Origin of the sequence: Streptomyces sp. NPDC051913, from assembly GCF_044593635.1 — a bacterium.
GTDB lineage: Bacteria > Actinomycetota > Actinomycetes > Streptomycetales > Streptomycetaceae > Streptomyces.
Genome location: NZ_JBIUCI010000013.1, coordinates 170021 through 224876 on the forward strand (window position 1 = coordinate 170021; position 54856 = coordinate 224876).

Annotated in this window: 54 protein-coding genes, 1 pseudogene and 1 riboswitch (2 of these 56 cut by a window edge); of the genes and pseudogenes, 27 read left to right on the forward strand and 28 right to left on the reverse strand. The window is 71.7% G+C overall.

What is annotated here, in order from left to right; all coding sequences use genetic code 11:
- Positions 1 to 858, reverse strand: the 5' portion of a protein-coding gene (locus ACIHIX_RS33350; RefSeq protein ID WP_399962775.1) for a zinc-binding dehydrogenase. 123 nt of this gene lie to the left of the window's left edge; only the first 858 of its 981 coding nucleotides appear in the window; its start codon is at positions 856 to 858; its stop codon lies off the left edge, out of view.
- Between the two features lie 45 nt (positions 859 to 903).
- Positions 904 to 2064 (reverse strand): NAD(P)-binding protein, encoded by a 1161-nt coding sequence (locus tag ACIHIX_RS33355; protein WP_399962777.1) that lies wholly within the window; start codon positions 2062 to 2064, stop codon positions 904 to 906.
- 157 nt (positions 2065 to 2221) lie between these two features.
- Here ACIHIX_RS33355 and ACIHIX_RS33360 point away from each other — a divergent pair, with 157 nt between their 5' ends.
- Entirely contained in the window at positions 2222 to 2917 is a 696-nt protein-coding gene (locus tag ACIHIX_RS33360) for a pentapeptide repeat-containing protein (RefSeq protein WP_399962779.1), read from the forward strand.
- A 64-nt stretch (positions 2918 to 2981) separates the two neighbouring features.
- Here ACIHIX_RS33360 and ACIHIX_RS33365 read toward each other — a convergent pair whose 3' ends face one another.
- Entirely contained in the window at positions 2982 to 3482 is a 501-nt protein-coding gene (locus ACIHIX_RS33365; RefSeq protein WP_399962781.1) for a hypothetical protein, read from the reverse strand.
- Between the two features lie 109 nt (positions 3483 to 3591).
- On the opposite strand from ACIHIX_RS33365, the gene ACIHIX_RS33370 reads away from it, so the two are divergent.
- Together ACIHIX_RS33370 and ACIHIX_RS33375 are read left to right on the forward strand one after the other, a co-directional pair.
- Positions 3592 to 4998: a M1 family metallopeptidase gene (locus ACIHIX_RS33370; RefSeq protein ID WP_399962784.1), complete on the forward strand. Its 1407-nt coding sequence runs from the start codon at positions 3592 to 3594 to the stop codon at positions 4996 to 4998.
- Positions 4999 to 5134: 136 nt separating this feature from the next.
- Positions 5135 to 7501 carry a LuxR C-terminal-related transcriptional regulator gene (locus ACIHIX_RS33375; RefSeq protein ID WP_399962786.1) on the forward strand — a complete coding sequence of 789 codons (2367 nt, stop codon included), beginning with the start codon at positions 5135 to 5137 and terminating at the stop codon, positions 7499 to 7501.
- Between the two features lie 256 nt (positions 7502 to 7757).
- On the opposite strand, the gene ACIHIX_RS33380 is transcribed toward ACIHIX_RS33375, so the two are convergent.
- The 3 genes from ACIHIX_RS33380 to ACIHIX_RS33390 form a co-directional block, all read right to left on the reverse strand.
- The gene (locus ACIHIX_RS33380; RefSeq protein ID WP_399962787.1) at positions 7758 to 9374 is read right to left on the reverse strand and encodes a M4 family metallopeptidase; all 1617 of its coding nucleotides are present in this window, start codon (positions 9372 to 9374) and stop codon (positions 7758 to 7760) included.
- A 229-nt stretch (positions 9375 to 9603) separates the two neighbouring features.
- The gene (locus ACIHIX_RS33385; RefSeq protein ID WP_399962789.1) at positions 9604 to 10545 is read right to left on the reverse strand and encodes a GNAT family N-acetyltransferase; all 942 of its coding nucleotides are present in this window, start codon (positions 10543 to 10545) and stop codon (positions 9604 to 9606) included.
- 74 nt (positions 10546 to 10619) lie between these two features.
- On the reverse strand, positions 10620 to 11195 hold the full coding sequence (locus tag ACIHIX_RS33390; protein ID WP_230221891.1) for a TerD family protein: 576 nt from the start codon (positions 11193 to 11195) through the stop codon (positions 10620 to 10622).
- A 157-nt stretch (positions 11196 to 11352) separates the two neighbouring features.
- Between ACIHIX_RS33390 and arfB the strand changes: the two genes are divergently transcribed.
- Positions 11353 to 11790 carry an alternative ribosome rescue aminoacyl-tRNA hydrolase ArfB gene (gene arfB, locus ACIHIX_RS33395; RefSeq protein ID WP_399962791.1) on the forward strand — a complete coding sequence of 146 codons (438 nt, stop codon included), beginning with the start codon at positions 11353 to 11355 and terminating at the stop codon, positions 11788 to 11790.
- A gap of 231 nt (positions 11791 to 12021) precedes the next feature.
- Positions 12022 to 12168: pseudogene (locus ACIHIX_RS33400) on the forward strand (sigma factor-like helix-turn-helix DNA-binding protein); the annotation flags it as partial.
- A 143-nt stretch (positions 12169 to 12311) separates the two neighbouring features.
- On the opposite strand, the gene ACIHIX_RS33405 reads toward ACIHIX_RS33400, so the two are convergent.
- Both ACIHIX_RS33405 and ACIHIX_RS33410 read right to left on the reverse strand, forming a co-directional pair.
- Positions 12312 to 12785, reverse strand: a complete 474-nt coding sequence (locus ACIHIX_RS33405; RefSeq protein WP_399962793.1) for a GNAT family N-acetyltransferase — start codon at positions 12783 to 12785, stop codon at positions 12312 to 12314.
- 48 nt (positions 12786 to 12833) lie between these two features.
- The gene (locus ACIHIX_RS33410) at positions 12834 to 13316 is read right to left on the reverse strand and encodes a flavin reductase family protein (RefSeq protein ID WP_399962998.1); all 483 of its coding nucleotides are present in this window, start codon (positions 13314 to 13316) and stop codon (positions 12834 to 12836) included.
- Between the two features lie 419 nt (positions 13317 to 13735).
- Here ACIHIX_RS33410 and cdgB point away from each other — a divergent pair, with 419 nt between their 5' ends.
- A complete protein-coding gene (gene cdgB, locus ACIHIX_RS33415) occupies positions 13736 to 15388 on the forward strand; it encodes a diguanylate cyclase CdgB (protein WP_399962796.1) in 1653 nt (550 codons plus the stop codon).
- 117 nt (positions 15389 to 15505) lie between these two features.
- Positions 15506 to 16480 (forward strand): CBM35 domain-containing protein, encoded by a 975-nt coding sequence (locus ACIHIX_RS33420; RefSeq protein WP_399962798.1) that lies wholly within the window; start codon positions 15506 to 15508, stop codon positions 16478 to 16480.
- A gap of 9 nt (positions 16481 to 16489) precedes the next feature.
- On the opposite strand, the gene ACIHIX_RS33425 is transcribed toward ACIHIX_RS33420, so the two are convergent.
- The 3 genes from ACIHIX_RS33425 to ACIHIX_RS33435 all read right to left on the reverse strand — a co-directional run bounded on the left by ACIHIX_RS33425 (position 16490) and on the right by ACIHIX_RS33435 (position 19687).
- Positions 16490 to 17419: a 1-phosphofructokinase family hexose kinase gene (locus ACIHIX_RS33425; RefSeq protein ID WP_399962800.1), complete on the reverse strand. Its 930-nt coding sequence runs from the start codon at positions 17417 to 17419 to the stop codon at positions 16490 to 16492.
- 115 nt (positions 17420 to 17534) lie between these two features.
- Positions 17535 to 18746 (reverse strand): N-acetylglucosamine-6-phosphate deacetylase, encoded by a 1212-nt coding sequence (nagA, locus tag ACIHIX_RS33430; protein ID WP_399962802.1) that lies wholly within the window; start codon positions 18744 to 18746, stop codon positions 17535 to 17537.
- On the reverse strand, positions 18746 to 19687 hold the full coding sequence (locus tag ACIHIX_RS33435) for an ROK family protein (protein WP_399962804.1): 942 nt from the start codon (positions 19685 to 19687) through the stop codon (positions 18746 to 18748). The genes nagA and ACIHIX_RS33435 overlap by 1 nt, the downstream gene beginning before the upstream one ends.
- Positions 19688 to 19858: 171 nt before the next feature.
- Here ACIHIX_RS33435 and ACIHIX_RS33440 point away from each other — a divergent pair, with 171 nt between their 5' ends.
- From ACIHIX_RS33440 to otsB, 3 genes are read left to right on the forward strand one after another with little or no spacing between them, the layout of a single operon-like run.
- Positions 19859 to 21076 (forward strand): extracellular solute-binding protein, encoded by a 1218-nt coding sequence (locus tag ACIHIX_RS33440; protein WP_399963000.1) that lies wholly within the window; start codon positions 19859 to 19861, stop codon positions 21074 to 21076.
- 33 nt (positions 21077 to 21109) lie between these two features.
- Complete coding sequence (locus tag ACIHIX_RS33445; RefSeq protein WP_399962806.1) at positions 21110 to 21337, forward strand: DUF3263 domain-containing protein; 228 nt, start codon at positions 21110 to 21112, stop codon at positions 21335 to 21337.
- 53 nt (positions 21338 to 21390) lie between these two features.
- A complete protein-coding gene (gene otsB, locus ACIHIX_RS33450; protein WP_399962808.1) occupies positions 21391 to 22296 on the forward strand; it encodes a trehalose-phosphatase in 906 nt (301 codons plus the stop codon).
- Here otsB and ACIHIX_RS33455 read toward each other — a convergent pair.
- Both ACIHIX_RS33455 and ACIHIX_RS33460 read right to left on the reverse strand, forming a co-directional pair.
- On the reverse strand, positions 22272 to 23660 hold the full coding sequence (locus tag ACIHIX_RS33455) for a trehalose-6-phosphate synthase (protein WP_399962810.1): 1389 nt from the start codon (positions 23658 to 23660) through the stop codon (positions 22272 to 22274). The genes otsB and ACIHIX_RS33455 overlap by 25 nt on opposite strands.
- Before the next feature lie 74 nt (positions 23661 to 23734).
- Positions 23735 to 24679 (reverse strand): glucosyl-3-phosphoglycerate synthase, encoded by a 945-nt coding sequence (locus tag ACIHIX_RS33460; protein WP_399962812.1) that lies wholly within the window; start codon positions 24677 to 24679, stop codon positions 23735 to 23737.
- A gap of 150 nt (positions 24680 to 24829) precedes the next feature.
- Positions 24830 to 24969: riboswitch (SAM riboswitch) on the forward strand.
- A gap of 18 nt (positions 24970 to 24987) precedes the next feature.
- Between ACIHIX_RS33460 and thrC the strand changes: the two genes are divergently transcribed.
- From thrC to ACIHIX_RS33485, 5 genes are all read left to right on the forward strand, one after another.
- Positions 24988 to 26274, forward strand: coding sequence for a threonine synthase (gene thrC, locus ACIHIX_RS33465; protein ID WP_399962814.1), 1287 nt, complete (start codon positions 24988 to 24990; stop codon positions 26272 to 26274).
- An 83-nt stretch (positions 26275 to 26357) separates the two neighbouring features.
- Complete coding sequence (locus ACIHIX_RS33470) at positions 26358 to 26633, forward strand: MoaD/ThiS family protein (RefSeq protein WP_387779195.1); 276 nt, start codon at positions 26358 to 26360, stop codon at positions 26631 to 26633.
- A gap of 452 nt (positions 26634 to 27085) precedes the next feature.
- A complete protein-coding gene (locus ACIHIX_RS33475; protein WP_007493268.1) occupies positions 27086 to 27292 on the forward strand; it encodes a cold-shock protein in 207 nt (68 codons plus the stop codon).
- 337 nt (positions 27293 to 27629) lie between these two features.
- Positions 27630 to 29252 (forward strand): chaperonin GroEL, encoded by a 1623-nt coding sequence (groL, locus tag ACIHIX_RS33480; RefSeq protein WP_059195844.1) that lies wholly within the window; start codon positions 27630 to 27632, stop codon positions 29250 to 29252.
- 209 nt (positions 29253 to 29461) lie between these two features.
- The gene (locus ACIHIX_RS33485; protein ID WP_399962817.1) at positions 29462 to 30580 is read left to right on the forward strand and encodes an NADH:flavin oxidoreductase; all 1119 of its coding nucleotides are present in this window, start codon (positions 29462 to 29464) and stop codon (positions 30578 to 30580) included.
- A gap of 25 nt (positions 30581 to 30605) precedes the next feature.
- On the opposite strand, the gene ACIHIX_RS33490 is transcribed toward ACIHIX_RS33485, so the two are convergent.
- Both ACIHIX_RS33490 and ACIHIX_RS33495 read right to left on the reverse strand, forming a co-directional pair.
- Positions 30606 to 30764, reverse strand: coding sequence for a hypothetical protein (locus ACIHIX_RS33490; RefSeq protein ID WP_399962819.1), 159 nt, complete (start codon positions 30762 to 30764; stop codon positions 30606 to 30608).
- Positions 30761 to 31105, reverse strand: a complete 345-nt coding sequence (locus ACIHIX_RS33495; RefSeq protein WP_399962821.1) for a hypothetical protein — start codon at positions 31103 to 31105, stop codon at positions 30761 to 30763. Before ACIHIX_RS33495 ends, ACIHIX_RS33490 begins: the two co-directional genes overlap by 4 nt.
- 62 nt (positions 31106 to 31167) lie before the next feature.
- On the opposite strand from ACIHIX_RS33495, the gene ACIHIX_RS33500 reads away from it, so the two are divergent.
- Both ACIHIX_RS33500 and ACIHIX_RS33505 read left to right on the forward strand, forming a co-directional pair.
- Positions 31168 to 32028 (forward strand): metallophosphoesterase, encoded by an 861-nt coding sequence (locus ACIHIX_RS33500; protein WP_399962823.1) that lies wholly within the window; start codon positions 31168 to 31170, stop codon positions 32026 to 32028.
- 75 nt (positions 32029 to 32103) lie between these two features.
- On the forward strand, positions 32104 to 33585 hold the full coding sequence (locus ACIHIX_RS33505) for an MFS transporter (protein WP_399962825.1): 1482 nt from the start codon (positions 32104 to 32106) through the stop codon (positions 33583 to 33585).
- Between the two features lie 71 nt (positions 33586 to 33656).
- Here ACIHIX_RS33505 and ACIHIX_RS33510 read toward each other — a convergent pair whose 3' ends face one another.
- On the reverse strand, positions 33657 to 34223 hold the full coding sequence (locus tag ACIHIX_RS33510) for a hypothetical protein (RefSeq protein ID WP_399962827.1): 567 nt from the start codon (positions 34221 to 34223) through the stop codon (positions 33657 to 33659).
- 141 nt (positions 34224 to 34364) lie between these two features.
- Positions 34365 to 34895, reverse strand: a complete 531-nt coding sequence (locus tag ACIHIX_RS33515; RefSeq protein ID WP_399962828.1) for a DinB family protein — start codon at positions 34893 to 34895, stop codon at positions 34365 to 34367.
- Positions 34896 to 35074: 179 nt separating this feature from the next.
- Here ACIHIX_RS33515 and ACIHIX_RS33520 point away from each other — a divergent pair, with 179 nt between their 5' ends.
- Positions 35075 to 36562, forward strand: coding sequence for a subtype B tannase (locus ACIHIX_RS33520; RefSeq protein WP_399962829.1), 1488 nt, complete (start codon positions 35075 to 35077; stop codon positions 36560 to 36562).
- Between the two features lie 52 nt (positions 36563 to 36614).
- Here the strand turns inward: ACIHIX_RS33520 and ACIHIX_RS33525 are convergent, their stop codons facing one another.
- From ACIHIX_RS33525 to ACIHIX_RS33540, 4 genes are all read right to left on the reverse strand, one after another.
- Positions 36615 to 36815 (reverse strand): hypothetical protein, encoded by a 201-nt coding sequence (locus ACIHIX_RS33525; RefSeq protein ID WP_399962831.1) that lies wholly within the window; start codon positions 36813 to 36815, stop codon positions 36615 to 36617.
- Between the two features lie 29 nt (positions 36816 to 36844).
- Positions 36845 to 38170, reverse strand: coding sequence for a PTS transporter subunit EIIC (locus tag ACIHIX_RS33530; protein ID WP_399962832.1), 1326 nt, complete (start codon positions 38168 to 38170; stop codon positions 36845 to 36847).
- 16 nt (positions 38171 to 38186) lie between these two features.
- Positions 38187 to 39122, reverse strand: a complete 936-nt coding sequence (murQ, locus tag ACIHIX_RS33535; protein ID WP_399962834.1) for an N-acetylmuramic acid 6-phosphate etherase — start codon at positions 39120 to 39122, stop codon at positions 38187 to 38189.
- Between the two features lie 106 nt (positions 39123 to 39228).
- Positions 39229 to 40158 carry a MurR/RpiR family transcriptional regulator gene (locus tag ACIHIX_RS33540; protein WP_399962836.1) on the reverse strand — a complete coding sequence of 310 codons (930 nt, stop codon included), beginning with the start codon at positions 40156 to 40158 and terminating at the stop codon, positions 39229 to 39231.
- A 55-nt stretch (positions 40159 to 40213) separates the two neighbouring features.
- Here ACIHIX_RS33540 and ACIHIX_RS33545 point away from each other — a divergent pair, with 55 nt between their 5' ends.
- On the forward strand, positions 40214 to 40609 hold the full coding sequence (locus ACIHIX_RS33545; RefSeq protein ID WP_399962838.1) for a hypothetical protein: 396 nt from the start codon (positions 40214 to 40216) through the stop codon (positions 40607 to 40609).
- Entirely contained in the window at positions 40606 to 40872 is a 267-nt protein-coding gene (locus tag ACIHIX_RS33550; RefSeq protein ID WP_399962841.1) for a DUF4031 domain-containing protein, read from the forward strand. Before ACIHIX_RS33545 ends, ACIHIX_RS33550 begins: the two co-directional genes overlap by 4 nt.
- Here the strand turns inward: ACIHIX_RS33550 and ACIHIX_RS33555 are convergent.
- Both ACIHIX_RS33555 and ACIHIX_RS33560 read right to left on the reverse strand, forming a co-directional pair.
- Entirely contained in the window at positions 40869 to 41990 is a 1122-nt protein-coding gene (locus ACIHIX_RS33555) for a GNAT family N-acetyltransferase (RefSeq protein WP_399962843.1), read from the reverse strand. The two genes, ACIHIX_RS33550 and ACIHIX_RS33555, sit on opposite strands and share 4 nt — an antisense overlap.
- Before the next feature lie 27 nt (positions 41991 to 42017).
- Complete coding sequence (locus ACIHIX_RS33560; RefSeq protein ID WP_399962845.1) at positions 42018 to 42662, reverse strand: hypothetical protein; 645 nt, start codon at positions 42660 to 42662, stop codon at positions 42018 to 42020.
- 35 nt (positions 42663 to 42697) lie between these two features.
- Here ACIHIX_RS33560 and ACIHIX_RS33565 point away from each other — a divergent pair, with 35 nt between their 5' ends.
- Both ACIHIX_RS33565 and ACIHIX_RS33570 read left to right on the forward strand, forming a co-directional pair.
- Entirely contained in the window at positions 42698 to 43366 is a 669-nt protein-coding gene (locus ACIHIX_RS33565) for a maleylpyruvate isomerase family mycothiol-dependent enzyme (protein ID WP_399962847.1), read from the forward strand.
- Positions 43367 to 43477: 111 nt separating this feature from the next.
- Positions 43478 to 44188 (forward strand): copper homeostasis protein CutC, encoded by a 711-nt coding sequence (locus ACIHIX_RS33570; protein ID WP_399962849.1) that lies wholly within the window; start codon positions 43478 to 43480, stop codon positions 44186 to 44188.
- A 13-nt stretch (positions 44189 to 44201) separates the two neighbouring features.
- Here the strand turns inward: ACIHIX_RS33570 and ACIHIX_RS33575 are convergent, their stop codons facing one another.
- A complete protein-coding gene (locus tag ACIHIX_RS33575) occupies positions 44202 to 46244 on the reverse strand; it encodes a HelD family protein (protein WP_399962851.1) in 2043 nt (680 codons plus the stop codon).
- A 254-nt stretch (positions 46245 to 46498) separates the two neighbouring features.
- Between ACIHIX_RS33575 and ACIHIX_RS33580 the strand changes: the two genes are divergently transcribed.
- Positions 46499 to 46684, forward strand: coding sequence for a hypothetical protein (locus ACIHIX_RS33580; protein WP_399962852.1), 186 nt, complete (start codon positions 46499 to 46501; stop codon positions 46682 to 46684).
- 26 nt (positions 46685 to 46710) lie between these two features.
- On the opposite strand, the gene ACIHIX_RS33585 is transcribed toward ACIHIX_RS33580, so the two are convergent.
- Positions 46711 to 48354, reverse strand: a complete 1644-nt coding sequence (locus tag ACIHIX_RS33585) for a DNA repair helicase XPB (protein WP_399962854.1) — start codon at positions 48352 to 48354, stop codon at positions 46711 to 46713.
- Between the two features lie 149 nt (positions 48355 to 48503).
- On the opposite strand from ACIHIX_RS33585, the gene ACIHIX_RS33590 reads away from it, so the two are divergent.
- Complete coding sequence (locus tag ACIHIX_RS33590) at positions 48504 to 49043, forward strand: hypothetical protein (protein ID WP_399962856.1); 540 nt, start codon at positions 48504 to 48506, stop codon at positions 49041 to 49043.
- Positions 49044 to 49239: 196 nt separating this feature from the next.
- On the opposite strand, the gene ACIHIX_RS33595 is transcribed toward ACIHIX_RS33590, so the two are convergent.
- Positions 49240 to 51759 (reverse strand): helicase-associated domain-containing protein, encoded by a 2520-nt coding sequence (locus ACIHIX_RS33595; RefSeq protein ID WP_399962857.1) that lies wholly within the window; start codon positions 51757 to 51759, stop codon positions 49240 to 49242.
- A 154-nt stretch (positions 51760 to 51913) separates the two neighbouring features.
- On the opposite strand from ACIHIX_RS33595, the gene ACIHIX_RS33600 reads away from it, so the two are divergent.
- Positions 51914 to 52909, forward strand: coding sequence for a hypothetical protein (locus tag ACIHIX_RS33600; protein ID WP_399962859.1), 996 nt, complete (start codon positions 51914 to 51916; stop codon positions 52907 to 52909).
- Positions 52910 to 52961: 52 nt separating this feature from the next.
- Complete coding sequence (locus ACIHIX_RS33605) at positions 52962 to 53594, forward strand: HAD family hydrolase (RefSeq protein ID WP_399962861.1); 633 nt, start codon at positions 52962 to 52964, stop codon at positions 53592 to 53594.
- On the opposite strand, the gene ACIHIX_RS33610 is transcribed toward ACIHIX_RS33605, so the two are convergent.
- Positions 53573 to 53821 (reverse strand): hypothetical protein, encoded by a 249-nt coding sequence (locus tag ACIHIX_RS33610; RefSeq protein WP_399962863.1) that lies wholly within the window; start codon positions 53819 to 53821, stop codon positions 53573 to 53575. The two genes, ACIHIX_RS33605 and ACIHIX_RS33610, sit on opposite strands and share 22 nt — an antisense overlap.
- Positions 53822 to 53985: 164 nt before the next feature.
- Between ACIHIX_RS33610 and ACIHIX_RS33615 the strand changes: the two genes are divergently transcribed.
- Positions 53986 to 54369 carry a cold-shock protein gene (locus ACIHIX_RS33615; protein WP_059195867.1) on the forward strand — a complete coding sequence of 128 codons (384 nt, stop codon included), beginning with the start codon at positions 53986 to 53988 and terminating at the stop codon, positions 54367 to 54369.
- A gap of 46 nt (positions 54370 to 54415) precedes the next feature.
- Here the strand turns inward: ACIHIX_RS33615 and ACIHIX_RS33620 are convergent, their stop codons facing one another.
- On the reverse strand, positions 54416 to 54856 hold the 3' portion of the coding sequence (locus ACIHIX_RS33620; protein WP_399962865.1) for a 1,4-dihydroxy-6-naphthoate synthase. Its footprint extends 399 nt past the window's final position; the window shows 441 of its 840 coding nt (coding positions 400-840); its start codon lies beyond the right edge, outside the window — the gene reads right to left on this strand; its stop codon occupies positions 54416 to 54418.

Consider the following 54856-nt stretch of genomic DNA (forward strand, 5'->3'; position numbering starts at 1 on the left):
GAGGGCGCGCAGTTCCAGCGTGCGGACGGGGTTGGGGCCGCCGGCCTGCTGCATCATCACGGCGCCGAGGACCTGCTCGGAGACGCCGTCGACGAGGTGGGGCGCGCCGTCCTGGATGCCGTCGGCGGACCAGCCGAAGACGAGGTGCCGTCCGCCGGGGGCGAGCAGGGCGAGGGCCTCGCGGGCGACGTCCCCGCCGACGCCGTCGAAGACGACGGTCACCTTGTCGCCGCCGAGGTGCGCGCGGACCTTGTCCGGCCAGGCCGGGTCCCGGTAGTCGACGGCGAGATCGGCGCCGTTCGCCTCGACGAGGGCGACCTTCCCGGGCCCGCCGGCGAGACCGACGACGGTGGCGCCGGCGTTCTTCGCGTACTGCACGAGCAGGGTGCCGATGCCGCCGGCGGCGGCCGGGACGAGGGCCACGGAGTCGGGGCCGAGCTCGGCGAACTGGAGGATCCCCATCGTCGTACGGCCTGTCCCGATCATGGCGACGGCCTCGGCGAAGTCGAGGTTGCCGGGGATCTCGTGGACGCGGTCGACGTCCGTGACGGCGAGTTCGGCGTAGCCGCCGGGGGCGTAGCCGAGGTGGGCCACGACGCGCTTGCCGAGCCACAGGGCGGCGACGCCGTCGCCGAGGGACTCGACCACACCGGCGACCTCGCGGCCGGGGATCGTGGGCAGGCGGGGCGGTTCGGGCAGCGGTCCCTGGACGCCCTCGCGCAGAGCGGTGTCCAGCAGGTGGACACCGGAGGCCCGTACGGCGATACGGACCTGGCCCGGGCCGGGGTGGGGGTCCTCGACCCGCTCGTGGACGAGGTTCTCGGCCGGGCCGAAGGCGTGCAGGCGGATGGCGTGCATGAGGGCTCCCTGAGCGGCTGCTGTTGAGGAGCCCAGCCTTCAACCTCAAGCATGCTTGAGGTCAAGGGCGTTGCGGCCGAGGGCCAGGGACACCGCGGTCAGCGCGCTGTTGAAGGAGACCTCGGACAGTACGCCGGGGGCGGCGACCTGGTCGCCGGCGAGATAGACACCGTCGCCGCGGTCGATGGCGGGGCGGTCCCGCCAGCTGGTGCCGGGCAGGTCGACGGCTCCGGTACGGCCGTTCGCGAGGGCCTCGCCGCGCCAGGTCACGCGGGTGCGCCAGCCGTCGAAGGCGAGGTCGAGGAGCTGCTCGGCGCGGGCGACGCCGTCGGCTTTGGACTCGTGCGGGGCGAGCGGGATCTGGCCCTGGATCAGCTGTTCGCCGGCGGGGGCGAGGGTGCGGTCCTGGGCCGAGAAGCGCTCGATCCAGCCGGGGGAGTCGAGGTCGGAGACGGCGAAGGCGTCACCGCGCCGGGTGCGGACGGCGAGGTCGACGAGAGCCGTACGGCCGCTCGCCCAGGTCAGTGAGTCGTCCGCGAGGAGTCGGCGGGCGGCGGCGAGGGAGGTGGCGACGATGACGGGGGTGTCCGTGGGGAGCGTGTCGACGCGGGACAGGGTCTCCATGCGGACGCCGAGGTTCCAGGCGCGGGCGGCCATCCGGTCGACGACACTCGCCCAGCCGCCGACCGGGTAGTGCGCCTCGGGCGGCAGCTTGGTGGCGCGGCGCAGGCGCTCCTGCACGAACGCCGCGGACAGGGCGCCGGGGTCGTGGTGGAAGAGGGCGACGGCCGAGTAGTGGGCGGCGGCCCGCGCGGCCTCCTCGCCGGCGATACGGGTGGCCCAGGTCAGGAAGTCGGTGTCGACGGGGGCCTGGGGGAGGCCGGGGCGCAGCAGCTTGAGCATGGCGAAGGGCGGGGTGCGACGCAGGACGCCCTTGTGGCGCAGCCGCAGCCGGGCCGCCTCCAGGGGCGGCAGCGGGGCGAGCGGGCCGATGAGGTCGCGCTGCTTGAGCCAGGCCCAGTGCGGGCCGCCGTTGTAGAGGGCGTGCGGGCCCTCGTTGGTCCGGTACGGCCCCTCGGCGGTCCGGGCCCGCCCGCCGAGGGTGTGGTGGGCCTCGTGGATCGTGACCTTGGCGCCCGCTTCGGCGGCGGTGACGGCCGCGGTGAGTCCGGCGAGGCCGCCGCCGATGACGGTGATGCGGTGCATGGGTGGGTGTTCCTCTCGGTCGGGCGTGGGGGTCGGACGGGTGACCTGCTGCGGATACGACGTCAGCGCGCGCCGGAATGTGACATCAGGGGGTGTCTTCGCAGGTCAGGAGGTTGGCCCCGGGGCGTTGTCAGTGGCGGGGTGCACCATGGGGGGCATGGCGAGGCGAGCGGTGGGCGGGACGGACGGGACGGGCAGGGCCGGTGTGAAGGCGGCGCGGCGGCCGGAGGTGCGCCTGCCGGTACTGGAGGTGTACGGCGGCGGGGAGCTGGAGCCGGACGGGGACTACGACGGGCTGGAGTTCCGCGACCTGGATCTCGCCGGACAGGACGGCGGGGGCGCCCGGTTCATGGACTGCGCGCTGACGGAGTGCGTCCTGGACGAGACACGGCTGCGCCACGCGCGCTTCCTCGACTCGGTCCTCACCGGCGTGCGGGGCGTCGGCACGGATCTGTCCGAGGCGACACTGCGTGACGTCGAGTCGGTGGACGCGCGGCTGGGCGGGGTGCAGTTGCACGGGGCGGTGCTGGAGCGGGTGGTGATCCGCGGCGGCAAGATCGACTACCCGAACCTGCGGGCGGCCCGCCTCAGAGACGTCGTCTTCGAGGGCTGCGTGCTGGTGGAACCGGACTTCGGCGGCGCCCGCCTGGAGCGCGTCGAGTTCATCGACTGCGCCCTGAGACGCGCGGACCTCACCGGCGCCACCCTCACCGACGTGGATCTGCGCGGCGCGGCCGAACTGGACGTCGCCCGAGGCGTGGAACGACTCGCGGGCGCGGTGATCAGCCCGGCCCAACTGCTCGACCTGGCCCCGGTACTGGCGGGGCAGATGGGGATCCGGGTGGAGGGCTGAGGACGTGAGGACGCGCCGGTCGCTCGGCGCCCGGGGCCGGCTCTCCTGCGCCGGCCGGCCCGGCTCAGCCCAGCCGGGGGAACTTCGCCTGGAGGGTCCAGATCGCCGGGTTCTCGCCCAGGTCCTCGTGGAGGTCGGTCAGGTCGGCGAGGAGGTCGTGGAGGAAGTCGCGGGCCTCGCGGCGGAGTTCGGCGTGGGAGAAGGTGAGCGGGGGGTCCTCGGCCGGCATCCAGTCCGACTCGATGTCCACCCAGCCGAAGCGGCGCTCGAAGAGCATGCGGTCGGTGGACTCGGTGAAGTCGAGTTCGGCGTACTGGGGGCGCGAGGCGCGGGAGCCCGCCGGGTCGCGGTCGAGACGTTCCACGATGTCGCACAGCGCCCACGCGAAGTCGAGCACCGGCACCCATCCCCAGGCTGTGGACAACTCCCGGTCCGCCTTGGTGTCGGCGAGGTAGACGTCACCGCAGAACAGGTCGTGCCGCAGCGCGTGGACGTCCGCGCGGCGGTAGTCGGTCTGGGGCGGGTCGGGGAAGCGGTTGGAGAGGGCGTAGCCGATGTCGAGCACGTACGTGATGGTGTCACGCCGTCCGGGACGGGGCGTGCGGGTGCCCGGGTGCCTGGGTGCCCGAGCGGCTGGGCCTCCCCCCGCCTCCCCGCGCCCTAGGATCCCTGACATGTCCAGATCCCCCCGCCTTGTCCCGTCCTGGGTATCCGCCCTGACGGCCGCCGCCCTCGCCCTCACCCTCACGGCGTGCAGCGCCGGCGACGGCGCCGTGCGCGGCACCCCAGGGGGCGCCGGGGTCCGGGACCCGTACTTCCCCAAGGCGGGCAACGGCGGATACGACGTCGGCCACTACGACCTGCGCCTGTCCTACGACCCGGACACGGACCACCTGTCCGGCACCGCAGGCATCACCGCCAGGGCCACGCAGGACCTGTCCGCCTTCGACCTGGACCTGAAGGGGCTGGATGTCGAGGCCGTCACGGTCGAGGGAAGGGCCGCCCGCTTCCACCGCACCGGCCAGGAGCTGACCGTCCGCCCCCATGGCGGCCTCGACAAGGGGGAGACCTTCGAGGCCGAGGTCCGCTACTCCGGCACCCCCCGCACCCTCACCGACGCCGACGGCTCCGAGGAGGGCTGGCTGCGCATCGCCGACGGAGCGGTGGCCCTCGGCGAGCCGATCGGGTCGATGACGTGGTTTCCCGGCAACCACCACCCCGCGGACAAGGCGTCGTACGACATCACGGTCACCGTCCCGGACGGCCTGGAAGCCGTGGCCAACGGGGAGTTGAGGAAGAAGGAGACCGGCGACGCGGGTACGACCTTCTCCTGGTACACGGCCGAGCCCATGGCGAGCTATGTCGCCACCCTCGCTGTCGGCGACTACGACATCCACCGCTCCACCGCCGGTGACCTGCCGGTTTACACCGCCGTCCGGCACGGGGAGAGCGCGAAGGCGCTCGCCCGGCTGCCCGAGATCATGGAGTGGGGCGAGGAGAACTTCGGGCCCTACCCCTTCTCCTCCACCGGTGCGATCGTCGGCGGTGAGGACGACGCCGAGTACGCCCTGGAGACCCAGAACCGGCCGTTCTTCCCCGGCGCCCCCGACACCGCGCTCCTTGTGCACGAGCTCGCCCACCAGTGGTTCGGCGACTCCGTCACACCGAGGAGCTGGCGGGACATGTGGCTCAACGAGGGGTTCGCGACATACGCGGAGTGGCTGTGGGAGGAGGACGAGGGCGGCGACAGCGCGCAGGACACCTTCGACCAGCTGTACGAGGAGGGGGAGGACGAGTACCCGGACCTGTGGTCGTTCCCGCCGGCCGAGCCGAGTGGCGCCGCGCACCTCTCCGACGACCCCGTCTACCAGCGCGGCGCGATGGTGATCCAGAAGATCCGGCAGACGGTCGGCGACGACGCCTTCTACGACATCGTCCAGGGCTGGACGGCCGAGCACCGGCACGGCAACGCCGACACCGACGACTTCACGGACTACGTCGAACAGCAGGCACCGGACGAGGACTTCGACGCGATCTGGGACGACTGGCTGTACGGAGAGGGAAAGCCCGCACGACCGTAACGGTCACCGGGCGAACACGGAGCGGTCCTGGACGGTCATAAGCGGGCACCTTGCGGAGGGCCGCCTCGTGCGCGCGTCGGTATACCTAGGGTGGGCGCCCCGGGTACGTATCCGGTCCTGCTGCCGAGGGGACGTCATGGACAGCCACGTACCGCCGACGCTGTCGGCCCATGAGGCGGACGACGCCGGACTGCCCGCCGAGCTCACCCGGTTCATCGGACGGGACGCCGAACTCGACGAGATTCGCGAGGCGTTGTACCGGGAGCGGCTGGTGACCCTGATGGGTGCGGGCGGGGTCGGCAAGAGCCGGCTCGCGCTGCGCACCGCCCGCCGGATGCGCGAACGGTGCCCGGACGGCGTGTACTTCGTGGAGCTGTCCGAGCTGCGCGACCCGGAGCTGCTGGCCAACGCGGTCGCGGCGGTCGTGGAGCTGCCCGAGCAGTCCGAGCGGGCCGGCCGCACCCCGCTGGAGGCGCTGATCGCCTACTTCGGGAGCCGCAGACTGCTGCTCGTCCTGGACACCTGTGAGCATCTCGTCGACGCCTGCGCGGTGTTCGTGCAGTCCGTGCTGCGCTACTGCCCGCAGGTCCGCGTCCTGGCGACCAGCAGGCAGCCGCTGGACGCCCCCGGCGAGCGGGTGCTCCAGGTGATGCCCCTGCCGGTGATCGACCCGGACGACGACGCCCGGCCCGGCGCCGAACCCAGCGACGCCATGCTCCTGTTCGCCGAACGCGCGGCGGCCGTGGTCCGCGGCTTCGGGCTCACCGACGCCAACCGCGGCCTGGTCGCCCGGCTCTGCCACCGCCTCGACGGCATTCCGCTGGCCATCGAACTGGCCGCCGTACGCCTGCGAGCGCTCTCCCTCGAACAGCTTCTCTCCCGTCTCGACCACCGCTTCCGCCTCCTGTCCGGCGGCAGCCGCGGGGTGCTCCCCCGCCACCAGACCCTGCGCACGGCCATCGACTGGAGCCATGGACTGTGCACCGAGCAGGAGCAGTTGCTGTGGGTGCGGCTCTCGGTGTTCGCCGGGGAGTTCGAGCTGACCGCCGCCGAGGAGGTCTGCTCGGGGCCCAGGCTGCCACCGGAGGAGATCCTGGAGTGCCTGATCGGCCTGGTGGACAAGGCGATCGTGCTGCGGCTCGACGACGAGGGCGACGGCAGCGACGCCCGCTACCGGATGCTCGACACCATCCGCGAGTACGGCCGCGAGCGCCTCGCCGAGAGCGGCGCCGAGCTGGAGTACCGCACCCGCCACCGCGACCACTGCCTCGCCCTGGCCGCGGAGTTCGACGCCCGCTGGCTCACCCGCGACCAGGTGGTGTGGATGCGCAGGGCCTGGCGGGAGCGGGCCAGTCTGCGCTCGGCGCTGGAGTTCTGCTGCACCGAACCCCGCGAGGCCACCGCGGGTCTCCGGCTCGCCGCGGCCCTGTGGGGCCTGTGGCTCGGCACCGGACGCACCGTCGAGGGCCTGTACTGGCTGGAGCGCCTCCTTCCCCTGTGCCCCGAACCGCACCCGGCCCGGGTGACCGCCCTCAGGGTCGCCGGCCACCTCAGCCTCATGTCCGGCGCCCACGGTCGCGGCCTGGAGCTGACCGAGCGCGCCGAGGACGCCTCCCACGAGGGCGGCGGCCGTGTCGACGCGGCCTACGTCGTCTTCAACCGCGGCCTCGCCCACACCCTGGTCGGCGAGGTCGACTGGGCCCTTGAACGCCTCAGGGACGCCCGCGAACGGTTCGCCGGCCTCGGCGAACAGGGCGGCGAGGCATGGATGCTGGGCACGATGTGCGGGGCGCACCTGTGCGCGGGCGAGTACGACAAGACGCTGGCCACCTGCGAGGAGACCCGCCCCGTCCTGGAACCGCTCGGGGAGCGCTGGGTGCAGGGCTGGGTCGGCTGGATCCAGGGCTGCGCCCTGTGGGGCCTCGGTCGGCACGAGGAGTCCGCGGCCGTACTGCGCTCCGCACTCACCATGTGCCTGGAGATCAACCACGCCCAGGGCATCGCCTTCTCCATCGACACCCTCGGCTGGATCGCCGCCGCCGAGGGCCGCCCCGAGCGGGCGGCGGCGCTGCTGGGCGCGGCCGACCGGCTCTGGGAGAGGTTCCACGACCCGCGGCTCGGCATCCCCGCCATGCACCGGGCCCACGACGAGGCCAGAGCGGTCACCCGCGGTGCCCTCGGTGCGCGCCGCCACGAGGAGCTGTACGCCGCCGGCGCCGCGCTCTCCCTCCAGGAAGCCGTGGACCGCGCCACGGGCGAGACGACCGGCGCGCGGGCGAGCACCAGACGGGCCGCGGGACACGGCGGCTGGTCCGCGCTGACCGTACGGGAGCGGGAGATCGCGGACCTTGTCGCGGAGGGGCTGTCGAACCGCCGTATCGCCGAGCAGCTCACCATCTCCAAGCGCACGGTGGACTCGCACGTGGAGCACATCATGGGCAAGCTCGGCTACGCGTCACGCACCCAGATCGCCACTCTCGCGGCGGCCCAGCCCAGCGCCTGACGCCGAGGGGCCGCCCGGCGCGTGGTGATGATCCGCCGACAGACCACCGTACGCACCGGACGGCCTCGAGAGCCTTCGGTGGCACCGCCGGACAGGGCGATGCCACCGTCGCCGATCACCAGGACGAGCGGGCTCTGTGGTCGCACCCCGCACAGTCTGCGTCACTCACCGGCCGTCCGCATCGGCAACAACACCCACTAGGGATACGTAAGTTGCGGACACGGACGGCATCGGTACGCCCGCGGGGGCCGTACGGCTACTTGACGTTGACGGCCTTCCAGGCCGCCGCGACCGCGCTGTACTCCGCGCTGCCCGCCCCGTACAGGTCGCTCGCCGCCTGGAGGGTGCCGGTGCGGGCGCCCGCGTAGTCGGTCGAGGAGGTGAAGTACGTCGTCAGCGCCTTGTACCAGATCTGGTACGCCTTGGCGCGGCCGATGCCGGTGACGCTGGAGCCGTCGTAGGTCGGGGAGTTGTAGCTCACCCCGTTGATCGTCTTCGCGCCGCTGCCCTCGCTCAGCAGATAGAAGAAGTGGTTGGCGACACCGGACGAGTAGTGGACGTCCAGCCGGCCGACGGTGCGCGACCAGTAGTCGGCCGAGCCGCCGTCCTTGCTGGGCTTGTCCATGTAGCGCAGCGGGGTGCCGTCGCCGTTGATGTCGATCTTCTCGCCGATGAGGTAGTCACCGACGTCGGCGGAGTTACCCGCGAAGAACTCCACGGAGGTGCCGAAGATATCGGAGGTGGCCTCGTTGAGCCCGCCCGACTCACGGCTGTACTTCAGCCCCGCGGTGGCCGCGGTCAGCCCGTGGCTCATCTCGTGCCCCGCGACATCGAGCGAGGTCAGCGGGTGGGAGTTGCCCGAGCCGTCGCCGTACGTCATGCAGAAGCAGCTGTCGTTCCAGAAGGCGTTGACGTAGGCGTTGCCGTAGTGGACCCGGCTGTAGGCGGCCTTGCCGTCACCGGCGATGCCGTTGCGGTTGAAGGCGGACTTGTAGAAGTCCCAGGTGACGGCGGCGCCGTAGGCCGCGTCGACGGCGGCGGTCTGCCGGTTGGCAGGAGTGCCGTCGCCCCAGGCGTCGTCGGCGTCGTGGAAGAGGGTGCCGGTCCCGGACGTACCGCCGTTCAGGTCGTACGTCTTGTGCCCCCCGCGCCCGGAGTCGACGAGGTCGAAGCCCCCCGAGGCGGCGGCCGTGGTGCCCAGCGTCACGGTCCCGCTGTACTCGCTGGCGCCGGTACCGGTGTCGATGCCCTGGTACTCGTAGATCTTCTTGCCGGTGGTGGCGTCGGTGATGACGTGCAGCTCGCTCGGGGTTCCGTCGTGCTGGAGGCCCTTGACGACGGACTCGTAGGCGAGGACGGGCTTGGCGCCGGCGGCCCAGACCACCTTGCGGGCGGAAGCACTCGCGGAACCGCTCCCCGCGAGGGCCGACTTCTTCGCGGTGGCGGCGGATATCGCGGCGTCCGTCGACGCCACGGCTATCCGGGCGCCGGTCGCCTTGCTGACGCCCTTGAGCGCCCCGCCCTTCGCCACGTGTGTGACGAGGTCGCCGCCGAGGACGGGCAGACCGGCGTAGGTGCGCTCGTAGCGGGTGTGGACGGTGCCGTCGGCGTCCTTGACGACATCCCGGACGACCAGCGCCTCCCGGGCGCCGAGCCCGAGCTCGTCGGCGGTGGAACCGGCCGCGTCCTGCGCCGACTTGAGGGCGGCGGCACGGGCCGAGACGCTGAGGGGGAGGGCGGTGGCGCCGTTGACGGACTCGGGGGCCGCGGTGGCGGCACCGTTCTGCAGCGCGAGCACGACCATGGCCGCCGAGCCGATCAGGGCGGCGGCACGCAGACGGGTCGTACGGGAGATACGGGACTGCTGTCTCACTCGGTCTCCTTCGGGCCGGCCTCAAGGGTGTCGAGGCACAGGCGAGGCACAGGTGGGGCACAGAGTTGCGGCGAGCGAGGAGAGGGTGACATCCGGACCGGCCCGTTTGACAGGCCGCCGTCAAGACTTTACGTGTTCTTGTCCGAAAGTCAGTTTTCACAATCCGCTATGCGGACGTGTGAGGCATGGTCAACTCTCCGCTTCTTAAGCGGACTTGGTGCCGGATCCGTCACTCGTCCCCGTCCAGCAGCCGGGCGAGGTCGGGTGGCCACAGGGCGTCGGGCGTGGCGCGCAGTTCCTCCCGGGGCCACCAGCGCCAGGTGAGGATGCCGTCCTCGGCGTGGGCGGCGGCGAGATGGGGGCCGGTGGGTTCGCGCCGGGGGCCGTGGGCGACGTAGATGTGCTCGTCCTGGTGGACGGGCCCGACCGCGTGCGTGAAGTCGTGTTCCCAGGTGCACAGCAGCGGGCCGGGTTCGAGGTCCGTCCAGCCGGTCTCCTCGCGCAGTTCACGCAGCGCACCCTCGTAAGGTGTCTCGTCCGCCTCAAGGCCTCCACCGGGCGGCGCCCAGTGCACCCCGACCTCGACGTTGTCGTACCGGAAGAGGAAGACCGCCCCGTCCGGGTCGAGCACGACGACACGGGCCGCATGCCGGGGCGTGCGCAGCGACTTGCGCAGGACGGCGCAGGGGCGGCCGAGTCGGCGGTCGCTGCGGTGGTCGACGACCTCGTAGCCGAGGGCGGTCCAGAAGGCGAGGCCGCGGGGGTTGTCGTCGAGGACGGCCAGCCGCAGAGCGGTACGCCCGGCAGCGCGGAACCGTTCCTCGACAAGGCTCGTGACCTGCTTGCCGTACCCCCGCCGATGCGCGCTCGCGTCGACCATCAGCAGCCCGATCCACGGATCGGGATCGGCCGGATCGGGATGGTGGGCGAGGGTGATCACGACCCCCACCATCCGCCCCTCGCTCCGGGCCAGCAGCACCTCCGCACCGGGATGGGCCAGCTCCTCGGCCAGCGCGGCGGCCACCTGTTCCGGGCGGATGTCGTCCGGGTCGGGGAAGTCGCCGCTGAGGGCGTGGAACGCGTGGTTGGAGGCGTAGAGCGCGGTGAGTTCGGTGAGGACGGGGGCCGGGATGTCGTGATCGGCCGTCAGAGGCAGCGGTTCGAGGCGCACGCGGGGACGCTACCGCCCCCGAACGCCAAAGACCCCCGGCCGAAGCCGGGGGTCTCCGTGCGGTCGCCCGTCCGTCAGACGTTGACGCCGAAGTCCTGGGCGATGCCGACCAGGCCCGAGGCGTAGCCCTGGCCGACGGCGCGGAACTTCCACTCGGCGCCGTTGCGGTACAGCTCGCCGAAGACCATCGCCGTCTCCGTCGCCGCGTCCTCCGACAGGTCGTAGCGCGCGATCTCGGCGCCGCCGGCCTGGTTGACGATGCGGATGTAGGCGTTGCGGACCTGGCCGAAGTTCTGCGAGCGGTTCTCCGCGTCGTAGATCGAGACCGGGAAGACGATCTTGTCGATGTCGGCGGGCAGACCCGCGAGGTTGACGTTGATCGCCTCGTCGTCGCCGGCGCCCTCGCCGGTGCGGTTGTCACCGGTGTGGACGATGGTCTGGTCCGGGGTCTGCTTGTTGTTGAAGAACACGAAGTGTCCGTCGGAGTAGACCTTGCCCTGCGTGTTGACCGCGATCGCCGAGGCGTCGAGGTCGAAGTCCGTGCCGGTGGTCGTGCGGACGTCCCAGCCGAGGCCCACGGTGACGGCGGTCAGGCCCGGAGCCTCCTTGGTGAGCGAGACGTTGCCACCCTTGGACAGGCTTACAGCCATGGTTGGGAGTCCTTTCCCTCGTTTATGTACTGCCTGAAGCTACATCTACCCGTATGAACGCCGAGAGGGGTAGCGAAGGTTCCAGGTGTCTTTACTTTCTTTACCGAACAGACGGTGAACGATATTCGCGTGACGTGTGCCGGTTATCCGGGGGACCATGGACGGCATGTCCGGTCCCCACGTCATCCGCGGCTCCGTCTCGCTTCCCGAGGCCGAGCTCCAGTGGCGTTTCTCGCGCTCGTCGGGACCCGGCGGGCAGCACGTCAACACCAGCGACTCCCAGGTGGAGCTCCGCTTCGACCTGGCCGGCACCGACGCGCTGCCCGAGGTCTGGAAGGCCCGCGCCCTGGAACGGCTGGCGTCCCGCCTGGTGGACGGCGTCATCACCGTCCGCTCCTCGGAACACCGCTCCCAGTGGCGCAACCGCGAGACAGCGGCGGTACGCCTGGCAGCGCTCCTGGCCGAGGCAACGGCCCCGCCGCCCAAGCCCCGCAAGCCGACCCGCATCCCGCGAGGAATCAACGAACGCCGCCTCCGCGAGAAGAAACAGCGCGCGGAGACGAAGCGAGGCAGAACGGGCAGAGACTGGGGCTGACCGCGTTCGCCCGGCTGCGGCAGCGTCGTGGCCGCTCGCGCAGTTCCCCGCGCCCCTGGGGGCGTCACCCGCAGCCGCGTTGGAACGTGAGGGGACGTGTCGGGGGGTGTCCGCCCGCAGCGGTTGGCGCGTCAACACGGGCGCCCCTTTATAGATGACCGATTCCGCGCCGTCCCGAGGACGGACACCCCCCGGCGCGGCCCCGCCCCCCACACAACCGCACCGGCGCCGGTGCTCGACACCCTGACGCCCGCCGAACGCCTGGCGTTCGTGCTGCACGACCTGTTCGCCGTGCCCTTCGAGGAGGCCGGCGAGGTCGTCGGCCGTACCCCCGCCGCCGCCCGCCAACTCGCCAGCCTCGCGCGAGGGCGACTTCGGGTGGACGGCCGGACCGGGCTCGCGGTGCTGTTCGACGGACGGGTGGAGCGGACGCTGGCGTTCACGTTCGTACAGGAACGGATCGCGGTGATCGACATCGTGACGGAGCACGCGCGCGTGGAAGCGAGCGAGGTGGAGGTCCTCTAGCTCAGCCCCAGCACCCCCACGGTCTCTCCCTCCACCGTCTCTCCGTTCGGCCGGAATCCCAGCCCGAGATAGAAGTTCTCCGGCCCGTGCTCCCCCGGATGCCAGGTGACGTACAGCTCCGTGCCGCCCCGCTGCCGGATCTCCGCCGCCACCGACTCCACCGCGAACCGCCCGTACCCGCGCGCCTGCGCGTCCGCGGAGATGTTCAGCCGCCACAGTCCGGAGCGGATGAGGGTGCCGTCGTCGGCCCAGTCGATGTCGAAGAAGGCCATCAGGAAGCCGACCGGCCGGTCACCGTCGACGATCAGACGGGGCCAGGCGGTGCCGGGATGGACGTAGGCCTCGGCGAGGGACTTCACCACCGGGGAGACCGCGAATTCCTGCTCGGGCCGGACGCGAATGCCGAGGGCGGCGTCGATATTGCGCGGGGTTATTTCCTCGAGGCGGGGGCCGGGGCCGTGCGTGATCATGCGCGGCACCTTAGACGGACCGCTCCACGGGGCACACCCGAATTACCGTCAGCCCAACTGCCGATACCGCCCCTTGAAGTACGCGAGCGGCCCTCCGTCGGCGCTCGGCACGCGCGCGGTGAGCACCCGGCCGATGACGAGCGTGTGGTCCCCGGCCCGCACGCGCTGCTCCGTACGGCACTCCAGGGTCGCCAGCGCGCCGCCCACCAGCGCTGCCCCGGTGGCCTCGCCGCGGACGTACGGGATGTCCTCGAAGAGCAGCCGGTCGCTGAGCCGGCCCTTCATCGCGAAGCGCCCCGCGATGTGCCGCTGGCTCTCGGCGAGGACGGAGACGGCCCACAGGGGCTGTTCGTCGAGGAGGTCGTCCATGCGGGAGCCTTCGCGCAGGCTGACCAGCACCAGTGGCGGGTCGAGGGAGACCGACATGAACGCGGTGGCCGTCATGCCGACGTCCTCGCCCTTGGGTCCGTCGGGGTCGAGCGGCGGCTCGAAGGCGGTCACCAGGACCACGCCCGAGGCCAACCGGGACATGGCGGCGCGGAACTCGTCGTTGCTCACCCCCTCAGGATGCCCGGAGGGGAGGACGGTGGCGGTGGGGGCTGTGTTCGGCACGTCGGGAACGCTAGTGTCCGCCCGGTACGCGCCGCATCGGACCTCAGCCCGAACTCGGACCTAGGACCCCCGACGGACCTTCGACGGATCACCCGGCACGCATACGCACCGCACCCGCACATGCCAACAAACTTTGCGTTCAGTAAACGCACAGCGAAAACGCAGAAACACCACTCAATTGTTCATCTTTAGCTGTGACTTGAGTCACAAGGGGCATTAATTGTTGACCCTGTGTACCGAGTGAGCAGCGCGCTGTGATTCAGTGGCGGGGAAGCTGCCAGAACGATACGCCGATGAGAACCCTTGATTCGCTGCGAGGTCTCGGGGGGAGGGCGAGCATGGAGACCGAGTCGGAGCCCTACGTCCGCCTTGCCACTCTGCGGCAACTGCACCAGGTCATGGCGGACATGAACACCGCCCGGTCTCTTGCGGACACCCTGCAGACGGTCGCCGACGGCGTCGTCACCGGCCTCGGCTACGAGCTGGCGTGCGTCAACCTCGTCCGCCCCGACGGCGACCTCGTCGTCGCCGCCTTCGCCGGCAACCCCGCCGCCGAGGCGCTGATCACCGGCCGGGTCGGCTCCCGCGAGTCCTGGGAGCGCCGCCTGAGCATGGGCGAGACCTGGGGCGACCTGGTCTTCATCCCGCACACCGAGGGCTGGATCCTCGACGACGACGACGTACCGCAGTGGTACACCGACGGTCCCGCGCCCCGCTTCGAGGACGAGTGGCACCCCTCCGACCGGCTCTTCGCGCCGATGTTCACGCCGGGCGTGGGCGGCGGCTCGTGCGGCGAGCTGATCGGCGTGCTCTCGGTGGACCGGCCGCGCAACGGACGCAGGCCGGGCGCGTGGGGCCGCGAAGCGCTCCAGATGTACGCGTTCCAGGCCGCGATCGCGATCAGCAACGCGCGCCTGAGGGCCAACATGCAGCGCGCACTGGTCAGACTCGAAAGGGAGCAGCAGGCGCTCAGGGCGAGCGAGGAGAGCTTCCGGCAGGCCTTCGAGTACGCCCCCTCCGGCATGGCCATCGCCGAGATGGGCGGCGACCAGCACGGCCGCATCCTGCGCACCAACGACGCCCTGTGCCGCCTCCTGGGCCGCCCCGCCTCCGCGATGCGCCGCTACTCCTTCTCCGACCTCGTCCACCCCGAGGACATAGGGACCCTGCTGCGGACCTCGGCGGAGGGCGGACGCGCGGAGCTGCGCCTGGGCCGCCGTGACGGAACGTACGTCTGGGTCAGTCTCCGCAACTCCGTCGTCGCCGACGCCGCGGACGGCCCCCGGTTTCTCCTCACCCACGTCGAGGACATAGAGGACCGCAAGCGCCGCGAGCTCCAGCTCGCCCACCGCGCCTCCCACGACTCCCTGACCGGCCTGCCGAACTCCGCCGAACTGCGCGCGCGTCTCTCCTCCCGCCTCTGTCAGCGCCCCGCGCACCCCGGCGCCCTGGAGTCCCTGGACGCGGCCTACGGCCACCCCGCCTTCGACGCGCACGGCCACGGCTTCGACTTCCGGCCCGGCGGCGAGTCCTTCGACGCCTACGACCACCATGTGCACACCGCCGCCCCCGAGAGCGAGCACGACGACGGCACCAAGGGGCTCGCGGTCCTCTTCTGCGACCTCGACGGCTTCAAGTCGATCAACGACCGGTTCGGGCACAACGCCGGTGACGCGGTCCTCATCGAGGTGGCCCGCCGGCTGACCCGCCAGGTCCGCGACGGCGACACCGTCGCCCGGCTCGGCGGCGACGAGTTCGTCATCCTCGCCGACGGCCTCGGCCGCGCCGACGCCGCCGACCTCGCCGTACGCCTGCGCAACGAGATCATCCAGCCCATCCGCGCCGAGGGCCGGGCCGTCCGCGTGGGCGCGAGCTTCGGCATCGGCTGGGCGCACTGCGGCATGACCGCCGACGAAGTGCTGAAGTCCGCCGACGAGCGGATGTACGTAGAGAAACGATCTCGTCCCAAACAGCACCGGCGCGCGGGCTGAGGCCCAGGTCAGTGAGTTGATGCGATCCGAGTCACCCGTTTGGGGCAGCAGGAGCGGGTAGGCTCGCCATTCTGACCCCACGTATCGCATCCGCCCGCACCGCTGAGGAGTACCTGGATGACGTCCGGCACCAACGGCGCGAACACGCCGCCCGAGGACGACGACCCGTTCGGCTACCTCTACGCCGACGGGCAGGCCAACGGAGCCCAGCCGCCGTCCGGTGGCTACGGCTACCCGAACACCGTCAACCGGACGCGCCCCGTCGGACAGCGCCAGTACGGCCAGCAGCAGCCGACCGCGCCGTACGGGCAGGTGCCGCAGCAGCAGGCCCCGCAGCAGCAGGCCCCGCAGCAGGGGGCCTACGGCCAGCCGAACAACGCGCACTACGCCGCGCCCGAGACGTTCCCGGGCGGCGCTCCGACCACCCAGCAGCAGCCGTACGGCGGCAACGGCGGCGGCCGGGGCCGCGGCCCGAACACCAAGGGGCTGCTGATCGGCGCCATCGCGGTGGTCGCCGCGGTCGTCATCGGTATCGGCGTTGCCATGCTCGGCGGTGACGACGACAAGGACGCCGGCGGCAGCGACCCGTCCACCACCCCGTCCGCCCAGCAGAGCAGTGAGCCGAGCGCGTCGGCGAGCGGCAGCGCGGCCAGCGAGGACGACCTGCCGAAGATCGACGCGAAGGCGCTGTCGCTGAGCCCCGGTATCACCACCGCGACCGACGTCCAGGGCGCCAAGGCCGACGGCGGGATCTACCTCAACGGCTTCAACCAGGTCGGCTCCTCGGTCACCTGGAACGTCAGCGGCATCCCGAAGAGCGGCAAGTACACCCTGTACACGGGCTACAGCGTCCCCGGCAAGGACGCCACCGCGACCCTCTCGATCAACGGCACGGCCTCCAAGGCCCCGGTCGGCATGGACAACTACGCCAAGGCCGCCGAGGGCGACTACGCCAAGGGCTGGACGCAGACCTACAACTACGTCCAGCTCAACAAGGGCAGCAACACCATCAAGATCTCCTGCGAGCAGGGCAACCAGTGCGACGCCCTCCTCGACCAGCTCTGGCTGGTGAACGGCTGGGTCGACTCCTAGGCCCCCCTACTAGGCCGCGTTGACCTCGCCGGTCACCGCGATGCGGTCCAGCAGCTCCTCGTAGACCCCCCGGTCGAACTCGCCCGCCGCCGGTGCCGCGACCGTCGCCGCGGACAGGGCGGCCGCGCGGGCCAGTCGGTCGGGCCAGGGGAGGTGTTCCACCAGCCCCGACAGCAGTCCCGCGACCGCCGAGTCGCCGGCGCCCGTCGGGTTGCCGTGGAGGCGGGCCGGCGGGGTGGCGCGCCAGCGGCCCTCGGGGGTGGCGGCGAGCAGTCCGCCGGTGCCGAGCGAGGCGACGACCGCGTGGGCGCCGCGACGACGAGCGTCCTGGGTGGCCCGCTGCGGCTCGTGGGAGCCGGTCAGTTCGGCGAGTTCGTCGGCGTTCGGCTTGATGAGGTCCGGGCGGGCGGCGACCCCGCGGCGCAGCGGCTCCCCGCTGGTGTCGAGGAGGACCGGCACTCCGGCCGCGCGCGCGGTGCGGACCAGGCCGGCGTACGCGCCCACCGGTACGCCCGGCGGCAGACTGCCGCACAGGGCCACCGCGTCGGCCGACGCGAGGAGATCCTCGTACGCCTCCTGGAAGGCCGACCACTCCGGCGGTGTGACCACGGGGCCCGGCTCGTTGAGCTGGGTCGTGTCACCGGTCCGCTCGTCGACGACGGCGATGGTGCGGCGGGTGGCGCCGGAGACCGGGAGCAGCGCGTCGGTCACGCCGGATGCGGTGGCCAGCTGATCCTGGACGGCCCGGCCGGTGGCGCCGCCCGTGAAGCCGGTGACCGTCACCTCGTGGCCGAGGGCGGCGAGTACGCGGGCCACGTTCAGGCCCTTGCCGCCGGGGCGTTCGATGACCTCGGAGACCCGGTGGGAGGCGTGCGGTGTCAGGGTCCGTACGCGGTAGGTGAGGTCGAGAGCGGTGTTCAGTGTGACCGTGAGGATCACCTGGGCCGACCTCCCCCGAAGACGTTGCTGAGCCGTTTGGTGGGGTGATCATGCCAAACGGACGGCGGTCGGCCCAGTCTCCCAGGCCAACCGCCGCGCTCAACAGATGGACAGATCACCCCAGTTGGGGATCGACCACCCATTCACCCCGGCGCATCACGCCCTTGAGTTCGAAGTCGGCGCCGAGCAGGACGAGGTCGGCGTACCGGCCGGGTTCGAGGGAGCCGACCCGGTCGGCCATGCCCAGCAGCCGGGCCGGGTTGGCGGACAGGGCGGCGACCGCGTCCTCCACCGGCAGCCTGTCGACCGTCACCGCGCGCTGGAAGGCCCGGTCCAGGGTCAGCGTCGACCCCGCGATCGAACCGCCCTCCACCAGCCGGGCCACCCCCTCGCTGACCTCGACCTCCAGCGGGCCGAGCATGTAGCGGCCGTCGCCGAAGCCGGCCGCGTCCATCGCGTCCGTGATGAACGCGACCCGGTCCGGGCCCTTGTGATGGAACGCCAGCTGGAGGGCGGCCGGGTGCAGATGCGTGCCGTCGTTGATGAGCTCGACCGTGATCCGCTCGTCCTCCAGGAGGGCGGCGATCGGGCCCGGGGCGCGGTGGCCGAGGGCGGGCATCGCGTTGAAGAGATGGGTGGCGACGGTGGCGCCCGCGTCGATGGCCTCCACCGTCTGCTCGTAGGTCGCGTCGGTGTGGCCGATCGCCGCGATGACGCCGTGCTCGGCGAGCAGCCGTACGGAGTCGATGCCGCCGGGGAGTTCGGTGGCGAGGGTGACCATCCTGGCCTGGCCCCGCGCGGCGTCGATCAGCTTGCGGACGTCGGCGGGGTCGGGGTCGCGCAGCAGCTCCTCGGAGTGCGCGCCCTTGCGGCAGGGGGAGATGAACGGGCCCTCGAAATGGATGCCGGCGATGTCGCCCTGCTCGGCGAGCTCGCTGAGCAGGCCGGCGCGCTGGGCGAGGAAGTCCATGTCGCCGGTGACGGTGGAGGCGACGAGGGTGGTGGTGCCGTGCACACGGTGCGTGTGGATGCCGTGGAGTACGTCTTCCGTGGTGCCGGAGGTGAAGCTGGCTCCTCCGCCGCCGTGGTTGTGGATGTCCACGAACCCTGGGACGAGCCAGTGGCCGGTTACGTCGGTGACCCGGGCGTTCTCCGGTGCGGCGCCGATGATTGTGTCGCCGTCGACGATCACTCGGCCGTTCTGGACGGTTCCTGTGGGGAGGACGACCGTGGCGCCGGACAGGATGAGGGGCGCATCGCCGGACGCGGTGTGCGGGTTGTGTGTGGCTGGTCGCGCAGTTCCCCGCGCCCCTGGGTCGGCTGCCATCAGGGAGTTACCTCCATACCGTTCGTCGTGTCGAGGAGATCCCAGGCCAGTAGCCCGGCACCCAGGCAACCCGCTGTGTCGCCCAGCGCCGCCGGGACCACCGACGGCAGCTTCTGGAAAGTGATCCGCTGCCGGACCGCGTCCCGCAGTGGTGTGAACAAGGTTTCCCCCGCCTCCGCCAGGCCGCCACCGATGATCAGGGTGCTGGGGTCCAGGAGGGTGAGGGCGGTGACCAGGCCGTCGGCGAGGGCGTCGATCGCGTGCTGCCAGACGGCCTGAGCCCGCGGGTCGCCGGACTCGACGGCTTTCGCGCAGTCGGCCGCGTCCGCCTCCGGGTCCCCGGCCGCCGCGGCCCACGCCTCGCTGACCGCCGCCGCGGAGGCGTACCGCTCCAGGCAGCCGGCCTGGCCGCAGGGACACGGGGTCCCTCCGGGGCGTACGACGATGTGGCCGATCTCGCCCGCGAAACCGTGGGCGCCCGCCTCCACCCGGCCGCCGATGCCGATGGCGCCCGCGATGCCGGTGCCGAGGGGGACGAAGAAGAAGCGGTCCGCGCCCCGGCCGGCGCCGATCCGGCCCTCGGCGAGGCCGCCGGTGCGGACGTCGTGGCCGAGGGCGACGGGGACCGCGAGCCGTTCGGTGAGCAGCGCGCGCAGCGGGACGTCGCGCCAGCCGAGGTTGGCGGCGTAGCGGGCGACGCCCTGGTCGGCGTCGACGATGCCGGGGACGGCGACTCCGGCGGCGGACGCGGGCTCGCCGAGGTGCTCGACGCCGTACGCGTGCAGCTCGGCCGCGAAGTCGAGGATGCCCTCGACGACCGCGTCCGGGCCGCGCTCCCGGCCGGTCGGGCGGCGGGCCTGGTGCAGCAGCTCGCCGGAGGCGCCGACGAGGGCGGCCTTCATTCCGGTGCCGCCCACATCGAGGGCGATGACATGTCTCACGGGGGTAGTGTGGCCCGCCGACCCGGGAGAGGTCTAGTCCACTCACGTGGTGTAGACCTTATGTCTGACCTTTCGAAAGTTTCGGAGGTTCCAGTGGTGATGACGACGATGTGGGGCTCGGCAGTGCGGCGGCGTAGGACAGGAACGATCGCGGTGGTGTCCGCACTGGGCATGACGGCGGTTCTCGGCGGCTGCGGCCTGGGCGACGACGAGGGGGACGTGACCCTGCGCCTGGTCGCCGCGGACTACGGGAACAGCAAGGCGAACAGCTCCCAGAAGTACTGGGACGCGCTGGTGGCGGACTACGAGTCCGAGCACCCCGGCGTGAAGGTCGACGTCAGCGTCTACTCCTGGAACGACGTCGACCGCGAGGTCAAGGACATGGTCGCGGCCGGGAACCCGCCCGACATGGCGCAGATCGGCGCGTACGCCGACTACGCGGCCGACGGCCTGCTCTACTCCGCCGGCGAGCTGCTCTCCATCTCCACCGAGGCCGACTTCGTCTCGCGGCTCGCCGCGGCGGGGGAGGTCGACTCGACGCAGTACGGCATGCCGTTCGCGGCCTCCACCCGGCTGCTCTTCTACAACAAGACCCTCTTCACCAAGGCCGGGCTGACCCCGCCGAAGACCTGGGCGGAGCTCGCCGCGGACGCCGCCGTGCTGAAGGCGGCCGGCGTGAAGTACCCGTACGCCCTGCCCCTCGGCTCCGAGGAGGCGCAGGCCGAGACCATGCAGTGGCTGCTCAGCGGCGGGGGTGGCTACACCGAGGACATCGGCACCTACGGCATCGACTCGGCGGCCAACGTCGACACCCTGACCTGGCTCAAGGACGACCTCGTCGGCAAGGGGCTGACCGGGCCGGTCGCGCCGGGGAAGCTGAACCGGGCCGACGCGTTCGCCGCGTTCGCGAACGGCGAGGTCGGGATGTTGAACGGACATCCCACGCTGATGAAGACGGCCGCGGCCAAGGGCGTGAAGTTCGGCATGGTCCCGATGCCCGGCGTCGACGGCCCGACCAAGTACTCGATGGGCGTCGCCGACTGGATGACGGCGTTCAAGCAGAACGGGCACGCCGAGCAGATCGGGGACTTCCTCGACTTCGTCTACGACGAGAAGAACGTGCTCGACTTCTCCCGTGAGTACGACCTGCTGCCGGTCACCCTGTCGGCCTCCGAGGTCATGAGCACGGCGAAGGAGGACAAGGACCTGGAGCCCTTCCTGGAGGAACTCCCCGGCTCCGAGCTCTACCCCGTCGGCAAGACCTCCTGGGCGGAGGTCAGCGCGGCGGTCAAGCAGCGGATCGGCACGGCGGTGACGGCCGGGGGCAGCCCCTCGGCGGTCCTCGGCGGCATCCAGTCGAAGGCGCTGATGGCGGAGAGCGCGGAGTAGGGCTTGTCAGTGGCGGGGGCTACGGTCGCTGACATGAACGACCTGGCCCCCCGAGAACAGGCCATCCTCGCGCTCGAACGCCGCGGTTTCACGAACCCCGGCGCGAAGGAGCGCGCGATACGCGAGGAACTGGGCCTGGCCCCGGTCCGCTACTACCAGCTGCTCAACGCGCTGCTGGACGACCCGAGAGCCCTGGCCCACGACCCGGTCACGGTGAACCGGCTGCGCCGGGTCCGGGAGGCACGCAGGTCGGAGCGGTGACGGCCGGGGCGGGAAAAAGGCGTGCGGTCCGCAGCCGTGGATAGGGTCCTTCCATGGGCAGCCACCAGGACTCCACGGACCCCACGGACGACCTCCTGCGCACGCCGGTGACCCAGGCCGGCCGCGACGGGCTCGCCGCGCTGCTCGCGCGGCCCGGCAAGACGGTCGTCGCGCTCGACTTCGACGGGACGCTCGCGCCGATCGTGGCCGACCCGGAACAGGCCCGGGCCCACCCCGACGCCGTGTCCGCGCTCGCCGCCCTCGCCCCGAAGCTCGCCTCCGTCGCCGTCGTCACCGGCCGCCCCGCCGGAGTCGCCGTCCGCCTCGGCGGCTTCGCGGGCGTCCCCGGCCTCGAACACCTCGTCGTCCTCGGCCACTACGGCGCCGAGCGCTGGGACGCCGTCACCGGCGAGGTCACCGCCCCCGCCCCGCACCCCGGCGTCGCCGCCGTCCGCGCCGAACTCCCCGGCTTCCTCGACGGCATCGGCGCCTGGCACGGCACCTGGATCGAGGAGAAGGGACGGGCCGTCGCCGTCCACACCCGCCGCGCCGAGGACCCCCAGGCCGCCTTCGACGCCCTGCGCGCCCCGCTCACCGGCCTCGCCGACCGCCACGGCCTGATCGTCGAACCCGGCCGGCTCGTCCTCGAACTCCGCCCGCCGGGCGTCGACAAGGGCCGGGCCCTGACGGAGTACGTCCGTGAGCTGGGCGCCGAGGCCGTGCTCTACGCCGGCGACGACCTCGGAGACCTCCCCGCCTTCGCCGCCGTGGACAAGCTCCGCTCCGACGGTGTGCCGGGGCTGCTGGTGTGCAGTGCCGGCAGCGAGGAGGTGGCCGAGCTGAGGGAACGGGCCGACCTGGTGGTGGACGGCCCGGCGGGGCTGGTGGCGCTGCTGACGCGCCTGGCGGAGCAGCTGCCTCCCGGCCCCGGGACTCAGCCGCGCAACGCCGCCAGCTGATCCAGGAACCACTGCGCGGGCGGCAACGCCGTGGCCGCGGCGGCCAGCCGCTTCGTGCGCTCCGTCCGCTCCCCGGGTCCCATCGTCAGCGCCTCGTGCAGGGCGTCGGCGGTGCCGATCACGTCGTACGGGTTGACCACGATCGCGTCCTCGCCGAGCTCCTCGTACGCCCCCGCCTCCCGCGACAGCACCAGCGCGCACCCCTCGTCGGAGACGACCGGCACCTCCTTGGCGACCAGGTTCATACCGTCGCGGATGGGGTTGACCAGCGCCACGTCGGCGAGCCGGTACGCGGCGAGGGAGCGGGCGAAGTCGTCCTTGACGTGCAGCACCACCGGGGTCCAACCGGGCTTTCCGTACGCCGAGTTGATGTCCTCCGCCAGGCGCTGCACCTCGGCCGTGTAGTCCCGGTAGACCGCGAGGTCCTGCCGGGAGGGGTAGGCGAACGCCACGTGCACGACCCGCTCCCGCCACTCGGGGCGGGTCGCCAGCAGATGCTCGTACGCGTGCAGACCGCGCACGATGTTCTTCGACAGTTCGGTGCGGTCGACCCGGACGATCGTGCGGCGGCCCGCGCCGATCTCCGTCCGCAGGGCCGTCATCCGCTCGGCCACGTCCGCCTCGTGCGACCGCTTGCGCAGGAAGTCCGCGTCCGCGCCGAGTCCGTGCACCCCGATCCGGGTGTCCCCGAGCCCGCCGACGATCTCCGTCGCGCACGCCTCGAACGCCGACGCCCAGCGCCGGGTCAGGAATCCCAGCCGGTCGGCGCCGAGCATGCCCCGCAGCACCTGCTCGGCGATGTCGTCCGGCAGCATCCGGAAGTACTCCGGCGGCGCCCACGGGGTGTGCGAGAAGTGGCCGATCCGCAGGTCGGGGCGGAGCTCCCGGAGCATCCCCGGCACCAGGGTGAGGTGGTAGTCCTGCACCACGACCGCCGCGCCCCGCGCGGCCTCCTCCGCCAGCGCCTCGGCGAAGGCGCGGTTGTAGGTCTCGTACGACGCCCACTGCCGCCGGAACTCCGCGTCGAAGACCGGTTCCAGCGGGGTCTGGTACAGCAGGTGGTGGACGAACCACAGGACCGAGTTGGCGATGCCGTTGTACGCGTCCGCGTGCACGTCGGCCGGGATGTCGAGCATCCGTACGCCGGCCTCGCCCACTCCGCGCCGTACCGCCTCGCGGTCGCCGTCGCCCAGCGCCGAGCAGACCCACAGGGCGTCCGCGTCGGAGCCGATCGCCGACAGCCCCGAGACCAGCCCACCACCACCGCGCCGGGCGGACAGCGAGCCGTCCGCGCGGACCTCGTACGAGACCGGGCCACGGTTGGAGGCCACCAGTACCTGAGCAGCACCGAACGTTGAAGCCATACGGATCAACCTAGCCCGGTCACGGAACACTCAAACGTGCGTCCGGTCCGGTGCGGTCCTCCGGCCCGCAAGGCTCAGGCGACCTTGCGGGTCGCGTACTCCGCGATCTCCGCCATCGGCGGGCGTTCCTCCGTGTCCACCGAGTAGGTGCGGGGCTCGAAGCCGGTCTCGCCGCGTTCGAACTGGGTGAGGGAGGGACGGACGAGGTGGCCGCGGGCCAGCCGGAGCTGGGCCGTGCGGTAGATCGCCGCGGACATCCGGCCGAGTGCCTGGCCGTCCTGGTGTCGGTGCTTGCGGACGCCGACGTCGACCTGGGCGAGCGCGTCGAGGCCGACCAGGTGCAGCGCGTCGACCAGCATGCCGAGCTCGACGCCGTAGCCGACGGGGAACGGCAGCTGTTCGAGCAGGGACCTGCGGGCCGCGTACTCGCCGCCCAGCGGCTGGACGAAACCGGCCAGCTGCGGCCAGTGCATGTTCAGCAGCGGGCGGGCCATCAGCTCGGTCACCCGGCCGCCCTGGCCCGCCGCGCCGCCGAGCGGGCGGTCGTACATGGCCTTGACCAGGTCGACCCCGGGTTCGGTGAGCAGCGGGCCGACGATCCCGGCGACGAAGTCGGAGGAGAACTCCTTCAGGTCGGCGTCGATGAAGCAGACGATGTCGCCGCTGGTCACCAGCAGCGAACGCCACAGCACCTCGCCCTTGCCGGGCACGGTGGGCAGGCGGGGCAGGATCGCGTCGCGGTGCACGACCATGGCGCCGGCCGCGGCCGCCACCTGTGCCGTACGGTCGCTCGAGCCCGAGTCGACGACGACGATCTCGTCGACCAGCGGGACCTGCTGCATGAGGTCGTGACGGATGATCGCGACGATGTCGCCGACCGTCTCCTCCTCGTTCAGCGCGGGCAGCACGACACTGACCGACTGACCCGTGCGCTGCTTGGCGGCCAGGATCTGGTGGAGCGGCCGGTCGGTCACGGACCAGGAGCGGGTGGTCAGCCAGCGCTCGACTTCTTCCAGCACGTGGGCGACTCCTCTACTTGTGATCCACTACTTGTGATCCATCTCGCGGTTCGGACGACTATCTCAACTGTCCAGGTCGTCGGTTACAGTCTTGAACAACGCGGATGACCATCGCATGTCCTGGATCATCCGACGTCCACAACTTCATACCGCTCATCCAGAGGGGCAGAGGGATACGGCCCGATGAAGCCCCGGCAACCCTCCAGTCGGTACTCGCGTACGTGAGGCTCCCGACTCGGGAAGGTGCCAAATCCGTCTCACGGCGAGATGCGTCGTGAGGAAGATGAGGAGAAAGGGCCTCGCCTCTCATGGCTGCGCAGACTGTTGCAAGCACCACCGGAACCCCCGTCGACCTCGGCCCCGCCGCCGCGCTCAGCTGCCGCGAATGCGGTCACCGGGTGCCTCTCGGCCCGGTCTTCGCCTGCGAGGAGTGTTTCGGCCCGCTCGAGATCGCGTACGACTTCTCCGCCTACGACGCCGAGGAGCTCCGCAAGCGGATCGAGGCGGGACCCGCGAACATCTGGCGCTACGCGCCGCTGCTGCCCGTCCCCGCGGACGTGGCCGACAAGCCCAACATCAACCCCGGCTGGACCAAGCTGGTCAAGGCCGACAACCTCGCCCGTGAGCTGGGTGTCGAGGCCGGCAAGCTGTTCGTGAAGGACGACTCCGGCAACCCGACCCACTCCTTCAAGGACCGGGTCGTCGCCCAGGCCATCGAGGCCGCCCGGGTCTTCGGCTTCACCACCCTCTCCTGCTCCTCCACCGGCAACCTCGCCGGTGCCGTCGGCGCCGCCGCCGCCCGCGCCGGCTTCCGCTCCTGTGTGTTCATCCCGCACGACCTGGAGCAGGGCAAGGTCGTCATGGCCGCCGTCTACGGGGGTGAGCTCGTCGGCATCGAGGGCAACTACGACGACGTGAACCGCTTCTGCTCCGAGCTGATCGGCGACCCGGCCGGCGAGGGCTGGGGCTTCGTCAACGTCAATCTGCGGCCGTACTACGCGGAGGGCTCCAAGACCCTCGCGTACGAGATCTGCGAGCAGCTCGGCTGGCGGCTCCCCGACCAGCTGGTCGTGCCGATCGCCTCCGGCTCCCAGCTGACGAAGATCGACAAGGGGCTCCAGGAGCTGATCAAGCTCGGGCTCGTCGAGGACAAGCCGTACAAGATCTTCGGGGCGCAGGCCGAGGGATGCTCGCCGGTGTCGGTCGCCTACAAGGCGGGCCACGACGTCGTCCGCCCCCAGAAGCCGAACACCATCGCCAAGTCCCTCGCCATCGGCAACCCGGCCGACGGCCCCTACGTCCTGGACATCGCGCGCCGCACCGGCGGTGCGGTGGAGGACGTGAACGACGAGCAGATCGTCGACGCGATCAAGCTGCTGGCCCGCACGGAGGGCATCTTCGCCGAGACGGCCGGTGGTGTGACCGTCGGCGTGACCCGCAAGCTGATCGAGAACGGTCTCCTCGACCCGACGAAGACCACCGTCGTGCTGAACACCGGCGACGGCCTCAAGACGTTGGATGCGGTGGCCGGGACGGGGCTGACCGCGACGATTCGCCCCAACCTTGATTCGTTCCGCGAGGCTGGGCTCGCTTAGTCGTTGTTCGTCTGCGGCCGGTGGGGGCTGGTCGCGCAGTTCCCCGCGCCCCTGGGTGCGTCATCCTGACCGGAGGTTTCAACGTGAGTGTCAATGTCCGCATCCCCACCATCCTGCGCACCTACACCGGCGGTGCCGCCGAGGTGACCGCCGAGGGTGCCACCCTCGCCGATGTCATCGCCGACCTGGAGAAGAACCACACGGGCATCGCCGCCCGGGTGCTCGACGACCAGGGCAAGCTGCGCCGGTTCGTCAACGTGTACGTCAACGACGACGACGTCCGCTTCGAGCAGGGCCTGGAGACCGCCACCCCGGACGGCGCCGGCGTCTCGATCATCCCGGCCGTCGCCGGTGGCTGAGTCAAGCTGACCGAATGACTGATCATTACCGTCGGTAAGGCCGATTACCGAGAGTTCAACGAATTGCCCCCTCCGTGAGAGAAACGGAGGGGGCAATTCTCTATGGTTGAGCGCGGTACAGTTGGGGAAGCTGCTGCGCCTTCCATGCCACACGCATATGAGTACCTGCTCCACTTGCGACGAGAAGCAGCCAAAGTGTGCGGTTCTTTTGTGAGTCTTGTGCCTTTTATGGGGCCCGACTTGCCCCGAATTCGGGCGAATTCTCGCTACATTCCGGACCCCGCACGTCCAGAATTCTCGTCCGATTGACCTGTTGCAGACGGCAGTTGGACAGATACATTCAGCCGCGGTCGACGCGTTCCGGCGCACGCCCCCAATCCGTGGGGGGTGAGGTCTGACCCGGATCCGCGAAGTGTGGATCTGTGCAAGGGCCAGTAATAGGGGAGTTAGGCATGGCTCAGGGCACCGTCAAGTGGTTCAACGCGGAGAAGGGGTACGGCTTCATCGCGGTCGACGGTGGTGCGGATGTTTTCGTCCACTACAGCGCGATCCAGATGGACGGGTACCGCACCCTGGAAGAGGGTCAGCGGGTCGATTTCGAGATCTCGCAGGGCCAGAAGGGGCCGCAGGCGGACATGGTCCGACTGGCGACCGGCTGAAGCACGCGCCGACTGACTAGCAGCGACGTTCTTCTTTGAAGGGCCCGCACCTCATGGGGAGTCATGGGTGCGGGCCCTTCGACGTGCCCGGGGCCCCGCACCGCCTGCCCGGACCCCCTGCGGTGACTGCCCGATCCCCGGGAGGCGCTTGCACTCGACCATGCCGAGTGCTAATCATTGGCGTTAGCACTCTGAAGGTGAGAGTGACAAAGAAGGACCGGGTCGGTGAGGCCCGCAGGCCAGGTGGGGCAAGGAACCACGAGGTGTGCGAGCCGTCCGTCGCGGGCGCGGGCGCGGTCCGAAGGAATCACCCCCAGTCCTGGAGGGACCACTTCACATGGCCAAGATCATCGCGTTCGACGAGGAGGCGCGGCGCGGCCTCGAGCGCGGCATGAACCAGCTCGCGGACGCCGTCAAGGTGACGCTCGGCCCCAAGGGTCGCAACGTCGTCCTCGAGAAGAAGTGGGGCGCCCCCACGATCACCAACGATGGTGTCTCCATCGCCAAGGAGATCGAGCTCGAGGACCCGTACGAGAAGATCGGCGCCGAGCTGGTCAAGGAAGTCGCGAAGAAGACCGACGACGTAGCCGGTGACGGCACGACGACCGCGACCGTCCTGGCCCAGGCCCTGGTGCGCGAGGGTCTGCGCAACGTGGCCGCCGGTGCCAACCCGATGGCCCTCAAGCGCGGTATCGAGAAGGCCGTCGAGGCCGTCTCCGGTGCCCTCCTCGAGCAGGCGAAGGATGTCGAGACCAAGGAGCAGATCGCTTCGACGGCCTCCATCTCCGCCGCCGACACCCAGATCGGCGAGCTCATCGCCGAGGCGATGGACAAGGTCGGCAAGGAAGGCGTCATCACCGTCGAGGAGTCCCAGACCTTCGGTCTGGAGCTGGAGCTGACGGAGGGTATGCGCTTCGACAAGGGCTACATCTCCGCCTACTTCGCCACCGACATGGAGCGTATGGAGGCGTCGCTCGACGACCCGTACATCCTGATCGCCAACTCCAAGATCGGCTCCGTCAAGGACCTGCTCCCGCTCCTGGAGAAGGTCATGCAGTCGGGCAAGCCGCTGCTGATCATCGCCGAGGACGTCGAGGGCGAGGCCCTGTCGACCCTGGTCGTCAACAAGATCCGCGGCACCTTCAAGTCCGTCGCCGTCAAGGCCCCGGGCTTCGGTGACCGCCGCAAGGCCATGCTCGGCGACATCGCCATCCTCACGGGCGGCGAGGTCATCTCCGAGGAGGTCGGCCTCAAGCTGGAGAACGCGACCCTGGACCTCCTGGGCCGCGCCCGCAAGGTCGTCATCACCAAGGACGAGACCACCATCGTCGACGGTGCCGGCTCCGCCGACCAGGTCGCCGGCCGGGTCAACCAGATCCGCGCCGAGATCGAGAACAGCGACTCGGACTACGACCGCGAGAAGCTCCAGGAGCGCCTGGCCAAGCTCGCCGGTGGCGTCGCCGTCATCAAGGCCGGTGCCGCGACCGAGGTCGAGCTCAAGGAGCGCAAGCACCGCATCGAGGACGCCGTGCGCAACGCCAAGGCGGCCGTCGAGGAGGGCATCGTCGCCGGTGGTGGCGTGGCCCTGCTCCAGGCCTCCGGTGTCTTCGAGAAGCTGGAGCTGGAGGGTGACGAGGCGACCGGCGCTGCCGCCGTCAAGCTCGCCCTTGAGGCCCCGCTGAAGCAGATCGCCGTCAACGCCGGTCTTGAGGGCGGCGTCGTGGTGGAGAAGGTCCGCAACCTCACCCCGGGTCACGGCCTCAACGCCGCGACCGGTGAGTACGTCGACCTGGTCAAGGAAGGCATCATCGACCCGGCGAAGGTCACGCGCTCCGCTCTGCAGAACGCCGCCTCCATCGCCGCGCTCTTCCTCACCACCGAGGCCGTCATCGCCGACAAGCCGGAGAAGGCCGCCGCGCCCGCCGGTGGCGGTATGCCGGGCGGTGACATGGACTTCTGATCCCTCGCGGATCGGTCTCGTCCTTGCCGAGGGCGGCATTCCCTGTTCCGACAGGGGGTGCCGCCCTCGGGCGTTTCCCCGAGGTGGGCGGGATCACAGGGGCCGGGGGAAGGGGAGGGGTGTACTGAGCGGTTGCTTACTGCGTACTGTCCATGCGTATGCACATACCCGCCGGTACCCACCGCTCGTACCACCGCTAGGAGCCCCGCGTGACCGCCACCCCCTCCCGTGCCGCCGAGATCCTCTCCCGGCCGATCACGATCAACGGCCTGACCGTCCCGAACCGCATCGTGATGGCGCCGATGACCCGGATGTTCTCCCCGGGCGGCATCCCGGGCGCGGACGTGGCGTCGTACTACGCGCGGCGCGCGGCGGCGGGCGTGGGCCTGGTCGTCACCGAGGGGACGTTCGTCGGCCATGACTCGGCCGGGTACAGCGGCCGCGTCCCGCGCTTCCACGGCGAGGAGCAGCTCGCGGGCTGGCAGCGGGTCGCCGCGGACGTGCACGCGGCGGGCGGCACGATCGTCCCGCAGCTGTGGCACATCGGCATGGTCCGCAAGGAGGGCCAGAACCCCTTCCCCGAGGCGCCCGCGGTCGGCCCCTCCGGCATCCGCGTCGGTGCGAGCGAGTCCACCGGTACGACGATGACCCAGCGCGACATCGACGACGTCATCGGCGCCTTCGCCGAGGCCGCGGCCGCCGCGGAGCGCATCGGCATGGACGGCGTGGAGATCCACGGCGCGCACGGCTACCTGGTCGACCAGTTCCTGTGGGCCGGCACGAACCGCCGCACGGACGGCTACGGCGGTGACGCGGTCGCCCGTACCAGGTTCGCCGCCGAGATCGTCGCCGCCATCCGCGAGACCGTCTCGGCCGACTTCCCGGTCATCTTCCGCTACTCGCAGTGGAAGCAGGAGGCCTATGACGCCCGGCTCGCCCAGACCCCGGAGGAGCTGGAGGCCATCCTGAGCCCGCTCGCCGCCGCCGGCGTCGACGCCTTCCACGCCTCCACGCGCCGCTTCTGGCTCCCCGAGTTCGACGGCGCCGACCTCAACCTGGCCGGCTGGACCAAGAAGCTCACCGGCAAGCCCACCATCACCGTCGGCTCGGTCGGCCTCGACGGCGACTTCCTCGGCGCGTTCGTGGGTGAGGGCTCCCCGCTCAAGGGGCTCGACGAGCTCCTCGACCGCATGGAGCGCGACGAGTTCGACCTCGTGGCCGTCGGGCGCGCGCTGCTCCAGGACCCGCAGTGGGCGGCGAAGGTCCTCGCGGACCGCTTCGAGGAGCTCAAGCCGTACGACGCGGCGGCGCTCCAGTCCCTGAGCTGACCTCGGTCGCTGGTCACCTTCCCCCTCAGGCGAAGGTGACCAGCAACGCGCCCGCCAGGATCTGCGGCAGCAGTGCCACGATCCCGAAGAGCAGGGCGGTGTTCCGTGCGATGTCGGCCGCCGCACCGCCCCGCCTCGCTCCGCCCCAGGTCAGGGCGACGGCCAGCGGCGGCAGCAGGGTCACAGGGCGCAGCCCGCCCGGTACGCCATCCCCGAGTGAGCGGAGCCCGTGGTCAGCAGGGACCAGATGACGACCTGGTCGAGGAGGACCAGGGCCACCAGGCCGGCCCGGACGCCCCGCGCCTGCCTGCCCTCGGGCCGGCCGAGGTGCGCGGCGGCGTAGATCGCGGAGTGCACCAGGGTCACCAGGGCGCAGAAGACGGCCGTGGTCAGGGCCCAGTCGCCCAGGGTGGCCAGGAGGGTCCCGGACCACAGGTTCGCCGCCGTGCTCGTCACGAGGTCGACGGCGCTGATGCCGAGGACGACCAGGAGCGAGACGCGGAGCTGCTTGATCAGGCCGTTCATGTCGGTGATGAAATACCGGCAATCTGTGAAGGGCCAGGGTGGTCGTCGCTATCGTCCGGGAGATGAGGATTCTTCAGCTCTCGGACACGCACCTGGAGCGCATCGACGCCGTCAACCGGCACGGCGTCAACGCGCATGACTCCCTGCGGCTCCTCCTCGACGAACTCCGGCATCTGCGGGGCATCGACGCCGTCGTCGTCACCGGCGACCTCGCCGACGACGGGTCCCCGGAGGCGTACACGGCCGTGGATGCGCTGGTGGGCGGGTTCGCGCGGGACGTACTGGGCGGGGTGCCCGTGTTCTGGACGACCGGGAACCACGACGAGCGCGAGGCCTTCGGCAAGGTGCTCGGCAGCGGGCATGCCGAGCCCGAGTCGGTGCTGGCGTCAAAGGCCGGTGAGCGGGCCGCGGTGAGCACCGTCGGCGGATGGCGGTTCGTCACGCTGGACTCGCTGGTGCCCGGGAAGGTGCACGGGGACCTCTCCGCCGGACAGCTCGCCTGGCTGCGCGAGGTGCTGAGCACTCCGGCCGAGCACGGCACCGTCCTCGCGTTCCATCATCCGCCCATCGCCCTCGACAACCCCCTCCAGCAGGTCTTCGGGCTGCGCAACCCCGCCGACCTCGCCGACGTGCTGCGCGGCGGCGACGTCCGGGCCGTCCTCACCGGGCACTTCCATCTTCAGCTCTTCGGGTTCCTGGAGTCGGTGCCGGTGTGGGTGACGCCCGGCGTGGTCAACCGCATCGACCTCACGGCGGCGCCGGGGACCGAGCGGGCCGTGCGCGGGGCCTCGGCCTCGCTCATCGTCCTCGGCGGCTCTTCCGGTCCGCTCTTCCACACCCTCCACGCACGTGATCCCCATGCCCACGAGACCGTCTACGAACTGGGGGAGGAGCGGGTACGGGATCTCGTCGCACGGGCATGACCTGCACCACTTGGGTAAGTCAAGCAACTGACTTAAGGTTGCCTCGGTCAAGTACTAGCCGATGGAGGCCCACCCATGTCCGACGCCCTCGCCCCTCCCGCCCCGGCGGGAGGCTCCGCACCGCCGCGGTCGAACGCCGTGGTGGCGGTGCTGGCCTTCGCCGGAATCGTGGTCTCGCTGATGCAGACCCTGGTGATCCCGATCGTCCCGGAGCTGCCCAAGCTCCTGGACGCGCCGGCCTCCGACACCGCCTGGGCCGTCACCGCCACCCTGCTCGCCGCCGCCGTGGCCACCCCCGTCGTCGGCCGCCTCGGTGACATGTTCGGCAAGCGCCGCATGCTGCTGATCAGCGGCGCCATGCTGATCATCGGCTCGGTCGTCTGCGCGCTCGCCGACTCCCTCGTACCGATGATCATCGGCCGTGCCCTCCAGGGCCTCGCCTCCGGTGTGATCCCGCTCGGCATCAGCATCATGCGCGACGAGCTGCCCGCCGAGCGGCTGGCCTCCGCCACCGCCCTGATGAGCGCCTCCCTCGGTATCGGCGGCGCCCTCGGACTGCCCGCCGCCGCGCTCATCGCCGACAACTTCAGCTGGCACGTACTGTTCTGGACCTCGGCCGCGCTCGGTGCCGTGGCCATCGGCCTGGTCACCGCCTTCGTCCCCGAGTCCCGGGTGCGCACCGGCGGCCGGTTCGACCTCGTCGGCGCCATCGGCATGGCGGCGGGGCTCATCTGCCTCCTCCTTGCCATCTCCAAGGGCGCCGACTGGGGCTGGGGCAGCGGCACGACGATCGGCCTGTTCGTCGCGGCCGTCGTGATCCTGCTGAGCTGGGGCTTCTTCGAACTGCGCACCAGTCAGCCGCTGGTGGACCTGCGCACCACCGCCCGCCGCCAGGTGCTGGTCACCAACCTCGCCTCGATCGCCGTCGGCTTCGCCATGTTCGCGATGAGCCTGGTGATCCCGCAGCTCCTCCAGCTCCCCGCCCAGACCGGCTACGGCCTCGGCAGGTCGATGCTGGCCGCCGGCCTGGTCATGGCCCCCTCCGGCCTGGTCATGATGGCCACGGCCCCCATCTCCGCCGCCGTATCCAAGGCCCGCGGCCCGAAGGTCACGCTGATGATCGGCGCGCTGATCGTCGCCGCCGGGTACGGCCTGAACATCGTCCTGATGAGCGAGGTCTGGCACTTCGTCCTCGTCTCCTGCGTCATCGGCGCCGGCATCGGCTTCACCTACGGCTCGATGCCCGCGCTCATCATGGGCGCGGTGCCCGCGTCGGAGACGGCCGCGGCGAACAGCCTCAACACCCTGATGCGGTCCATCGGCACCTCGTCGGCGAGCGCCATCGCGGGCGTCATCCTGGCCCAGCTGACCACGGACTTCGGCGGCTACGCGCTGCCCTCCGAGAACGGCTTCAAGGCCGTCCTCGCGGTCGGCGCCGGGGCGGCCCTGCTCGCCTTCGCGGTCGCGTCCTTCATCCCGCGCCAGCGGGTGGCGGGGGACGCGGTACCGGTGGCGGAGGGGCCGGTGGAGCCGGCCGAGGTCGCGGCCAAGTCGTAGCCGCCGTACGGCAGTCGGGGCCCGTGGCGGTTTGTCCGCGGCGGGCCCTTCTCCTGTGCGCTACAGGTGCGCTACAGGTTGCCCAGTGGCTCGATGTCGACCTTCACCGGGGTGCCCCACACGCGCAGCACCTCGTAGTCGGTGAACTCGTGGACCAGCCGGTACGCCATCGCCGCGCGCGGCCCTCTGCGCGCCGCGGCGAGATAGAGCTCGGCCTCGCGGCGGTCGCGGCGCGGGGTGCCGCACAGCTGCCACTCCTGGCCGGTCCACAGCTCGGGCAGCCAGCGCTGCTGCGGCTGGGGCCGGTCGTCGCGGACGCCGTAGCGGGAGGGCGCGGTGGCCGAAGGGCCGGTCTGGGCGGGGCCGTTGATGGAGGCGCGACGGGCGGCGCGGCGCCGGGTCTCGCACAGCAGGCACAGGTCGGGGGCGTTCTCGTCGACCGGGCCGTTCGGGTGCTCGGCGCACCGGGTGCTGGGCGCGGCGGTGGTGACGCTCTCGTCCAGCAGCTCCAGGGCGCGCTTGAGGTCGGCCTTGACCTCGTGGAGCTTGGCGTCGGGGGTGTCGGAGGAGAGGGCCTCGCCGTGCTCGCCGAGAAGACGGAGGGCCCGGCCTAGGGCGGTGAGCTGGGCGTGGTTCATCAGTCCGCGTAGTCCTTGGGTTTTCCGGTGTCGAGGGCGCTGCCGACCGGCGAGGGAAGCCCGACGGTCTCTCCCCAAGCGTACGAGGGCGACTGCTGGTAGCGGCCGCCCTCGGGCTCGATGGAGACGGTGAGGATGCGGTCAGCCCATGCTCTTCGCGCCGTCCAGGGACTCCCGGATGATGTCGGCGTGGCCGGCGTGCTGGGCCGTCTCGGCGACGATGTGCAGCAGTACCCTGCGGGCCGACCATCGGGCCCCGGGCTTGTTCCAGGGGGCCTCGGGCAGCGGATGGTCGGCGTTCAGGTCGGGCAGGGACGTGACGATCTCGTCGGTCCGGCGGGCCGCCGCCTCGTAGGCGGCCAGCACACCGGTCAGGGTGTCGCCGGGCAGCATCCGGAACTCGTCGGCCCGGCGGGCGAAGTCGGCCTCGGTCATGTTGCTGAAGTCGTCCGACGGCGACGGGCCGTCGAGGATGAAGCTCGCCCAGTTCCGCTCCACCGACGTGACGTGCTTGATCAGGCCGCCCAGGCACAGCGCACTGGCCGTGGTCCGCTGCCCGGCCTGCTCGTCGGTGAGGTCACGGGTGGTGAAGCGCAGGAAGTGCCGTTGATGGGCCAGCGCTTCCAGCAGGTCGGTGCGCTCGGTGGCAGTGTCATGCGTGGTCTCGGTCATGGGGCCACGGTAGGAGCGATATAGGTCAGATCCTGACCTGTGAAGGGACCGGGCAGCGGCTGGCTGAGAAGTGGCTGAGAACCGTCGAACCTTCGGCAATATTGCTGACAATTTTGTGAACGAGTGCTGGACTTGGGGCCGTTGTCGTTCGCGACGAGCCGCGAGGTCAGGAGACGGGCGTGAAGAGAAGGACATTGGTCAAGGGACTCGGAGCCGCATCCGCCGTACCGGCGGTCGGGTTGACGGCCGGCAGCGCACAAGCCGCGAGCCGCAGACCCGCCGACGGCCCGCTTCTCTTCGACCCGACCGACCACACCGAGCAGACCATCGGCATCACCGACACCGAGGGCGTCGTCCACGAGGTCGTCTACCGCTTCCACAAGGTCGCCTCGTACGTCGCGAAGCCGGTCGACGCGACCTACCAGTCCCTCAACATCAGCGTCCCGGTCCGTATCGACGGCGCCCCGGTGGACGCGGCCGGCGCCCCCATCCTCTTCGCCAACTCCGTCGGCGGGTACATGCCGTCCTCGGTGGCGAACAAGACCGGCATCACCGCCACCGGCATGGGCGGCGGCACCAGCCGTCAGGGCCTCGCCCTCGCCGCCGGGTACGTCGTCGTCGAGCCCGGCGCCCGCGGCCGTACCCTCGTCGACGCGAACGGCACCTACTACGGCACCGCCCCCGCCGCGATCGTCGACCTCAAGGCCGCCGTCCGCTACCTGAAGTACAACCAGGGCCGCGTACCCGGCGACGTGCAGCGCATCGCCTCCTGCGGCACCAGCGCGGGCGGCGCCCTGTCCTCGCTGCTCGGCGCGTCCGGCGACAGTCCGCTCTACGAGCCGTACCTCAGGGAGATCGGCGCGGCCGACGCCTCCGACGCGATCTTCGCGACCGGCGCCTGGTGTCCGATCACCGACCTGGAGCACGCGGACATGGCGTACGAGTGGTGCTGGGGAAGCAACCCGCTGGCCTCGGGCGCGCTCGTCGACCGGACCGTCTCCGGGGAGCTGAGCAGCGCGTACGGCCCCTATCTCGCCTCGCTCAAGCTCCGGGCCCGGGGCTTCGGCGCGCTCACCGCCCGCAACCTGGACGACTACCTGCTGAAGACGTTCATGCGGCCGTCGGCCACCAAGTACCTCGCCGCGCTGTCCGAAGCGGCCCGCGCCGCCTATCTCGCGGCCCACCCCTTCCTCACCTGGAACGGCACCGAGGCCACCTTCACCTGGGCCGACTTCCTCACCCACGTCGGCGCCCGGAAGAAGAACGCCCCCTCCTTCGACGCCTTCGACCTGTCCACCCCCGAGTGCAACCTCTACGGCACCGGCACCACCGCGGCCCGCCACTTCACCCTCTACAGCCTCCGTCACGCCGCCGGCGACAGCGCCCGCCTCGACGAGGACATCCCGGCCAAGCTGCACCTGATGAACCCGATGTACCACCTCGTCGACAAGGTCAACGCCGGCCGCTCCCGGCACTGGTGGATCCGGCTCGGCACCAAGGACACCGACACCTCGCACACGGTCGCCGGCAACCTCTCCGCCCGGCTTGCCGACCTCGGGGACGACGTCGACACGTCGTACTACTGGGACGCGGGCCATGGTGCCGACCAGGACCCCGGTGACTTCATCGAGTGGATCGCCGCGGTCTCCGGCCACCGGCACCGGTAGCAACGGCCGACGCCCCGGCCGACGGTGGCCGGGGCGCCGCAGCGGCCGGGGATCAGCCCTCGGTACAGGCGTGCGTCGGTGCGGAGGCGAGGTCGCCGAGCACGGGCGCGACCGTGTGCTCCGCCGTGCACATCACCGGAGCGGCCGACCCCCAGTGGTTCCCGGAGGCACCGGGGTCCTGATCGGCGTGCGCGGGGGCGGCGAGAGCGACGGCGGAGCCGGCCAGGGCGGCGGCCATGAGCATCTTCTTCATGAGCGGAGAACGACCGGCCGCCGCACGGGTCACCGCTGCCTCGGCAGCCCGAACGCGTACGTGGCCCCGAACCCGACCGCGTACCCCGTCAGCAGCCCGCCCGCGTAGACCGCCGCCGCCGTCCCCAGCCCGCCGTCCCCCGCGAGCAGCGGGAACAGCGCCCACCCCGACGGCCCGATCGCCGTGGCCCCCACCCGCTCGCCGAGCATCGCGAACAGCCCGACGAAGGCACCCCCGGCCGCCCCGCCCGCGCACGCCGTGAGAAACGGGCGCCCCAAGGGCAGGGACACCCCGTAGATCAGCGGCTCGCCCACGCCCAGCAGCCCGGCCGGAAGCGCCGACCTGATCGTCGTCCGCAGTCCGACGTCGTGCCGCAGCCGCAGGTACACCGCCACCGCCGCCCCGACCTGCCCCGCGCCCGCCATGGCCAGCAGGGGGAGGAGCGCGGTGGAGCCCTGTTGCTCGATGAGGGTGGTGTGGATGGGGATGAGCGCCTGGTGGAGGCCCAGCATCACCAGCGGGAGGAAGAGCCCGCCGAGGACCGCGCCCGCGAACACGCCCGTCGTCGACAGCAGCCAGTTCGCCGCCGTCCCGATCGCCGAGGAGACCGTGCCGGCGGCGTACATGAGGACGTACAGCGTCGCGAGGCCCGGGACGAGGACGGTGACCGTCGGTGTCACCAGGACGTCCAGCGCCGCCGGCACCCGCCCCCGGCACCACTTCTCGACGTACGTCCCCAGCAGCGCCGCCGCCAGCGCGCCCAGCACCCCGCCCTGTCCCGGGGCCAGCGTCACGCCGAAGGCCGTCACCTTCGCCACCCCCGGATGGACGACGACGGCCGCGACCGCCCCGCCCAGGACGGGCGTGCCGCCGAACTCCTTCGCGGTGTTGTACCCGACGAAGACCGCGAGGAGGGACATGAAGGCGGACGCGATCGCGGCCAGGGCCGGGGTGAGGGAGGGCAGCCAACCGGCGTTCACCAGCAGTCCGTTGACGCCCGCGAGGATGCCGCAGCCGATCAGCGCCGGGATGAGCGGCACGAAGACGTTCGCCACCCGGCGCAGGGTCCGCTTCAGCGGGGTCGCGTTCCGGGCCGTCCGCGTCTCCTTGCGCAGCAGGGCCTCGAAGTCGGCCGTCACCCGCGCCACGACCCCCGGCCCCAGCACGATCTGGTACGTGTCGTCCTCGACCACCCCCAGCACCCCCGGCAGCGCCCGCAGCGCCTCCCCGTCCACCAGGTCCCGGTCGGCGAGGCCCAGCCGCAGCCGGGTCATGCAGTGGGCGACGGAGGTGATGTTGGCGGGGCCGCCGACCAGAGGGAGGAGCGCCGCCGCGGTGTCGTACGAGGTGGTCATCCGCCGAGCGTGCGGGTCAGCCGCCCGCCGCCGCCAGCGCGGCACGCAGATGCCCGCCGGACTCCTCCAGAAGGCGGGTGGCGGCGGGCCCGTCCACGCCGCTGAGAAGCACCAGGATCGCGTTCTTCACCTCGCCGTCCGTCTCCGCGAGAGCCCGCTCGATCTCCTCGTCCGCCGCGCCCGTGGCGAGGGCGACGATACGGCGGGAGCGCGCCCGGAGCTTCTCGTTCGAGGCGCGCACGTCGACCATCAGGTTCCCGTACGTCTTGCCCAGCCGGATCATCGTGATCGTCGACAGCATGTTCAGGACCAGCTTCTGCGCGGTGCCCGCCTTCAGCCGTGTGGACCCGGTGACCAGCTCAGGGCCCACGACGACCTCGATGCCGTGCTCCGCGGCGGCGGCCAGCGCGCTGTGCGCGTTGCAGGACAGCCCGATCGTCAACGCGCCCTGCGCGCGGGCGTGTTCGACGGCGCCGATGGCATACGGGGTGCGGCCGGACGCGGAGACGCCGACCACCGTGTCCAGGGGCGTCAGCTTCAGCGCGTCCAGATCCGCTCGCGCCAGCTCCCTGGAGTCCTCGGCGCCCTCCACCGAGGTGACCATGGCCTCCCGTCCGCCCGCGATCAGACCGACGACCTGCGCGGGGTCGGTGTTGAAGGTCGGCGGACACTCGGAGGCGTCCAGCACGCCGAGCCGTCCGGCGGTCCCGGCACCGGCGTAGACGAGCCGACCGCCGCGGGCCATGCGTTCGGCCACGGCGTCGATGGCGGCTGCGATCTCGGGCAACCGCCGCGTGATGGCCGCCGGCACGGTGGCGTCCTCACCGTTCATGAGGCGGGCGATGTCGAGGGTGGGGAGTTGATCGATGTCGGCGAGCTCGGGCCGGAAGGCCTCGGTGGTGAGGGCTTCCAGCTCGGCACGCAGGTGACGGGGGTCGGAGGTGGAGGTCATGGGGGGGCGGCTCTTTCAAGTAACGGGTGTGGAGTCCTACCTCAGGGGCGCGGGGAACTGCGCGACAAGCCACAACGAACCCGCAGCCGCCACGCAACACTCACCCCTACGATCTTCCGCGATGCCGATGCGCCAACGCCTCGTACGACGAAGCCAGCGCCGGCGCCGCGGTCTCGTACGTCCTTTGCGCCACCCCCACGAACAGGCAGTCCACGACCAGCAACTGACTCGTCCGCGAAGACATCGCCGCCGGCCGCAACTCGCTCTCCCGGGACGTCGACGTCGTCAGCACATGGTCCGCGTACTGCGTCACCGAACTGTCCGGCCGCCCGGTGATGGCAACCGTCGTCGCCCCGCGTTCGAACGCGACCCGCAACGGCTCGATGACATCGCCCGTCGCCCCGGAGTGCGTGATCGCGATGGCGACGTCCCCCGCCCGCAACTGCACGGCGTTGGTGACGGCGAGATGCGGATCGCTGTGGGCGTGGGCTATCAGCCCTATCCGCAGCAGCTTCTGCACCAGGTCCTGAGCCACCAGCCCGGACGCCCCCACGCCGTACACATCGATACGACGCGCGGTCGCCGCCGCGGCGACGGCCGCGGCCAGCTGCACGGTGTCCAGACCGGCGGCCGTGTCGGCCAGCGTCTGCTGCTCGTCGTACGCCAGTTTCGCGACGACGTCGGCGATGGGGTCGTCCACCGCGATGTCCGTCGTGATGGCGGGCGCCCGCCCCGACTGCTGCTGGGCGGCGAGGCCCGCGAGGGCGAGCCGCAGGTCGCGGTAGCCGGGGTAGCCGAGGATGCGGGCGGTGCGCACGACCGTCGCCTCGCTCGTGCCCGTCAGCTCCGCGAGTCCGGTGACCGTCAGGGCCGCGCAGCCCGCCGGGTCACCGGCGACGGCCTCGGCGACCCGTTGCATGGAGCGGGTCATGGAAGGGCTGAGGGTGCGCACCTTCGCGGCGAGGGCGGCGGGGGCGGGCGGTGCGCCCGGGCCGCCCGAGGCGCTGCCGAAAATTTCCTTCACTTCCTGGGTCACATGTGAAAGATATTTTCGGCTCGGTGCCGGGGTCAAGAGTGCGCACAATGGGGGCATGGATCCCTCCGGCCTCCCCGTAAGCCCCTTGGAGCAGGCGTTGCACGCGGCACGCGCCCTCGTGCTCGCCGATCTGGTCGCGGGAGAGGTGGCCGACGCGGACGTCGTCTCGCTCGTCGAGGAGTCCGTGGTGCAGCGGCGCTGGTGGGTGGAACAGTGGCCGGCCGGCGCGGAATTCGTGGCCGGGCTGGTCGCGCAGGACGTTCAGGACGCGCTGCTGGAGCGGTACGGCCGCTGGCCGCTGTGCCCGGTGTGCGAGGTCGGCGATCCGCACGCGCTGGAGATCGAGCCGGAGCTCGGGCCCGATCCGCACTGGGTGTGCCACAAGGCGGGCGTGAAGGTCGCCTCGGTGGGCTCCCTGGGCCCGGCGACCGGCGGGACGCCCTCCTCGTGACCGTCTACATAGACCCACCCGCCTGGCCCGGGCACGGCCGGATGTGGTCCCACCTGGTGAGCGACGTGTCGTACGACGAACTCCACGCGTTCGCCGACGGCCTGGGCGTCCCGCGCCGTGCCTTCGAGCGCGACCACTACGACATCCCCTCGCACCGCTACGCGGACGTGGTCGCCGCCGGCGCGGTGGAGATCAGCAGCCGCGAGGTGGTGCGACTGCTGACCGAGTCGGGGCTGCGGAGGCCGAAGGGGCGCGCGGTCTAGTCCCGCTTACGCAAGTACAGCCGGAGCGTGGCGTCCTGTTCGTGTGGCTCGTGCTGTTCGTGCGCGTGCACTTCTCGTTGCTCCTCGACGGTCGCCCGGACGTACCCGGCGCGGGTGACCACGGCCTGCGAGGGGAGGTTCGTCTCCTCGATCGTCGCCATGAGCAGCCGTACGCCGTCCCGGGCCAGCGCCCACTCGCTCAGCGCGCGCAGCGCCTCCGTGGCGTAGCCCTGGCCGCGGGCCGACTCCGCGAGGTCGTAGCCGACCTCGGCGCGGCCGTCCTCGTCCGGGGCGCCGTGGAAGCCCATGCCGCCGACGGCCCGGCCGTCCTCCCGTCGTACGAGGACGAAGACGCCCCACTCCGGGCGGTGCACGCCCGCCTCGTACGCCTTGACCAGCATCCCGGCGGCTTCGCGGGTGCCGTCGTAGGGGCCGTCGGCGACCCACGCGTAGCCGCCGTCGCCGCCCATGCGCAGATCGGCGGCGGCCGCGGGGGTGAGGCCCTCCAGGGTGAGCCGGTCGGTGGGCAGGACGAGGTTGTTGTACCAGTCCCACTCGGTGACCGGGGCGCGGCCGGGCAGTTCGCCGCGGCCGGTGGCCCACAGCAGGGTGGGCCAGTGCGCGGGGCCGGGCTGGATGTGCGGGAACATGCGGGTGAGCACGAACTCGGCGAGTTCGGCCGGGGGTTCGTAGGGCAGGCCGAGCCCCTCGGCGATGTCGTGGGTGTGCAGCAGCACCTCCCCGACGGCGAGCGCGGCGAAGCCCTCGGGGTTGGCGGAGTAGTAGGGCCGAGGGTGGTAGGCGCGGGTCCTGGGTGGTGTCACCCGGACCGTCGCGGCGAGCAACACGCCTCCCCCTTCGATGAGTTGGAGCACCCGCGCGTTGTCCGTGCTGTCGTCGACCACGATGTCGAAGGGCCGGTAGGTGTCCTGCACCCGCCCGGCCAGCCGCCCCGCGTACACGATCAGATCCTGCGCGATGTGCTGGGCCGTCTCCCGGCAACTCCACTCGCACCGTCCGGCCCGCACACCGTCCCAGTCCCGCTCGACCGCGCCCCGCAGCACCGCCACGGCCCCCGCGACGGCCTCTTCCACTCGCTCCGCACCCCTGTTTCCCATGAGGGGCAGGCTATGAGCCCGGCGCCCTCACGGCGACAGCATTTCCAGCTCGGCGGCGAGGTTGTAGCGCGCGGTCGCCTCCCACTCGGCGGCCCCGTACGGCGTGCGGAACAGCCGGGGCAGCTCCAGGAGCTGCCGCAGGATCGCGGACCGCCCCTCCCGGAAGGCGTCGTTCGGCACGAACCCGTACTCCTCGCGCACGGCGGCCGTGTAGGCGGCGTAGGCGGCGGGCGGGGCGGCCAGGATCGCGAGATCGGCGTCGCACAGCACCTGCCCGTCATGGTCGTCGGCCCCCGGGTCGTGGGTGACGGTGAGCCGCACGAGCCGCGCCACCTCCGCGGCCTTCCCCTGCGCCACCCCGGCCTCGGGAAGGGCCCGCTCGGCGATCCGCGCCGACCGCTCCTCGTTCTCCGACCGCTCGGGCAGGTACACGGCGTCATGGAACCAGGCCGCGAGCCGTACGACGTCCGGGTCGTCCGCGTACTTCTCCAGTACGTCGACATGGTCGAGGACCGCGGTGAGGTGAGCGAGCGTGTGATACCGCCGCTGCGGCTCCTGCCAGCGGGCGAGGAGGTCGTCGGCGTAGAGAGCGGGGTCGGGGCCGTCGTCGGCGCCCCGCACCGACCGGAGCGCGTGGGAGAAACGGACGCGGAGGGCATCGAGATCGACCATGTACCGATTGTCGCGCGCCCCCTAGCGTGTGGGGCATGACGACGACTGAGGACGTACGCGACCCCGAACTGCCCGGCCTCCTTCTCATCACCGAGCGCGACGGTCTGGTCCCGCTCCTGCGGTCCCGCCCCGACACCGACTTCGAACGCCCCACGGACGGGTGTCCCGGCTGGACGGTCCGGGACGTGGTGGCGCACTGTTCGTCCGCGCTGATGCGGATCGTGGAGAGCCGTTACGAGAAGGGGGTCTTCTCGCCGGAGGCGAACAACCGGGACATCGCCGAGCGTGCCGAGTGGGGCAACGCGCAGGTCGTGGACGAGCTGGAGCGCGGGATGACGGAGGCCGGGCCGGTGATCGCCAAGGCGGGCGGGGCGCTGGACATGGCCGCGCTGGGGGAGTGGGTGCACGGCGGAGACGTGCGGGACGCGATCGGGGAGCCCGGCGCCTACACCGGCCCGGGTCTGCCGTACGCGCTCACCCTGCTGGCCCGCATCACCCGGGAGAAGGGCTGCCTGCCGCTCCACGCCGACCTGGACGACGTGGACGAGCCGCTCACGCTGGGCGCGGTGTCGGGCGAGCGGACCCCGGCCCGCTATATCGGGGATGCCGCGACTCTCGTACGGCTCTACTCGGGGCGTCCGGTGGCGGGGCGGACGTTCGAGCTGGCGGGCGCGGAGGCGAAGGAGCTGAACATCTTCTGGTGACCGGCGGCGATCTTGTCGCGGGCGCGGCGGCTGCGGGCGTACCCTGGATTGGACTAGACCTCTAGTCGCTCCAGTCGTCGTCCTGTCGCCTACGCCAACGAACGGGGTCCCATGAGCAAGCGTGCAGTCCTCGAGGTCATCGCCCTCGACGCCGAGGACGCGATCGCGGCGCAGGCCGGCGGCGCGGACCGGCTGGAGCTGGTGACCGACATGGCGGCCGACGGACTGACGCCGCCCGTGGCGACCTTCAGCGCCATCCGGGCCGCCGTCGACATCGACCTGCGCGTGATGCTCCGCCTGACGGACGGCTTCGCCGCGGGAGACGTGGGCCGGTTGGTCCGCACCGCCGGTGAGCTGCGCGCGGCGGGCGCGGACCAGTTCGTGCTCGGCTTCCTCGACGCGGAGGGCGGCGTGGACCTGGCGGCGGTGGAGCGCGTGGTCGCCGAACTGGACGGCGCCCGATGGACCTTCCACCGCGCCATCGACCACACCGCGGACCGGGACGCCCTGCGCAAGCAGCTGGCAGACCTGCCGGGCCTGGACACCTACCTCACGGCGGGCTCGGCGCAGGGCGTCGACTCCGGGCTCCCGACGCTGCTGGCGGAGGCGGCGAAGAGTGGGGAGCCCGGGTACGAGCAGCAGATCCTGGTGGGCGGGGGTTTGGAGCTGGAGCATGTCCCGCACCTGCTGGCAGCCGGGGTCGACGCTTTCCACATCGGCGGAGCGGCAAGACCACAGGGCTGGGAACACCCGGTATCGGCAAAGGCGGTAGCGGAGTGGCGTCGCCTGTTGAAGGGCATTCAACAGGCACCCCATTGCTGAGATCCCTGCCCGCCTAGGCGAGTTGCCGGGGCAGCGGTGCCGCATGGGTGACGATCAGACCCGACACCGCGCGGGTGAGGCAGACGTACAGCCGCCGCAGTCCCGTCCGCTCGTCCGGCTCGCCGTCGACGACCGCCCGCGGCTCGTCGAGGACCACGTAGTCGTACTCGAGGCCCTTCGCGAGCGACGCCGGTACCAGTGTCAGCCGGGTCTCCTCGGTCGTCTCCTCGCCGGGCGCGAGATGACCGATGCCGGCCGTGTCGAGGGCTTCCGCCAGTGCCGGCACGCGCGCGTCCGCCGCGATCAGGCCGGTCGAGCCCTCGTTGCGCAGCAACTCCTCGCAGGCGGCGACGACTTCGGCCGGGTCGCCGATCTCGCGCAGATCGAAGAAGCCGGGGTTCTCACGCACCGACGCGACCGGGGTGAGGCCGGGAGCGATGTGCGGCAGCAGCCGGGAGGCGTACGTGATGACGTCGGTCGGCACCCGGAAACCCGCCGTCAGTTCCTCGATGACGCCGTCCGCCTTGCCGAGGTGGGTGAGCGCCTCGTCCCAACTCCGCGTCGCCCAGGGCGTGGTGCCCTGCGCGAGGTCGCCGAGGACGGTCGCCGAGCCGGTGGTGCAGCGGCGGCCCACCGCCCGGTACTGCATGGGGGAGAGGTCCTGCGCCTCGTCCAGCACCACATGCCCGAGCGAGTGCGTGCGCGCGACGACGTCCGTCGCCTCGTCGATCAACACGGCGTCCGCGGCGGACCACTTGGCCGACTTCACCGACCGTACCGGCTTCGCCCACAGGATCGTCTTCTGCTCGTCCTCGTCGAGGATCCCGTCCGCGTGGGCGGCGAGGAAGTCCGCGTCCGTCAGCAGCCGCAGCACCAGCTTCGCCGGATCGACCGGCGGCCAGACCTCCTTCACGGCCGCCTTCACCGCCGGGTTGCGGGCCACCGCGTCCTGCACCCGGTCGTCCGGCGCCTCGCCCGCGCGCTCCATCTGCACCAGCACCGCGTGCGCGATGCGCTGCGGAAGGGCGTCACGGGCGGCGCCGTAGCGGATGTCACGGTCGAGCAACTCGCGGACGATGTCCTCCAGTTCGTATGCCGGAACCCGCCAACGGCGTGAGCCGCGCACGACCATGACCGGCTCGGTCGGCATCGTGACATGCGAGTAGACCGCCCGCCGGAGCACCTCCGCCATCCTCGCGTCACCCTTGATGACCGCGGCGGGTGCGTCGTCCGTCCCCCGCACCTCGACGCCCTTGGCGACCAGGTCGTCGACCGTGGCCTGCTGCACGCTCAACTCGCCCAGCGCGGGCAGCACCTGCTCGATGTAGTGCAGGAAGGACCGGTTCGGCCCGATGACCAGGGTGCCGGTGCGGGCGAGCCGGTCGCGATGGGCGTACAGCAGATACGCGACCCGGTGCAGACCCACGGCGGTCTTCCCGGTCCCCGGCCCTCCCTGCACGCACACGGTCCCACCCAGCCCCGACCGAACGATCTCGTCCTGCTCGGGCTGGATGGTGGCGACGATGTCCCGCATCGGACCCACACGCGGGCGCTCGATCTCCTGCTGGAGGAGCTTGCTGGTGGCCGCCGCCTCGGCCGGGTCGGAGAGGTGCTCGTCCTCGTACGCCGTGATGTCGCCGCGCGTGTACCCGAAGCGGCGGCGCAGACCGACGTCCATCGGGTCCTTCTTCGACGCCCGGTAGAACGGCTGCGAGACCGGCGCACGCCAGTCGATGACCATCGGGTCGCCGTCGTGGTCGTGGACGTGCCGGCGCCCGATGTAGAAGCGCTCGCCCTCGGCGCCCTCCGCCTGCTCGGCGCCCGGGGCGTGCAGATAGTCGAGGCGGCCGAAGAACAGGGGGGTGTCGCTGAGGTCGGCCAGCGCCTTGATGCGCTCGTTGATCTGGCGTTCCAGGATCTGGGCGTTGACCCAGTTCGCGGTGACGTCCTTGATGTCGAGGGACTCGGCGTCCTCCCGCATGGCGCGCAGGGCGGCGCGGGACGCGGTGAGATGGCCGCGCTCGCGGCCGAGGGGGTCGTCGGCGGGCGTGGACAAGGGGGTGCCTCCGAAGGTGCTGCGGACTGAGTGGCTGCTGGGCGCTGCGACATGCCGACCGGTTTCCGTCCGGTCGGCGGCACTCCGCGGGGGAGGCGGGCAAGAGCGGAGATTGTAGGTGAGGGGGACGAGGAGCCGCCAATGGATTTCCGCGGCCCCTCCCCCTAAGGGACGGCCCCTACGACTCAGGTATCGCAGCAAGTCGGGACCTTGGACCGATGCCCTCCTTATGCCTCGAAAGCCACCATGGAGACATGAGTGCAGCGACCATCACCCCAGCGCCCGGTCGCCCGTCCGGGGCGACCCCCCTCACCGACAGCCACCCCACCCACCGCATCGGCGACATCCTCCGCGCGATACGCGTCTTCGCCGGCGCGGCCTTCGAAGTGATCGTCCTCGGCGAGTACGGCGAGGAAGCCGGCGTCCGCCGCAAGAAGTAGGCCCCCCGGGGCCCGGCCCCCCGTCCTCAGCCCTCCGCCAGGAGCTCGTCGGCGTCCACGATCCGGTAGGCGTACCCCTGCTCCGCCAGGAACCGCTGCCGGTGCGCGGCGAAGTCCTGGTCGATCGTGTCGCGGGCGACCACGGAGTAGAAGTGGGCCTGGTGCCCGTCCGCCTTGGGCCGCAGCACCCGCCCCAGCCGCTGCGCCTCCTCCTGCCGGGACCCGAAGGTGCCCGACACCTGGATGGCGACCGTGGCCTCCGGCAGGTCGATGGAGAAGTTCGCCACCTTCGAGACGACGAGGACGCTGATCTCGCCCTCCCGGAAGGCGTCGAAGAGCTTCTCGCGCTGCGCGTTCGGCGTCTCGCCCTTGATGACCGGCGCCCCGAGGTGCTCCCCGAGCTCGTCGAGCTGGTCGATGTACTGCCCGATGACCAGGATCTGCTGCCCGGCGAAGCGCCGCACGATCGCCTCGGTCACCTTCCGCTTCGTCGCGGTGGTGGCACAGAAGCGGTACTTCTCCTCCTGCTCCGCCGTGGCGTACGCGAGCCGCTCGGAGTCGGTCAGGTTGACCCGGACCTCGACACAGTCGGCGGGCGCGATGTAGCCCTGCGCCTCGATCTCCTTCCAGGGCGCGTCGAACCGCTTGGGGCCGATGAGCGAGAAGACGTCCGACTCCCGCCCGTCCTCCCGGACGAGGGTCGCGGTCAGCCCCAGCCGCCGCCGGGCCTGGAGGTCGGCGGTGAACTTGAACACGGGGGCCGGCAGCAGATGCACCTCGTCATAGACGATCAGCCCCCAGTCGCGGGAGTCGAACAGCTCCAGGTGCGGATAGACACCCTTACGCCTGGTCGTCAGCACCTGGTAGGTGGCGATGGTGACGGGCCGGATCTCCTTCCTCGTCCCGCTGTACTCGCCGATCTCGTCCTCGGTCAGCGAGGTCCGCTTCACCAGCTCGTGCTTCCACTGCCGGGCGGAGACGGTGTTGGTGACGAGGATGAGCGTGGTCGACTTGGCCTGCGCCATGGACCCGGCGCCGACGAGCGTCTTCCCGGCACCACAGGGCAGGACCACGACCCCACTGCCACCGTGCCAGAAGTTCTCCACGGCCTGCTTCTGGTACGGGCGCAGCGCCCAGCCGTCCTCGGCCAGCTCGATGGGATGCGCCTCGCCGTCCACGTACCCGGCGAGGTCCTCGGCCGGCCAGCCCAGCTTCAGCAGGGTCTGCTTGATCTGGCCGCGCTCGGAGGGGTGCACGACGACGGTGTCCGGGTCGAGCCGGGCCCCGACCAGCGGCGCGACCTTCTTCGACCGCAGGATCTCCTCCAGCACCGGGCGGTCGGTGGTGGTCAGCACGAGCCCGTGCGCCGGGTGCTTGGAGAGCGTCAGCCGTCCGTACCGGTCCATGGTCTCGGCGACGTCCACGAGCAGCGCGTGCGGCACCGGATACCGGCTGTACTGCACGAGCGCGTCGACGACCTGCTCGGCGTCGTGCCCGGCCGCGCGCGCGTTCCACAGCCCCAGCGGCGTCACCCGGTACGTGTGGATGTGCTCCGGCGCCCGCTCCAGCTCCGCGAACGGCGCGATGGCCCGACGGCACTCGTCGGCCTGCTCGTGGTCGACTTCCAGGAGCAGGGTCTTGTCCGACTGGACGATCAGCGGTCCGTTCACGTACGCACTTCCCTTCCGCACGGGCCAAACCTCCAGTGTGCCGTATGCGGCGGGAAGCGGGTTCTCGGAAGACCGCCGTCGTGGGCAACCCCTGACCGGCGTCGTCTGTCTAGTCGGGCGGGGACCGGCGGAGTGAGGAGCACGCGGTGATGTCGGTGGGCAGATGGGGGTTCGGCGTCGGGGCCACGGCGGTACTGGTGGCCACCGGGGCATGGGTGATGTGGCCGCAGGACGTCGACCCCGACCTGTGGCACGAGATACGGCCCGCGATAGAGGCACGCCTGGAGGCCGAGTCGCACGGCACCGGGTACGGCGAGACCGTCCCGGAGCTCGACGCGCGCTGGTTCTGCCACGCGGAGGCACTGGAGCTCGACGAGCGCGACGGGGTCGTCCGGGCGGGCGTCGACACGCTCTGCATGGAGTACGGCGTCCAGGCACACGCCCTCGTCGAGTGCTCCGGCGCCCATGTCCCGCAGGTGCTGCGCCTGGAGCGGGACACGTCCGGCGGCTACCGGATCGTGTCCCAGGAGGAGCCGCCCGACGGGGCGGGGTACGCGGAGTGGACCCACGCCCACTTCGGTCACTTCACCCGCGCCGAACTCGACGACAGCCTCTCGGCCACGCCCCTGGAAGCCGCCGCCCGCACCCACTTCGGCCTGGCCGCGGACGCCCCGGTGAGCGACTGCTAGCCGCCGGGCCCCGGGGCCTGTCCGGCGGATCATGCCGCAGACGCGGGGCTTGGGACGCCCACCTGCGGCGTTGTCGTCGGTTGCCGACGCTCCGCGTCGCCGCCCTCCTCCGCCTTGCAGCTGGACGCCCCAAGCCCCGCTCACCGGCGTCAATGAGGCGCCGCGCTTCCCTGCGACCTGATCCGCCGGACAGGCCCTAGTCGTCGGCGAGCTCCGCGACCCCCGTGATCCGGTGCAGTGGATAGGTCCGTACCTCGTCCGCCGTGTGGTCGTACGCGGTGACGAAGCCGCCCTCGACCCGGACCGGGGCGATGACGCGCTGGCTGGCGGCGCCCTCGGCGTTGACGTAGCCGATCCACAGGGCCTCGCCGGTCAGGACGGCGGCCTGCATGGTGGCGAGGGTCTCGGCGGAGCCGGTGCGGGGGAGTCCACCGGCCGGGGTCGCCGAGGGCGTCTGCTTGCGGGGGGCCGTGGAGGCCAGGTCACCGGCGCGGATCGCGCGGATCGCCGCCGTCAGCAGCGTGGCGTCCGGCACCGGCGGGCCGTCCGGGACCGGCTCGGGTGCCGTGCGCGGCGGGGTGCGGTGGGCGTGCGCGCGGGCGATGAGGACATCGCCCTCGGCGGACTCGGCGGCGGGCGCGAAGCCCATCGAGCGCAGCCCGTCCAGGAGGGCGGCCGGATCGGTCTGCGCGGCGAGGACGGTGGGCGCCAGGCGGCGCAGCCCGAGCCCGGCGGCGCGCTTGTCGGCGAGGATCTCGTTGAGCACGGCGTCGTCGTCGCACCGCACGTACGCGGAGGCCGCGCCGACCCGTAGATGCCCGTGCTTGCGGGCCACGTCGTCGATCAGATAGGCCAGCGGCTGCGGCACCGGCGTACGGGAGTGCGCGGTGAGGAAGGCGTGCAGGTCGGAGGCGGACCGCCCGGCGTCCAGCGCCCGCCGCACCGAGCCCGGCGTGAACCGGTACACGGTCGCGCCACCCTTCGACTCCACGTCCGCCAGCACCCCCAGCGTGTCCGCGAGCGGCCGTTGCAGCGGCCCGGGCGCCACCGCCGTCAGGTCGGCCTGGAGCAGCACATGGTCGAGGGGCTCGGGCAGCAGCGGCGCGAGCAGCCGCCCGGCGGCCGCGGTGGCGACGGCCTGCTCGGCCGCGGAGAGGGGTTCCGGGTGGGGTGCCGGCAGGGGGTGATGGCGCACGGGGAGCTTGTCGCCGGGGCCGGTCGGCTCCTGCGCCGCGGCCCGGACGGGGACGGCGGCCCCCAGCAGGGCCCGCCCGTGCGCCGACAGCGCCCCCCGCCCGGTGACGCCGAGCAGCTCGGCCTCACTGAGCGTCCACTGGGCGAGACGGGAACGGAGGTCGTCCTCACGGCGCTGTGGCCGCTCCCACCGCAGCCGCGCGAGCACCGACTCCGCCGCCGGTGCCGCCCCCTCCGGGAGCCCCGCCAGCAGCGTCAGCACCCGGTGGCGTACCTCCGACGCGGCGCTGCGGTCCAGGCCCGGACCGAGTGCCGACAGGGCTCGTTCCTTGGCGTCCCGGCCGCCGACCAGCCCGGGTGTGCGGGTCGCGGCCAGCCATGCCTCCGCGAGCCGCGCCCAGCGTTCGGCGGCGGGCCGCTCCAGCCACTCGTCGTACGCCGGGGTCGCCGCGTACCGCTCGTCGGCCTCCCCGTCGGAGGCCAGCAGCCCGGCGGCGTAGGCCAGTTCGACCCAGAACGCGGCGACGGGCTCGGGCACGTCGAGGGCGACCGCGGTCCGCTTCAGGTCCCGCACGCTCAGCCCGCCGGCCCGCAGCACCGTCGGACCGCCCTCGTCCCAGTCCTTCAGCAGCTCCTCCACGGTCGCCAGCGCCGTGTACGCCTGTCCGGCCGCCGTCGCGTCCACAACCTGTGGACGGTAGGTCGCCACCGCCTCCACGACCGGCGGCACCGGCTCGGTCACCTGGTGCGCGAGCCCGCCGCGCAGATGCAGCGCGACCTCCCGCGGCAGGACGACCGTCCCCGGCGACGTCGGCAGCAGCAGCCCGAGGTCGAGAAGCCGCCGCAGCCGGGGCGCCGGATCCGCGGTGACCTGCCCGTACGGCGGCCCCCACACCAGCCGCCGCAGCACGTCGAGGGACTCCTCCGGCAGCCCGCCGAGCAGCTTCGCCATCCGCTTGCGGTCGGTGAACAGCCCGGCCAGCGCGGCCACCGCCGACACGGAGTCGTGCGTGGACGGCAGCCCGGCCGCCGCCACGAGCTCCTGGATCCGCCCCGGCGACATCCCCGCCGACGCCTCCTGCACGGTCGGCCCGAGCCCCGTCGGCGACGGGTGCTGCGGCGAGGGAGCGAGCAGTTCCCGCGCGGTGCGCACCAGCCGCAGCCGCTCGTCCTCGCCCCACACCAGCGCCTGCTCGCGCAGCGTGCCCAGCGCCCGGGGCAGCGCGGCGGCGACGGCAGGGTCCCCGGCGTCCCCGGCCATCAGCCCGAGCAGTTCCGTCCGCGACGCCGGGTCCTGGGCCACCGCGAGCGCCTCCGCCGTCTGGAGCGCGAACCGGTCCAGGCGTTCGAGGGCGCGCACGACCGAGGCACGCGTCCCGGCGCGGGTCGCGAGCTGGGTGAGGTCGGTGGGGACGGGGGTGATGAGATCGGGGCGGGCCCGCAGCAGCAGGGCCAGGGAGGCGTCGTCCCTGGCCCGGAGGGCTTCGGCGAGGGAGCGGGGCGGGGTGGCCGGGGTGCTCATCCGACCCACGGTAGCGGGTGGGTACGACGGTGCGGCGCGGCCCAGCGGGTCGCAACGCGCCCCGGCGGCACGACCGTACGCGGCGACGTCGGCCGCCCCGCGCGCGATACCGTCACCCACGGGGCATCAACCCGCCGCCCCCCGGAGGGACTTCGTGGGTATCGAGAGCGATCAGGTCGTCTACGAGTATCTGAGCCGCGTCGGCGACGTCGCGCAGCAGCGGCAGTTGCCGTCCGGCACGCGCATGCGCCTCGTCTCCGAGCTGCGCAACGAGATCGACCGGCGCCGCGCCAAGGCCCCCGTGGACAGTCCCGCGGCCGTGCGCCGCATCATCGACCATCTCGGCAGCCCCGACGACGTCGTCACCGCGGCCGGCGGCGCCCCGCAGAGCGCCTCGGTGCCCGCGCCCACACCCACGGCCGTACCCGTGCAGCGTGACCGGGAGGTGGCGGAGCCGCGTCCCAAGGGGCTGCGCCGCATCATCCCCAAGCCCCGCCCCGCCGAGACCTCCGAGACGCCGGACCAGGCCCCCGCCCCGCCGCATCTGGCCGCCGCGGCCGAGCTCGGGGACAGCGAGCTCCAGCCCGACTGGTGGCGGCTGGACGACACCCCGTTCGGCGCCGGGGAGAGCGTCCCGGGCTTCGTGGGCGGCGTGGAGATCCCCGAGCTGCTCAAGCCTCCGCCGCCGAAGCGGGACCCGAAGCCGCCGGTCGAGAAGGCCGGGCGGCCCGAGGAAGAGGAACCGGAAGAGGCCGCCGAGGAGGTCGCGGCCCCACGCCGACGCCTCCCGTCCCTCTTCCGGGGCCCCAAGGGCAGGTGGACCAACCCCCTGCTCCTGCTCGCCGCCGTTCTTCTGGTCGCGGGCGCGGTGATCGGCAACCTCGTCGTGCTCCTCCTCGGCTGGCTGATCGCCTACGCCTCACGGCGGCTGACCGACGCCGAGACGAAGTGGGCGGTGATGTACCTGCCCGGCCTGGCGCTCACCGCCGGGATCGTGTGGCTGTGGGGCCGGCACGAGGGCCGCTGGGGCGAGCCCGTCGCCGAGGGCCAGATGAACGCCGCGGTCGCCGACACCTGGCCGTGGGTGGTGCGGGGCGCGGCGGTGGCGTCGGCGCTGTTCCTGGTGTGGCGGTCGCAGCGGCAGCGGTAGGCCGTCCTCGTCCGCTGTCCGTCCGCCGTACCGACTGGGCACAATGGCCTATATGGCCACTGCACCCATCTCCGCCCCGACCGTCGGCTTCGATCTCGACATGACCCTCATCGACTCCCGCCCCGGCATCCGCGCCTGCTATGTGGCGCTCGCCGAGCGGACGGGGACGTACATCGACGCCGATCTCGCCGTCACCCGGCTCGGGCCGCCGCTGGCTCAGGAGATGGCCCACTGGTTCCCCGCGGAGCAGGTCCCGGCCGTCGCCGATCTCTACCGCGAGCTCTACCCGACGTACGCCATCACCGGCACCCTCGCGATGCCGGGTGCCCGGGAGGCGATAGCGGCCGTGCGGGCGGCGGGCGGCCGGGCCGTCGTCGTGACCGCCAAGTGGGAGCCCAACGCCAAGCTGCACATGGAGCACCTGGGCATGGCGCCCGACGCGGTCATCGGCAACCTGTGGGCCGAGCAGAAGGCCGTTGCCCTGCGCGAGCACGGGGCGAGCGTGTACGTCGGCGACCACGTCGGTGATGTGCGCGGCGCCCGCACCGCCGGGGCGCTGTCCGTGGCGGTGCCTACGGGCCCGTGCAGCGCGGCGGAGCTGACCGAGGCCGGCGCGGACGTCGTGCTCGACGACCTCACCCGGTTCCCCGACTGGCTCGCCGGCTACCTTCCGGCCCGCGCCTGACGCCGTCCCGCGGCGACCGAGCGGAGCACCCCTGCCCCGGCCACCAGGAATCCGACGCCCATCAGCATGCTCAGTCCGAACATGTACGTCGGAAAGGGCGTCGTACCGAGCAGGAACGGGGCCACGGTGACCAGAGTGGCCACGGCACCGATGAAGAACACGACGGCTCCGGCACGGATCAGTCGGTCACCGGGCACGGCGGAATTCGTTTGGGTTTTGTCACGCACCGGACCAGGGTAGTTCCCTGCCCGAAGGAACAACCGGGCGACGTCTTGTCACCGGCCTGAAGACCATTAGCCTTGGTACCGGCGGGTCCCGACGACCCGCCCCAGTGCTATCAAGAGCCGTTTCAGAAGCAGTTTTCCGACGAGTACGAGGACGAGGAACAGACGTGCCTACCGGCAAGGTCAAGTGGTTCAACAGCGAGAAGGGCTTCGGCTTTCTCTCCCGCGACGACGGCGGTGACGTCTTCGTCCATTCCTCGGTCCTCCCCGCCGGAGTCGAGACACTGAAGCCGGGCCAGCGAGTGGAGTTCGGGGTCGTCGCCGGACAGCGCGGTGACCAGGCCCTTTCGGTCGTCATCCTCGATCCGACCCCGTCGGTCGCGGCCGCCACCCGTAAGAAGCCGGACGAACTGGCCTCCATCGTCCAGGATTTGACGACCCTCCTGGAGAACATCACACCGATGCTGGAGCGTGGCCGCTACCCCGACAAGGTCGCCGGAAAGAAGATCGCCGGCCTGCTGCGCGCGGTCGCCGACCAACTCGACGTATAGAAGCCCTACGGAACACGTACGGAAGACGTACCGAACTGGTGGATTTCTAAGGGAATTCCAGTGCGTCCGGGCCGAGGGGCGGCACCAGCCCCTCGGCCGCCGCACGTGTCAGCAGTCCCCTGACCGCGGCGTATCCGTCCGCGCCGAGATCCGCCGTGAACTCGTTGACGTACAGCCCGATGTGCTGGTCGGCGACGGCCGGGTCCATCTCCTGGGCGTGTTCCATGACGTACGGCCGGGACAGCTCGGGCTCGTCCCAGGCGGCGCGCACGGAGCGGCGGATGGAGTCGGCGAGCAGCGTCAGCGTCTCCGTCCCCAGCGACCGCTTGGCGATGATCGCGCCCAGCGGAATGGGCAGCCCGGTGGTGTCCTCCCAGTGCTCGCCCATGTCGGCGAGCTTGTGCAGCCCGTAGCTCTGGTAGGTGAACCGGGCCTCGTGGATGACGAGTCCGGCGTCGACCTTTCCGTCCCGCACGGCCGGCATGAT

What these genes read in the sequence shown, in the direction of transcription:
- ACIHIX_RS33455 (WP_399962810.1), bottom strand. Translation starts at nt 23,660, where the DNA reads ATGGCTTCAACGTTCGGTGCTGCTCAGGTACTGGTGGCCTCCAACCGT.
- ACIHIX_RS33495 (WP_399962821.1), bottom strand. Translation starts at nt 31,105, where the DNA reads ATGAACGGCCTGATCAAGCAGCTCCGCGTCTCGCTCCTGGTCGTCCTC.
- ACIHIX_RS33510 (WP_399962827.1), bottom strand. Translation starts at nt 34,223, where the DNA reads ATGAACCACGCCCAGCTCACCGCCCTAGGCCGGGCCCTCCGTCTTCTC.
- thrC (WP_399962814.1), top strand. Translation starts at nt 24,988, where the DNA reads ATGGCTGCGCAGACTGTTGCAAGCACCACCGGAACCCCCGTCGACCTC.
- groL (WP_059195844.1), top strand. Translation starts at nt 27,630, where the DNA reads ATGGCCAAGATCATCGCGTTCGACGAGGAGGCGCGGCGCGGCCTCGAG.
- ACIHIX_RS33525 (WP_399962831.1), bottom strand. Translation starts at nt 36,815, where the DNA reads ATGAAGAAGATGCTCATGGCCGCCGCCCTGGCCGGCTCCGCCGTCGCT.
- ACIHIX_RS33505 (WP_399962825.1), top strand. Translation starts at nt 32,104, where the DNA reads ATGTCCGACGCCCTCGCCCCTCCCGCCCCGGCGGGAGGCTCCGCACCG.
- nagA (WP_399962802.1), bottom strand. Translation starts at nt 18,746, where the DNA reads ATGGCAGCCGACCCAGGGGCGCGGGGAACTGCGCGACCAGCCACACAC.
- ACIHIX_RS33545 (WP_399962838.1), top strand. Translation starts at nt 40,214, where the DNA reads ATGGATCCCTCCGGCCTCCCCGTAAGCCCCTTGGAGCAGGCGTTGCAC.
- ACIHIX_RS33390 (WP_230221891.1), bottom strand. Translation starts at nt 11,195, where the DNA reads ATGGCTGTAAGCCTGTCCAAGGGTGGCAACGTCTCGCTCACCAAGGAG.
- ACIHIX_RS33590 (WP_399962856.1), top strand. Translation starts at nt 48,504, where the DNA reads ATGTCGGTGGGCAGATGGGGGTTCGGCGTCGGGGCCACGGCGGTACTG.
- arfB (WP_399962791.1), top strand. Translation starts at nt 11,353, where the DNA reads ATGGACGGCATGTCCGGTCCCCACGTCATCCGCGGCTCCGTCTCGCTT.
- ACIHIX_RS33475 (WP_007493268.1), top strand. Translation starts at nt 27,086, where the DNA reads ATGGCTCAGGGCACCGTCAAGTGGTTCAACGCGGAGAAGGGGTACGGC.
- ACIHIX_RS33410 (WP_399962998.1), bottom strand. Translation starts at nt 13,316, where the DNA reads ATGTCCCGGTTGGCCTCGGGCGTGGTCCTGGTGACCGCCTTCGAGCCG.
- ACIHIX_RS33360 (WP_399962779.1), top strand. Translation starts at nt 2,222, where the DNA reads ATGGCGAGGCGAGCGGTGGGCGGGACGGACGGGACGGGCAGGGCCGGT.
- ACIHIX_RS33500 (WP_399962823.1), top strand. Translation starts at nt 31,168, where the DNA reads ATGAGGATTCTTCAGCTCTCGGACACGCACCTGGAGCGCATCGACGCC.
- ACIHIX_RS33420 (WP_399962798.1), top strand. Translation starts at nt 15,506, where the DNA reads ATGACGTCCGGCACCAACGGCGCGAACACGCCGCCCGAGGACGACGAC.
- ACIHIX_RS33515 (WP_399962828.1), bottom strand. Translation starts at nt 34,895, where the DNA reads ATGACCGAGACCACGCATGACACTGCCACCGAGCGCACCGACCTGCTG.
- ACIHIX_RS33555 (WP_399962843.1), bottom strand. Translation starts at nt 41,990, where the DNA reads ATGGGAAACAGGGGTGCGGAGCGAGTGGAAGAGGCCGTCGCGGGGGCC.
- ACIHIX_RS33570 (WP_399962849.1), top strand. Translation starts at nt 43,478, where the DNA reads ATGAGCAAGCGTGCAGTCCTCGAGGTCATCGCCCTCGACGCCGAGGAC.
- murQ (WP_399962834.1), bottom strand. Translation starts at nt 39,122, where the DNA reads ATGACCTCCACCTCCGACCCCCGTCACCTGCGTGCCGAGCTGGAAGCC.
- ACIHIX_RS33405 (WP_399962793.1), bottom strand. Translation starts at nt 12,785, where the DNA reads ATGATCACGCACGGCCCCGGCCCCCGCCTCGAGGAAATAACCCCGCGC.
- ACIHIX_RS33565 (WP_399962847.1), top strand. Translation starts at nt 42,698, where the DNA reads ATGACGACGACTGAGGACGTACGCGACCCCGAACTGCCCGGCCTCCTT.
- ACIHIX_RS33605 (WP_399962861.1), top strand. Translation starts at nt 52,962, where the DNA reads ATGGCCACTGCACCCATCTCCGCCCCGACCGTCGGCTTCGATCTCGAC.
- ACIHIX_RS33440 (WP_399963000.1), top strand. Translation starts at nt 19,859, where the DNA reads ATGACGGCGGTTCTCGGCGGCTGCGGCCTGGGCGACGACGAGGGGGAC.
- ACIHIX_RS33560 (WP_399962845.1), bottom strand. Translation starts at nt 42,662, where the DNA reads ATGGTCGATCTCGATGCCCTCCGCGTCCGTTTCTCCCACGCGCTCCGG.
- ACIHIX_RS33370 (WP_399962784.1), top strand. Translation starts at nt 3,592, where the DNA reads ATGTCCAGATCCCCCCGCCTTGTCCCGTCCTGGGTATCCGCCCTGACG.
- ACIHIX_RS33355 (WP_399962777.1), bottom strand. Translation starts at nt 2,064, where the DNA reads ATGCACCGCATCACCGTCATCGGCGGCGGCCTCGCCGGACTCACCGCG.
- ACIHIX_RS33595 (WP_399962857.1), bottom strand. Translation starts at nt 51,759, where the DNA reads ATGAGCACCCCGGCCACCCCGCCCCGCTCCCTCGCCGAAGCCCTCCGG.
- ACIHIX_RS33530 (WP_399962832.1), bottom strand. Translation starts at nt 38,170, where the DNA reads ATGACCACCTCGTACGACACCGCGGCGGCGCTCCTCCCTCTGGTCGGC.
- otsB (WP_399962808.1), top strand. Translation starts at nt 21,391, where the DNA reads ATGGGCAGCCACCAGGACTCCACGGACCCCACGGACGACCTCCTGCGC.
- ACIHIX_RS33445 (WP_399962806.1), top strand. Translation starts at nt 21,110, where the DNA reads ATGAACGACCTGGCCCCCCGAGAACAGGCCATCCTCGCGCTCGAACGC.
- cdgB (WP_399962796.1), top strand. Translation starts at nt 13,736, where the DNA reads ATGGAGACCGAGTCGGAGCCCTACGTCCGCCTTGCCACTCTGCGGCAA.
- ACIHIX_RS33375 (WP_399962786.1), top strand. Translation starts at nt 5,135, where the DNA reads ATGGACAGCCACGTACCGCCGACGCTGTCGGCCCATGAGGCGGACGAC.
- ACIHIX_RS33580 (WP_399962852.1), top strand. Translation starts at nt 46,499, where the DNA reads ATGAGTGCAGCGACCATCACCCCAGCGCCCGGTCGCCCGTCCGGGGCG.